Below are 57,671 nucleotides of genomic sequence, written 5' to 3' on the forward strand. Positions count from 1 at the left end.
AATGTTTGATTCAGCAGGTATGAAAAAGCTTGCGAAAGACATTGCACCAATTAAAAAAATATAGAGTAAGAGGGATGTAGATGGAAAATCCAGTTGAAAATAGTATGGATAATAGAATCCAGGAAATGAAAGCTAAAATTGTGCTTTTGAATCAGGCGGCAAAGGCATATTATCAGGAGAGCCGTGAAATCATGCCAAACATAGAGTATGACCGACTGTATGACGAACTGGTGGCCTTGGAAAAAGAAACAGGGATAACTCTGGCAAACAGTCCCACCGTAAATGTGGGGTATGAAGTGCTGAGCGATTTGCCAAAAGAAGCCCATGCCTCAAGAATGCTGTCTCTCGACAAAACAAAAGATGTAGATACTTTAGCTGCCTTCTTAGGGAATAAAAAGGGCGTACTTTCCTGGAAGCTGGACGGTCTGACCATAGTTCTTACCTATGAAGGTGGAAAGATGGTAAAAGCGGTGACAAGAGGTAACGGCGAAATTGGTGAAGTAATCACAAATAACGCAAAAGTATTTGCCAATACGCCGGTAAGCATTCCATTTAAAGGGAGGCTGGTACTTAGAGGTGAGGCGGTAATTACCTATTCAGAGTTTGAAAAAATTAATAATCAGATTAGCGAGGCGGATGCCAAATATAAGAACCCAAGAAACCTGTGCAGCGGCAGTGTCAGGCAATTAAATAACCAGATTACCAAAGAAAGAAACGTACAATTCTTTGGGTTTTCATTGGTTCAGGCTGAAGAGCAGCAAGAAGCACAAGTGAAAAATCCTGCATTAGGTATCTCTACTACCAACTCCAGAAAAGACCAGCTTGACTGGCTTCAATCTCTGGGTTTTGATGTAGTGGAATATAGGATGACTTCTTCAGAAACAATCCATGAGGATGTTGAATGGTTTGCAGCGCAAATTGAACATAATGACTTCCCATCGGATGGGTTGGTATTGCTAATAGACGATATACAATATGGCGAAAGCCTTGGGAATACAGCAAAATTTCCTAGAAACGCCATAGCCTTTAAGTGGAGGGATGAACTAAAAGAAACTACGCTGCAGAGGATTGAATGGAGTGCTTCAAGGACTGGTCTGATTAATCCCGTAGCAATATTTGATCCGGTTGAGCTGGAAGGGACAACGGTAAGCCGTGCCAGTGTACACAATATCAGTATTATGCGCCAGCTGGAACTGGGCAGTGGAGATACCATAGAAGTTTATAAAGCCAACATGATTATTCCTCAGATTGCGGACAATTTAACACGAAGTGGAATTGATAATATACCGGACAAATGTCCTGTGTGCGGAGGTCATACTGCTATAAAGAATGATAATGGGGTAGAAGTACTTTGTTGTACAAATTCTGAATGTCTGGCAAAACAGATTAAATCATTTACGCATTTTGTCAGCCGCGACGCCATGAATATAGAGGGCTTGTCAGAGGCTACTATTGAGAAATTAATAGCCCGGGGACTGATAAAGGAACTGGCGGATTTATTCCATGTTGAAAGGTTTAAGGAAGAGATTATTGAGATGGAAGGGTTTGGTGAAAAATCCTTTAAGAATTTGACAGCTTCCGTTAAAAAAGCCAGTGTGACAACACCAGTAAGGCTTCTATATAGTCTGGGCATCCCGAACATAGGTGTAGCTAATGCAAAAATCATCTGTAAAAATTGCGGGTATGACTGGGGGAAGATTCAGCAGCTATCTGAAGAGGAATTGGTTGAGATTGATGGCATTGGCGTTATCATGGCCGAAGCTTATGTTAAATTTTTCAGGGATCCAAAGAAACAAAAAATTGTTCAGGACGTGCTGGCCGAAATTACCTTTGAGGAAGTTAGCTACAGTCAGCCAGCAGAACAGATTTTTGAGGGAATGGTTTTTGTAATCACAGGGACTTTAGATCACTTTGAGAACCGGGATGAATTAAAGAAACTGATTGAAAGCAAGGGTGGAAAGGTTACTGGGTCTGTTACTTCAAAAACAAATTATCTTATCAATAATGATGCTTTATCCAATTCATCAAAGAATAAAAAAGCAAAAGAGTTAGGAATTAAAATCATAACAGAAGAAGAATTTATAATTATGGGGCCGTTGCAATAATATGCGCGACCCCTTTTTCTCATAATAAAGTAAATTTTCAGTGTCAGTTTATTTGCCATTATTGTTCCATGTTATATTTTGTTATATAATGTAAATAATCATATAAAATTACGTTGTTTACCAAACAAAGGAATTAGGAGGAAATGAACTTGGAGAAAACAACACACAGATATTTAGTATTATTTGCAACTTCATTCTTTTTTATTTTTATAGGAGCTTTTTTTAATCCAGTTTTGGCTGAAACTCCAGCAGATCAGAATTTTGATAGCTTTGGTGAAACTGCAACAACTGGTTCACAAATTGTGGGAGACTTAATTTTTTCATGTAATGGTTCAGGTCTTATTACAATAACTAACGTTCAAAATTATCGTAATGTGTTATCATTTGGTGAAAAAAGTGTTCCAGGACTTAGTGGCTATATGATAGTTGATGATGCACTGGGATGGCCAGATACTTATACTACTGAATTTAAATTTAAAGCAGAAAGTGCCTTTAATCTCAATTCTCTTTATTTATGGACTATGGGACCAGATACAGGAGTTAGTATAATAGGATATAAAGAAGGCGTTGACGGAGAAACGAAAGCAGCATTTGTAGATATGAAAGAAGATTGTGATTGTGGTGGTCAGACTAAATATACCAATAATTTAAGCACTATTTATGATGATACTTTTCAGGAATATGGAGGGTTAATCTCATTTGGAAGTTCTTGGGATGATATAGACACAGTTGTTATTAAAAATTCTACTGGTTGTACGCTGGGGATCGATTCAATTGATTTCTCCAACGTAGTTGACATTTCTATCGGAGATCAAGTTGTCGATGAAGCTGCAAATAATGCTTCGTTTACAGTATCACTTTCTCATGCCTACAGTAGTGACATTACAGTTGATTATACTACGGCTGACAATACAGCAAAAACTGCTGATGGTGATTACGACAGCACCTCCGGTACGGTGACTATTCCTGCGGGGAGCACATCTGCTGCTATAACAGTACCAATAAAGGATGATTCAGCGTATGAAAATAATGAAAGCTTTTATGTAAAGCTTTCAAACCCAAGTATTGGAGGATTTACTAAGAATCAGGCAGAATGTACGATTAATGATAATGATAAACCTGTAATAAAAGTATCAGGAAACCATGCTCAAATATCAAATAACGACAGTATTCCTTCAAATGTAGATAATACGGATTTTGGAGTAGCTTTTGTAAGCTCTGGTGGGATAACACGAGAATTTACGGTAGCTAATACGGGACATCTTCCGTTGAGTTTGACTGATTCAATTAGCATAAAAACACCAACAAATGCAGTGTCTTCAGATTTTACAATACTAACACCTGCTGGGATAACAATAGCTCCAGAAGGGACAACAACTTTTTCTGTTAAATTTGATCCTGCCAGTACTGGCTCCAAAACAGGCATAGTTACTATACCCAATAACGATGAAAATAATAACCCTTTAGTTTCTACATAAAGGGTGAAGGTAAAGCTGCTAAGACAACAGGAAAAGGAGATTCCCCAGGGACAGGAGGTAGTGGAAGGGCAACTGCTTCTCTGCCAGCAAACACCTTAACTGCTGTTGTTCTGGATGATAAATCTGTGAAGGCTGCTACAGAAGAAGTTGAGCAAAAGGATGGAATAAAAACTACAAAAGTAACGCTGGACGAAGCAGCGATTAAAGAAAATGTTGATAAAATGAGTGCAACCAATCAAAATAAGATTATAATACCTGTTCTTAACAATTCTGATGCTGTTTCAGCGCTGCTAAACGGTCAAATGTTAAAGAACATGAAATCAAAGAACGTAATTATTGAAATTAAGACAGAGAAAGCAATTTATACCCTGCCTGCAGCCGATATAAAAATTGATGATATCGCAAATCAATTTGGAGACCATGTTCAGTCAGGGGAAATTACTATAAGTTTAAAAATTTCCAATCCATCAAAAGAAGTTGTGAACATGGTTAGCAAGACAGCAGATAGCAAGGGATATCAGCTTGTTGTAAAGCCGTTAGATTTTGAAGTAAACTGCAATTACGGCGAAAAAACAATCGGTGTATCCAAGTACCAGGGCTACGTTGAGAGAGCCATAGCACTACCTGCAGGGGTTGATCCTAAAAAGATAACTACAGGTGTTGTTGTGAACAGCGACGGAACCTTCTCTCATATTCCTACTAAAATTATTTTCATTGACGGAAAGCACTATGCAGAGTTGAACAGTCATACCAACAGCACTTATACGGTTATATGGAATCCTGTTACTTTTAAGGATGTTGAGAAACACTGGTCAAAGGAATATGTAAATGAAGTTGGTTCAAGACTAATTGATGACGGAACCGGAAATGGCAATTTCTCACCTGACAGGGCAATAACAAGAGCTGAATTTTCTACTATGATTGTAAAGGCTTTGGCATTAAAGACTTCTGGCAGCATTGGCCAATTCAGTGATGTACCTAATAACAGCCCTTATTACGATTACATTAATGCAGCATATGAGTATGGAATACTGACGGGCTATACCAACGGTAAGTTTGGGCCTCAAGACTTGATTACCAGAGAACAGGCTATGACAATGCTCTTAAAGGCGGCGAAGCTTGCTGGCTTAGACGGAACTGCTAAGGAAAAGGTTATCAACAATCAGCTTAAGGATTTTAAGGATTCAAGTACTATTTCCTCTTATGCTGTAGATGCAGCATCCAAATGTGTAAGCTATGGATTTTTTAAAGGAGAAAAAGGATATTTAAACCCTAAAAGAAATTTTACACGTGCAGAAAGTGCTGCTGTAATTATTAAACTTGTAAGAAAAGCGGAATTGATAAACTAGTAAATGTACTTCTTTTAAAATAGAGGATTTTTTATTTACAAGAAACTTTTAAATATTTTGGAAGAGGACAAGAATTCAGAATACCATGAATTATCTCATGGTATTTTGTGTTTTATACCACATGGGTCAAAATAGTACATTTAATAATCACGCTATATATGATAATATAGAAATGTAGTGGCTGAAGTATCATGTGATATATGGGGTCATTAAAAACAAAAAATTGTAATAACAGTGGAAAAGCTTTTATTTAATAAGAGGTGAAAGTCAATGCTTAAGTCTGGAAAATTGGACAGTGATTTATTAAAAAAAATAGTATTTGAAAAAATAACCTATAAAAGTCCGGATGTTTTAATTAGGCCGGGAATCGGAGAAGATTGTGCAACAGTAGATTTTGGACAATATGAATGTGTCATGTCTACAGATCCTATCACAGCAGCAGTAAATGAGATTGGAAGACTAGCCATACACATTACCTGTAATGATATAGCTTCAAATGGCATACAGCCTTTGGGAATCATGCTTGCAGTAATGTTGCCGGTAGGAACTACTGAAGAAGATATCAGTATGATGATGGAGCAGGCGGGGGAGACTGCAGCAGAACTTGGGGTAGAAATCATAGGTGGACATACAGAAATTACCTCAGCGGTCAATACACCGGTTATAGTATCAACGGCAATAGGTAAGGCTGGAAAAGGAACCTCTCAGCAGGCAAAGGCCATGCAGCCCGGTGATTTTATTATGATGACCAAGTGGGCTGGTATTGAAGGAACTGGGATCATTGCTTCTGATTTTGAAGAACGACTTAAAGAGTCCTGTACAAAGGAAGAAATAGAAGAAGCAAAGCAGCTTCTTCTTCAGGTAAGTGTTGTTAAAGAAGGGGTAATTGCAGGTCAGATAGGAACTGCCGGTATGCACGATATAACAGAAGGCGGCATCCTTGGAGCAGTGTGGGAGATGTGCCAGATCTCTGGAAACGGATGTGAACTCTGGATAGACGAAATTCCGGTGAAGGAAATCACCAAAAAAATATCTGGTATTTTTAATATTAATTATCTTCGTTTAATTTCCAGTGGCTGTATGCTGATTATTGTGCATCCGGAACATAAAGAAGAAATTCAGGAAGCTATGAAAAGGGAAGGCATAAAGATAAGCTGCATTGGTGTCATAAAAGAAAAGAACTATGGAATTATGTCACGTATATGCGAAAATGGTAAATTATGCGAAATTTTTCCACCAGAAAGTGATGAATTGTATAAAGTTATTGGACAATAGTGACGATATATAAAATAGATTTAATTCGTTGCAGAAATTAAAATATAGTGGGATCTAATTCAAGGGGGGAAAAACATGAGTTATACATCAGGAACCAGCTATCGGAATATTAAAAATTATTCAGGAGGACGGGGCGGAGTCAGCAGGCTTAGAAGCTCATTTGTATCTAAACACAGTAGAACTAATGCTGCAGCAAATTCATTAAAAAATGCAAACTCAACTTCAAGTTCAAATTCCAGTAATGCTGCGTTAACCGTTCAGCTGAAAACATATAGTAAAATTGCACAAAACAGTTCTCAGGACATTCAGGAAGTTGGTAAAAGACTTACTGCAACAACAGATAATTCCGTATTTGACAAAGCACAAAAGTCTAACAGCACAAAAAACGTTGTAAGTGAAGCAACTGATTTTGTGAATGATTACAATAACATGATTTCCAGTTTAACAAAGCTTGGGGGCACAGAGAATAAAAAATTTATTGCCCAGCTTGCGGAATATGCAGAAGACAATAAAGATATTCTTAAAAATGCAGGTATAACGGTACTGAAAGATGGAAGTCTCACCATGAATAAAAAGGAAATGAGCGGAGCTTCACTGGAAAATCTTAAGAAGGCCTTTAATGGAAAAGATTCTTTTGCAGGTAAGGTTACAGCGGCAAGTTCTGACATAGAGGCAAATGTGAAAAAGAAATTAAAAGAGAATTTACTTATATTAGGGGAGGAACTTCCTCTACTTCATCAAGAGGTTCATCTGGAAGCTATTTTAACTATTTCGCATAGTTTAATACTAAAAAATATCTAAAGCCAAGAGCAGCATACTCTTGGCTTGTAAATTGTAGTTGACTTTATAAAATGAAACTTGTATACTATACAAGTATGAATTGCCTTTTAAAAGCTCCGTCTGATTAGGTTAGGGTCCTGCGCAATAAGACTCTGCGAATCTTGTCAGGTCCGGAAGGAAGCAGCAATAAGTGGAAGCTCTTATGTGCCGCAGACAAGCCTTCTCCAAAGTCGGCGGAGCTTTTAAAGGGCAGTTTTTATTTTATCTGAAATAAGAATCGGATGCCTGATTGGCTGATGGTCAACCATGAACGGAAGAGGGGAAGTGTAAGTATGTATACAGCATTATATAGAGCGTATCGCCCTGAAACCTTTGACACAGTCTTAGGACAAGAACATATTGTAAAAATTTTAAAAAACCAGATTGCAGGGGATGCTACAGGACATGCATATTTGTTCTGCGGGACCAGAGGTACAGGAAAAACTACTACTGCAAGACTTTTAGCCAAAGGAGTCAACTGTACTTCTGAAAATATCAGACCCTGCGGAGTTTGTGATAATTGCAAGGCCATAAAAGAAGGTACTTTTATGGACGTGATAGAAATCGATGCAGCATCAAACAATGGTGTAGATAATATCCGTGAACTGAAAGAAAGTGTAAAATATCCTCCTGTTGTAGGGCGGAAGAAAGTTTATATTATCGATGAAGTACATATGCTTTCATCGGGGGCTTTTAACGCTCTTTTAAAAACCTTAGAAGAGCCACCGGAGAATGTAATGTTTATACTGGCAACTACAGAACCTCAGAAGCTACCGGCAACTATTCTTTCCAGATGCCTGCGCTTAGACTTCAGGCGGGTTCCTGAGGCGGTGTTAAAATCAGGTATGAAGAGTATTTGCCAGACCATGGATATAAAGATAGATGACAGGGCACTTGCCCTGGTGGCAGCCAATGCTGATGGCTCCGTCAGAGATGGGCTGAGCATACTGGATCAGTGTTTGTCAGCAGGCTCCAAAGACATTTCCAGGGAGGATGTTCTGGATATATTGGGAACTGCAGGAGAAGAGACATTTCTGGAAATCACGGATGCAGTAACCAGGCATAATGTTGCAGAAGCCCTGTTGCTTTTAGACAGAGTACTGGCAGATGGAAAAGACGTCAGACAATTTATGAAAGACTGGGTGACTCATTATAGAAATCTGTTGATAACGAAATTTGTAAATAACGCAGAAGACATGCTGAACATGTCCTGTGAAAACATAGAAAGAATCTGTGGGCAGAGCCAGAGACTGGATGTTATGGAAATTAATAATGGTATTATTGAGCTTTCTAAAACTATGGCAGATGCAAAATGGTCTACTCAGCCCAGAGTACTGTTGGAGTTGTGTATGGTTAAAATGGCCACGGGGATGCTGCAGAAAACCACCTATGCGCAGCAGCCACAACAGCAGACGGGGTTCCAGCCTTTAAGCGATAAAACAACGGGGACAAGGGAAGACTCAATGAGGAGGCAGATGCCTACATCGGCTGCTGTCAATACTCAGGAGCCTGAAAGTGGAAGAATTATATCAGCTTCTGCTGATGTGGATAAAGATGCCTTATGGCATTCTATTTTTGAAGAGGGCGAGGCTTCCAGTGCAAGTTTTAATCTCATAAGGACGGGAACTGACCTTGTAGAGATAAATGATAAACATTTTGTGGTTATGGCATCCAGTTCTGCTATTGAAAATTACGTGGAGAAGAAAAAGAAAGTTCTGGAAGACATTATGGCTGAGCACACAGGAATTCGCAGAGAACTCCTATGCAGAGTAAAGGGAGAAAAAAGTGGAAACTCCAATGGTGTTGATATAGCAAGTATAAAGAAGAATGCAGAAAATGCATTGGGAATTAATATTGAATTAATATAGATATAGGAGGAAATTAGAATGGGAAAAGGTATGAGAGCAGGAAAAAAGCCTAGCATGGGCGGCGGCATGGGTGGCAATATGCAAAAACAGCTTCAGCAGGTGCAGGCTATGCAGAAAAGAATGGAAGAAACTCAGGCAGAAATAGAAAAAATGGAAGCTACTGCTACGGCAGGGGGCGGAGCTGTAACTGTGACAGTAAATGGTGCAAAGCAGGTTACCAATATAGCGCTTAAACCAGAAGTTGTTGATCCGGATGATGTTGAAATGCTTCAGGATTTAATTCTGGTGGCAGTAAATGAAGCTTTAAGGCAGATGGAAGAAATCTCCCAAAATGAAATGGGCAAAATCACTGGAGGATTAAATATTCCTGGATTGATGTAATAAAGATTGGATGCAGAATAAATGAAATATTATGCGAAACCATTAAATAAACTGATTAATGAACTTTCCAAACTTCAGGGAATTGGCAATAAGACAGCCCAGCGACTTGCCTTTAATATTCTTGCAATGGAAGACAAAGAAGCTCTTGCTATTGCACAGGCTATTATTGATGCAAAGACCAACATGAAATACTGTTCCGTCTGCGGAAACCTGACTGATACAGATCCATGTACAATCTGTTCTGATCCGGACCGGGATCAGAGTGTTATCTGCGTTGTAGAAAGCCCTAAAGAGGTAGCAGCCATGGAGAGAATCCGAGAATTCAAAGGACTTTATCACGTGCTGCATGGAGCTATTTCCCCCTTAGAAGGAATTGGACCAGAAGATATCAACCTGAAATCGCTTATTACGCGGCTTCAGGAAAATGATGTCAATGAAATTATTCTGGCAACAAATCCAAATATTGAGGGTGAAGCTACTGCAATGTATATTGCCAGATTAATCAAGCCATCAGGTATAACCGTGTCAAGAATCGCACATGGTATACCTGTTGGCGGAGATTTGGAATATACAGACGAAGTAACCCTGTCCAAAGCTATGGAAGGTCGTAGAAACTTGTGATTAAAAATGCAAGTTTCTTTTTTTTGCCTGCTTTATCAAATAGGTATATCTTGCCTTTTCAGCAAGAATGTCGTAAGTTGCATAGTCTATTAAATCACTGTCCGTAAGCTCATTGAATATTGATTCAGAACGGGCAATTTTATTGTGTACCTCTTTTAAATTTGAAATAATCATCTGATTTTCGTCTGGAGGAACAGGCGCCCCCGTAATTTTTTTATAAATTTTTTCGGCATTATCAGCCAGTCCGCTGAATTGAATCATATGTAATTTCCTTTCTCTAATTACTAATTAATTCTATTTTGTTCCTGTCCGACATATTCTATACAAAACATTACAAAGGATGTGAGAAAAATATGGACACAGGAATGGAAGTGATTATATTTCTAGCTTATGCAGCTGGCTTGCTGATTATATTTCTTTTAGCAAAGTTTTTTGCTTTCTCTGGCAAGTTTATTTTTAAAATAATTATCAACAGTATATGCGGGGGGATAATATTAATTTTTATTAATGTAATCGGAGCGGGCTTTGGGGTGCATTTACCGGTAAATGTCATCACGGGCTTTGGGATTGGCACCCTTGGAATCCCGGGCATTGTTCTTCTGTATCTGATAAGCGCATAATACTATTTAGGTTAGCAGGTCGGCCATAGCATAAAAAAACCAAAGAATAACCATAGAAAAAAACTATGGTATGATTAGTTTGCTATATCCCATTCAAAAAAATTTTTCGAATGGGATATTTTTTATATATTTTTTATAAAAATATTAGAATAAATATTCATACAAAACCTTGGGTATTTGTGACAATTCACTATATCAAATAGTGAATTTGTTGATTCAAACAAATAAATATGCATTGACAAAAAAATGTCATGAATAATAAAAAGGTAGAATGCTTAAAATCAAGGGATTTATAAATGTCTCTTGTATATTGTATTTTTTTATGTACATGTTGACATTGATGCAAATATAGTATAAAGTGAATACATTAGCGAAAAATATATGTTTAAAAATTAATACAAAAATAGTAACTATTTTGCTGATACAATTAAATTGAGTTATGAGTTATTTATTATGTAAAGCTTAATGAGTCTGATTTAAGACTTAACTATAGGGAGGAAAAGATGACACAGAGTAGAATGAGAACTATGGATGGTAACACAGCAGCAGCACATGTATCATACGCATTTACTGATGTTGCAGCAATTTATCCTATAACGCCCTCATCAACTATGGGTGAAATTGTTGATGAATGGTCTGCTTATGGCAGAAAAAATATTTTTGGCCAGACTGTAAAGGTTGCAGAGATGCAGTCAGAGGCCGGTGCAGCAGGAACTGTTCATGGTTCTCTTGCAGCAGGTGCACTGACTACTACATATACAGCATCCCAGGGATTGCTGTTGATGATTCCTAATATGTATAAGATTGCAGGAGAACTGTTACCTGGAGTATTTCATGTGGCAGCAAGAACAGTAGCTACTCATGCACTATGTATCTTTGGAGATCATTCGGATGTTATGGCTACAAGACAGACTGGTTTCGCAATGCTTGCATCAGGGTCTGTACAGGAGGTTATGGATATAGGCGGTATCGCTCATCTTGCATCAATAAAATCAAGAGTGCCTTTCCTTCACTTTTTTGACGGTTTCAGAACTTCACATGAAATCCAGAAAATAGAGGTAATCGGTTATGAAGACTTTAAGAAGCTGGTAGACTGGAATGCAGTGCAGGAATTCAGAGATCGTGCATTAAATCCTGAGCATCCTGTAATCAGAGGAACTGCACAGAATCCGGATATCTTTTTCCAGGCCAGAGAAGCTTCAAATAAATATTATGAAGATGTTCCAGAAACTGTTGTGGAATATATGAATGAAATAAGCAAATTAACAGGAAGAAGTTATAAGCCTTTCGACTATGTAGGTGCACCTGATGCAGAGAACGTAATTGTGGCTATGGGTTCTGTCTGCGAAACTATTGAAGAAACTATGAATAAGCTTATTCTTGAAGGTCACAGAGTTGGACTGATCAAGGTAAGACTATACAGACCATTTGTTAAGAAATACTTTATGGATGTGCTCCCTAAGACGGTTGAAAGAATTGCAGTACTGGACAGAACCAAGGAACCTGGAGCACTGGGAGAACCATTATACCAGGATGTAAGAACCATGCTTTATGGAGAAAGAAATGCTCCTGAAGTTTATGGAGGAAGATATGGACTGGGTTCAAAAGATACAACTCCAGGTATGATTCATGCCATATATGATAATTTATATCATAAGAAGCCAAAAAATCATTTTACAATCGGTATTGAAGATGATGTAACAGGAGCTTCACTGCCATATACAGAAGGAATCGCAAGAGAACCAGAAGGAACTATAAAGTGTAAATTCTGGGGTCTGGGATCAGATGGTACAGTTGGTGCAAACAAAACTGCCATTAAGATTATCGGAGATAAGACCAATTTATACGCCCAGGGTTATTTCGCATATGACTCTAAAAAATCCGGAGGGGTAACCATTTCTCATTTAAGATTTGGTGAACATCCTATTCAATCCACTTATCTGATTAACCAGGCAGACTTTGTGGCATGTCATAATCAGGCTTATTTAAGACAGTACGATATGCTGAAAGATTTGAAGAAGGGCGGAATTTTCTTATTAAACTGTCTGTGGGAAAATGGCAAAGAAGTAGGAGAACATCTTCCTGCAAAAGTTAAGAGAGAACTGGCAAAAAAGAATATTAATTTTTATATTATAGATGCCTGGAAATACGCCGAAGAAATCGGACTTGGCAGCAGAATCAACATGATTATGCAGGCAGCGTTCTTTAAACTGACCAATGTAATGCCTATGGATAAAGCGGTAGAATATCTGAAAGAAGGTATAGAAAAGACTTATAAGAAAAAGGGCCAGAATGTTGTAGAAATGAACTGGAAGGCTGTTGATGCCGGAATTAATGGTATCAAAAAGATTGAAGTCCCTGCAGAATGGGTAAATGCTGAAAATCCTAAAGGCAAAGCGGAAGTGTTACCTGAGTTTATTGAAGAAGTTTTAATTCCGATGAATAAGCAGGAAGGGGAAGACCTGCCTGTAAGTACCTTTAAGGACAGAGCAGACGGAACATTCCCTTCAGGAACCAGTGCTTATGAAAAACGTGGAGTAGCAATACACCTTCCTGAATGGAATAAAGAAGCCTGTATTCAGTGTAATCAATGTTCCTTTGTTTGTCCTCACGCAGCTATCAGGCCGGTTCTTCTTTCAGAGGAGGAAAAAGAAAAAGCTCCTTTCGCTTTTGAAACTGTTCCAGCAACAGGAAAGGGTCTTGAAGGATATCATTATAGAATGCAGCTTTCTGCATTAGACTGTTTAGGATGCGGTAACTGTGCAGACATCTGTCCTGCTAAAGGCAAAGCCCTGAATATGAAAGCTTATGCAGAAGTAGTAAAAGAAGCAGACAATTGGACTTACAGCACAACAATTCCGGTAAAGAACAATTTACTGGATAAAGAAACTGTAAAGGGAAGCCAGTTTGCTAAACCATATATTGAGTTCTCAGGGGCTTGTGCAGGATGTGGTGAAACACCATACATAAAGTTGGTAACTCAGCTGTTTGGTGACAGAATGCTTATCGCAAATGCTACGGGATGTTCTTCTATATGGGGAGCTTCAGCGCCATCTATGCCTTATTGCAAAGATGAAAATGGCAGAGGTCCGGCTTGGGCAAATTCCTTATTTGAAGATAACGCAGAATATGGTTATGGTATGTTGCTTGCTTCGAAGCAGATGCGGGAGAGAATTGAGCATACTATGAAGGCCTTAATGGAACTTGACATTCCAGAAGACTTAAAAGAAGCTATTGAAGAATGGCTGGAATATAAAGAGGATGGACAAGAATCCAGAGTAAAGAGCGATAAAGTAATGCACTGCATAGATAATCTTAAAACATCAGATGGAGTAATCCAGATGCTATGTAAGAGAATTGCAGACAATAAGGATTTTCTGGTTAAGAAGTCAGTCTGGGCGCTTGGCGGTGACGGATGGGCTTATGATATCGGTTATGGTGGACTGGACCATGTGCTTGCCTCCGGTGAAAACATAAATATACTTGTATTCGATACAGAAGTTTACTCCAATACAGGTGGACAGGCATCCAAGGCCACTCCAGCAGCAGCAGTAGCTAAGTTTGCGGCTTCTGGAAAGAAAATAAAGAAGAAAGATTTGGGCATGATGGCTATGTCTTATGGCTATGTGTATGTTGCACAGGTTGGTATGGGTGCAGATAAGGCACAATTGCTTAAGGCAATAGCGGAAGCAGAAGCTTATGACGGACCATCACTGATTATTGCATACTCACCTTGTATCAATCATGGGCTGAAGAAAGGTATGGGTAAATCTCAGGAGAACATTAAGGATGCAGTAGAAGCTGGTTACTGGCACTTATACAGATTTAACCCTGAACTGAAGAAAAAGGGTAAAAATCCGTTTATTCTTGATTCAAAAGCTCCGACTGCAAGCTTTAAGGATTTCATTATGGGTCAGATGAGATATTCTTCACTGGCAAGAGAATTCCCGGATATTGCAGATAAATTATTTGATATGACAGAAGAATATGCTAAGGAACGATATGAAGGCTATAAAAAGCTGGCTGAAAGCAAATAATTCTTAAAAATATTAAAAACCAACAAAAACAGGTAAATTGTTTATTTTAATTTACCTGTTTTTTTTATATTATAAAAACATAACAACACGTTGTTGGTTTTAATGGAAGCTTAGAGGCGGTGTAATAAATGGAAAAAGAAAACTGCATTATACTTAAACATATAAATAAGAGTTTTGGAAAACATCAGGTTTTAACGGACGTAAGCATTGAGGTGCCCTATGGAAATATTTATGGTATGCTGGGACCTTCAGGGTGTGGAAAATCAACTACAGTAAAAATAATTGCGGGAATATCAGAAGCTACTTCTGGAGAAGTCTTTGTATTAAATAGAAAAATGCCTGATTTGGATCTGATGAGAAATGTTGGCTATATGGCACAGTCAGATGCTCTTTACGGAGATCTGTCTGCCAGAGAAAATCTGGAGTTTTTCGGGCAGTTGTATGGATTGGAGGGAGCAAGACTCAATGAAAGGATTGAAGAGGTTATAGAGGTGGTTAATCTTTCTGCCAGCATAGACCGGTCTGTTTCGAATTTCTCTGGAGGAATGAAGCGTAGATTATCTTTAGCTATGACCATACTGCACGAACCAAAAGTCCTTATACTTGATGAACCTACTGTGGGAATAGATCCTTTGCTTAGACAAAATATATGGAATGAACTATATCAGATGACCGAAAAAGGTGTAACTATCTTAATTACAACTCATGTAATGGATGAGGCAGAAAAATGTACTCATTTATCTATGATGCGAGAAGGAAAGCTACTTGCAACAGGAACGCCTGACGAAATACAGAAAAGAGCCGGGGCAGAAAAACTTGAAGATGCATTTTTATACTTCAGCAGTAACGGTGATTTTGGAGAGGAGGCAGAAAAATGAGGGTGAGAGCTCTTGCAAAGAGAATTCTGATGCAGCTAAGGAATGATAAGCGTACACTAGCATTAATGCTTATGGCTCCTCTATTAATTCTTACTTTATTGTATTTTGTGTTTGAAACGGCAGAAGATACAGTTAATATTGGAATAATAAATGTACCGCAAAAGTTTACCGAAGAGTTATGCCAGAATAATGCGGTGCCTGTTCGGTGCCAAAGCCCGGAAGCCATTAAAGATGGAAAGGTTACTGCAGTGGTAACCCTCAAGAGCGGAAAGGTTTATGTGTGGATAGATGGAAGCGATTCAACAAGATCAGGGAATGCCATAAGAGCCATAGAAGCAGCCAGTAGAGGTGTTGTCCAGAGAAGGCCGGATATGGTCACAGACATTACTTATGTGTACGGTGCAGAAGACCTGTCTTTGTTTGATAACTTTGCAGCTATACTTATGGGATTTTTAGTATTTTTTTTCGTATTCCTTATTTCAGGAATATCCTTTCTAAAAGAAAGGACCACAGGAACACTGGAAAAAGTATTATCTACACCAGTTAAAAGGTGGGAGGTAGTTGCTGGATATGTTCTGGGATTTGGAATCATTAATTTAGTCCAGTCTGCAGCAATTACTTTTTATCTGGTTTATGTTCTGAGGGTAATGATGGTTGGTTCCATCTGGCTTGTATTACTTACCACATTGGTAACAGCCATTTCTGCACTGACTTTAGGAATACTGGTGTCTACAGCGGCAAACTCCGAGTTCCAGATGATACAGTTTATCCCTATCATCATTGTTCCTCAGGCATTTTTTACAGGACTGTTTACACTCCCTCCGGCACTTGAGGTGGTTGGGCGGTTTATGCCCCTTTATTATACAGCAGAAGCTTTAAAAGATGTTATGCTTAAAAATGCAGGCTTTATGGATATACTTCCTGATCTAAGTATTCTGACTGCCTTATCCGTTATTTTTATGATTATCAATACAAAACTGTTAAAGCGATACAGGAATATATAAAGGAGGAAAATGCATCATGAAAGCCAAAAGGAAAATCATATTTATCATCGTAATATTAATTGCTGTAATTGCCATATTTTATATTCATTTAAAAGACAGTCATGGTTATACAGGAGAAGTTGAAGGAATCATGGAGCCCCACTGCGCAGAGGTATCAGGGAAAATAGTAAAATGCCCTATTGAACTGGGGAGCCAGATTAAAAAAGGTGATGTAATCGCAGTAATTGACAATACCAATCAGAAATATGCAGTAGAGCAATTGTCTCTGAACTTACAGAAGGCTAAATTGGCAGTGAATAACAGCAAAGTAGGAAGGGGCGGAGTTGCAGATAACAATTATAATGCGGCTAAAGCCAGCTATGATAGTGCTGTAATACTAAAAGAAAAAGCCACTGAAGATTATAGTAAAGCTAAGACATTATATGAAGAAAATGCCATTTCTGAGGATGCTTTGAACAGTGCAAAAGTGGCATATGAAACTGCGGTAAGCAAAGTAGCGGATACAGGTGCTCAGATTAAAAATATATCAGATAAAACAGCCGGCAATGCGGCTGAAATAGATGTGGCACTTTTGGAAAGCCAGTTAAACCAGCAAAATGAAAATTTACAAAAGTATACCATAGTAGCCGGATGTGACGGGATTGTAATGAGCAAAAACTATAAAGAAGGGGATGTAGTGTCAGCTGGATATAATATAGCAGATATTTCTTCCCAAAAAGAACGGTATGCAGTGATTTATTTCCCAGAGGATAAACTGGATTGTATTAAATATAATCAGAAGGCTGTGGTGGATTTGGGGGATACTTCTGTAGAAGGACAGATAAAATATATAGACGTAAAAGCTCAATATACCCCTAAAGAAATGCAAAGCGCAGCTAATAGGAATCAGGAAAGTGTAAGAGTTAAAGTCTTACTGCCTGAGAAGTGTAATGTTAATGTTGGACAGAAGGTCAAAGTTCAATTATAGGGAGGTAACATGGAGTCAAGTCGCGTACGGGAAACAAAACAGAAGATTAAAGAGGCTTTTTTAGATTTATATAAACAGAAACGAATTGAAAAAATCAGCATAAAAGAAATCACAGACAGAGCACAAATTAACAGGGGAACATTTTATGTATATTACGTAGATATTTACGATTTAAAGGAGAAAGTGGAAGAAGAAGCTATTGAAGAAATCAAAGAACACGCTCTTCCAGTAATTAAAGCACTGATAATGAGGCAGAAAATAGACTCAGAGGTGCTGCCAAAAGAATTTTTTTATAAGGAACAGGCTATACTGGAGTTGTTTTTTGGTGAAAGTGCAGAAATAAGTGCCATAAAAAAACTTAAGAAGATTATGCAGGAAACGGTTGTAGAAATGTTTGAATTGCAAAAAGGTATTGATGATTCAGGCAAAATTAAATTGAAATATGCGTTAGAATATGTGGCTTCGGCTCAATTAGGAATAATGGCACACTGGTTTCAGAATAATAAGGAGCTGCCCATAGAGGAACTGGGAGAAATTATTGAAAAAATTAATCTCACTGGGGTCATAACTTACATTACAAATGAATTAAAAGAACAAGGGCAGGTAGTGCCTATAATGACTGGGTGCAAGCAGTGAATGCAAGGCTGATAAAAGGAGCCAGAGGCATAAAGGCAGGTGTGGTGCGGATTTTTCTTATGACAGTCAGAAAAGCTAAAATAAGAAAAAATATACCACTTAGAAAACTGCTTATTATATATACATTTAAAATACTTGCGCTTCCTGTAAGGAAACCCAAAGCACCCATTAGTTTTATATCACCAAATCCGATATACTCCCGGTCTTTCAATAAGAGGCCAAGAGCAAGCAATAAAAGTAATGGCAGGGCTCCGGCAAAGATGCCAGTGAGCTTGTAACCGGCATTTTCAGGATTCACATTTAAGAATCCCAGAATAAAGATTAACAGGATATGCTGATCGGGAATAATCAGGTAAAGGATGTCGGACAGACATATGTGGCCAAGAATACCTGTCATCATAACACTGGTGAATATATCAAATATTGAATGAGGCTGGCTGAAAATCAGCAGCAGATTAATTAAGGCAAATAAAAAAATCAGGAAAAAGTGCAGGGGAAATGACAGCAGTTTTTGTGCGGGGCAGTTAGAAATATCGGCATCATAATCACATAGCCATTTATAGGGTATCAGATTAAAGCTGTAGATGATAATAGCTGAATAAGCTACTGAGCTGACAAATATCAAAATAAACATAAAAACCTCCTTCCAATATATGTAAATTATAAATAGTTTTCCATATATTGTCAATGAGGTTTATTATTTCTGGAATATCTTATCGTTTTTGAATGGGAATGTATTCTAGATAAGGCTGGACTCCATTGTAGGCCGGTCTCATCAGACGTCTGCCTGTGATGATTTCTTCCAGTCTGTGAGAACACCATCCGGAAAGCCTTGCAGTAGCAAATAAAGGCGTGGCAATGTCTACAGGAATATTCAGAGCTCTATAAACAAATCCGGAATATAAATCTACATTGGCAGGCATTGGCTTATCAATACCCTTTACCTCTTTATATAGAGAAGTACCACGTTTTTCAATAAATTCATACAAGTGGAATGCATCTTCCAAACCTTTGCTTTCAGCAAGCTTTTTCGCCATACTCTTTAATAATACAGCCCTTGGGTCTGAGATGGTATAGATAGCATGCCCAAGTCCGTAAATTAAGCCACTGCCATCATTTGCTTCGCCTTTTAATACTTTTACCAGATAATCTTCCACCTGGGCTTCATTTGTAATGTCCTTCACATGATTATTTAAATCATGAATCATATTGATTACTGCGATATTGGCTCCACCATGCCTTGGACCTTTGAGAGAACCTACAGCTGCAGAAATGGCGGAATAAGTATCGGTACCGGAAGAAGAAACAAGATGAGTTGTAAAAGTAGAATTATTACCTCCACCGTGCTCTGCGTGTAATATTAAAGATAAATCCAGAAGTTTCGCCTCTATATCTGTGTATTCTCCTGTAGGCCTGATCATTCTTAATATGTTCTCTGCGGTACTTAATTCTGGAATTGGATTGTGCAGATGCAGACTTTCATTGTCAAAGGAAGAACGTTTTGCCTGAAAACCATAAGCGATTAGGGCAGGAAAATGTCCAATAAGTGTTATGGACTGACGTAAAACGTTTTCTATGGATGTATCTTCCGGATTGTCATCATAGGAATACATAGCCAAAACACTTCTGGCCAGTTTATTCATGATGCTTTTAGAAGGGGCAGTCAAAATCATATCTCTGGCAAAGCCCTTTGGCAGCTCACGTTTTGCACCAAGCATTTTTTTAAATTCCGTCAGCTCATCTTTGCTGGGAAGTTCACCAAACAAGAGCAGATAAGTTACTTCTTCAAATCCAAAACGGTTTTCTTTTACACAATTGTTGAAGATATCTTCAACATCATATCCTCTGTAATATAATTTTCCATCAATTGGAACTTTATTTCCCTGTTCATCAAAATCATATCCGATAACTTCACCGACTTTAGTAAGGCCTACGATGACTCCTGTTCCATTAGCATTTCGAAGTCCTCTTTTTACATCTTTTTCAATGTACAAAGAATCGGGTATGATGTCTGTTTTACTTACAATTTTTGCTTTACTCATATAAAAGGCTTTTTCTTCTGACAATCTGTCGATTAGTCTATCTTTCTCAGCCGTAAAAGCTTCATAGTTGTCACTCATAATCATCACCTCAATATATTATAATATTATATATTTTGGATGACACTCCAAAATGTATAAATGTATACAATTATAATTTTAATAAAATCGATATCAAAAAATACCGATTTAACTTACCAAAATAAAAAATTTATACTTTGACATTATATCATGATAAAAGTATAACAACAAGGGTATAAATAAAAAATAATCATAACTGGACAATAAAAGTGGTGTATGTTATGATAAAAATAAACAAATGTTCTTTATACGAAAGAGGAAATCTAATGGGTGAATTTAAAGTAGTTTCAGATTTTAAACTGATGGGTGATCAGCCTCAGGCGGTTGAGCAGCTGGCAGAGGGGGTTTTAAAGGGTAAAAAACACCAGACCCTTTTGGGAGTTACAGGCTCTGGAAAAACTTTTACGATTGCCAATCTTATTGAAAAAGTACAGAAACCAACCTTAGTGATATCACATAACAAGACTCTTGCAGCACAGCTTTGTGGAGAATTTAAAGAGTTTTTTCCAAACAATGCGGTGGAGTATTTCGTCAGCTATTATGATTACTATCAACCGGAAGCCTATGTACCTTCTACGGACACATATATTGAAAAGGATTCTGATATAAATGAAGAAATAGAAAAGCTCAGGCATTCTGCCACAGCAGCGCTGGCGGAACGGCGTGACGTTATTATAGTTGCCAGTGTTTCCTGTATATACGGTTTGGGAAGCCCCTTTGATTATGAGAATCAGATGTTGTCCTTAAGGCCGGGAATGGAGAAAAACAGACAGGATATATTAAGGAAGCTGGTGGATATTCAGTATACTAGAAATGATATGGCTTTTACAAGAGGCACGTTTCGGGCAAGGGGAGATGTGATTGATATCTATCCTGCAGGGGCAGAAAGTGCTATCAGGGTAGAACTTTTTGGTGATGAAATAGAAACCATAAAAGAAATGAATCCTGTGACCGGAGAAATCTTAGGATTAAGAAACCATGTTGCCATATTTCCAGCTTCTCATTATGTTACATCAAAAGAAAATATGGAGAGAGCTATTGTAACCATAGAACAGGAACTGACAGAAAGAGTGACCTGGCTGAAAGACAGGGGGAAGCTACTGGAAGCCCAGCGGATAGAACAAAGGACCCATTACGATCTGGAAATGCTCAGAGAGGTTGGCAGCTGTAAGGGAATAGAAAACTATTCACGTCATATTAATGGATTGTCTCCGGGAAATCGTCCCTATACTTTAATTGACTATTTCCCTGATGATTTTCTTATTGTTATAGATGAGTCCCATGTCATGCTGCCACAGCTTCATGCTATGTATGCGGGAGACAGATCAAGAAAATCTTCTTTAGTGGATTACGGGTTCAGATTGCCTTCCGCTCTAGATAACCGGCCCCTTAAATTTGAGGAATTTGAAAATATAGTCCGTCAGGTTGTATATGTAAGTGCAACTCCGGCAAAATATGAATTAGAGGCTAGCGGAGGTATTTCTGCAGAGCAGGTTATAAGACCTACAGGATTGCTAGATCCTGAGATTGAGATTAGAAAGACCGAAGGTCAGATTGACGATTTGATAGGAGAAATAAATAAAGTAACCGAGCAGGGTGAACGGGTATTTATTACAACTTTAACTAAAAAAATGTCCGAAAGTCTGACCGATTATCTAAAAAATGTAGGTATCAGAGTAAAATACCTGCATTCAGAAATTGATACCCTGGAAAGAATGGAAATCATACGGGATTTAAGGCTTGGGGCTTTTGATGTTCTCGTGGGCATTAACCTGTTAAGAGAGGGGCTGGATATTCCAGAGGTATCACTGGTGGCTATTTTAGATGCAGATAAGCAGGGATTCTTAAGGACAGAGACTTCACTGATTCAGACCATAGGACGTGCAGCGAGAAATGCTAAAGGCAGGGTTATTATGTATGCAGACGGTATCAGTGATGCTATGAAAAGGGCTATTGATGAAACAGACAGGAGAAGAGGAATCCAGCAGGCATATAATGAAAAGAACGGCATTACACCAACCACAGTGAAAAAGGCAGTCAGAGCAATTATTGAAGCAACCAAAGCAGCAGAGGAAGAAATGGAATACTATGCTGGTAAGAGCCCACTGGAATTAACCAAGAAAGAACTGACTGAATACATTCACAAGCTGGAAAAGGAGATGAAGCAGGCTGCTTCTGATTTACAGTTTGAAAGGGCTGCCCAGTTAAGAGATCAGATATTTGAATATAAATTAAAGCTCTGATTCATGAAATATAAACAACATCGTTAAATTACGATACACATACTATATAATATACAATGGAGAGAAAATGGCAAACGAAATCATTATAAAAGGTGCCAATGAGCACAATTTGAAAAACATAGATATTACAATACCAAGAGATAAAATGGTGGTTATTACAGGTCTTTCTGGGTCAGGAAAATCTTCATTGGCTTTTGATACCATCTATGCAGAAGGACAAAGGAGATATGTGGAAAGTTTGTCCGCTTATGCCCGTCAGTTCCTGGGGCAGATGGAAAAACCGGATGTGGAGTATATAGAAGGATTGTCCCCTGCAATTTCTATTGACCAGAAAACAACCAGTAAAAATCCACGGTCTACAGTAGGAACCGTGACAGAAATTCACGATTATCTTCGTTTGATGTATGCAAGAATAGGCATACCTCATTGCCCGGTATGTGGCATAGAAATCAAAAGCCAGTCCGTAGATCAGATTGTAGACAGTTTAATGCAGTTAGACGATGGGACAAGAATTACAATGCTTGCGCCCGTAATCAGGGAGCGTAAGGGTGAGCATGAAAAAATCATAGAGAGAATCAGAAAAGAAGGGTTCACCCGTGCAAGAATTGATGGGGAACTTGTAAACATTACTGAAGAAGAAGTGAAACTGGAAAAGACGTTTAAGCATACCATAGAAATTGTTGTAGACAGAATTGTTATAAAAGAAGGGTCCCAAAGCAGGCTGGCTGAAGCTGTGGAGCTTTCTATTTCTCATGGGAATGGTTTAGTTGTGACACAGATTCAAAATAAAGATACCGGGGAGGTACACGACAAGACTTTTTCCACTAAGTTAGCTTGTCCGGAACATGGTGTAAGTATAGAAGAATTAGAACCCAGGATGTTTTCTTTTAACAGTCCTTTTGGTGCATGCCCTGAATGCAATGGATTAGGATTTAATCAGAAAATTGATCCGGATTTGATTATTGAAAACCAGGAGCTAAGTATTTCAGGAGGATGCCTGGGGAATATTTTTGCCTCCATGGAAATAACAGGGTTTTACAGACAGATGATTGAGGCCTTAGCAAATGAACACGGAGTTGATTTGGATACCCCTTACAATAAGCTACCGGCAAAATTTAAAAAGGAGCTTCTGTACGGTACGGGAAACAGGCATTTAAAGTATTACTATAAGAGTAGAAATAATAATTCCGAATCATACAGGGACCATCCTTTTGAAGGGTTATAAACAATCTTGAACGTAGATATAAAGAAACAAATTCCGATTTTATAAAGGATAAGATGCAACAGTTTATGCGCATCACACCATGCGAAATATGCAGTGGAAAAAGATTAAAACCCGAAGTACTGGCCGTTACTGTAGGTGATAAAAATATAGCAGAAATATCTGATATGCCTATCAGGGAAGCTGTAACATTTATGGAGAATCTGGAACTGAACAGTAAAGATCAGATTATTGCTCATCAGATTCTGAAGGAAATAAGGTCAAGACTGGGTTTCCTAATTGATGTGGGACTGGATTATCTAACCTTATCAAGATCTTCGGGCACTTTGTCCGGAGGGGAATCACAGCGAATCAGACTGGCTACCCAGATAGGTTCCAGTCTTGTAGGAGTACTCTACATTTTAGATGAACCCAGCATAGGTTTACATCAGAAGGACAATGAAAAGCTCCTAAAAACATTAAGGCATTTAACAGATATAGGTAACACCCTTCTTGTGGTAGAGCATGACGAAGATACCATGTATGCTGCGGATCATATAATTGACATTGGTCCTGGTGCAGGAATACACGGAGGAGAGGTGATTGCACAGGGCGATGTGGAAACCATAAAGAAGTGTAAGGAATCTCTCACTGGGCAGTATTTGTCTGGAACAAAAATAATAAAAGTCCCGGCTGAAAGAAGAACAGGCAATGGTCTTTTTATCACAATAAACGGGGCTAGAGAAAATAACTTGAAAAATGTCAATGTGGACATTCCTCTGGGTAAGCTGGTATGTGTTACCGGAGTATCCGGATCTGGGAAGAGCAGTCTTATCAATGAAATTTTATATAAAGGACTGGCACAGAAAATAAACAGATCAAAAGAAAAGCCAGGAGAACATGATGAGATTATTGGTATAGAAAATATTGATAAAATTATAGATATAAATCAGTCGCCTATAGGAAGGACACCAAGGTCAAATCCGGCCACGTATACCGGGGTCTTTACCCAGATACGGGATTTGTTCGCCCAGTTACCGGAATCCAAAATCAGGGGTTACGAAAAAGGAAGATTCAGTTTTAATGTAAAAGGCGGCAGGTGTGAGGCTTGCAGCGGCGATGGTATCATAAAGATTGAGATGCACTTTCTACCAGATGTTTATGTACCCTGTGAAGTATGTAAAGGCAAGCGTTATAACCGGGAAACACTGGAAGTTAAATACAAAGGCAAAAGTATTTATGATGTTCTGGATATGAATGTATCAGAAGCAGCAGAATTCTTTAAAAATATACCTTCCATTGCAAGGCAGATGGAAACCCTTGTGGAGGTAGGCCTTGGTTATATTAAACTTGGACAGCCTTCTACCCAGCTTTCAGGTGGAGAAGCCCAGAGAATAAAGCTGGCATCAGAACTTTCCAAAAGAAGCACAGGAAAAACCATGTATATACTTGATGAACCTACCACAGGACTGCACTTTGCAGATGTGGACAAGTTAATTCAGGTATTGGAAAGGTTAGTGGAAGCAGGAAATACAGTAGTTGTTATTGAGCATAATCTTGAAGTAATAAAGATGGCAGACTATCTTATAGATTTGGGACCGGACGGCGGCAACAGGGGTGGTACTATTGTAGGCACCGGGACTCCGGAACAAATTGCAGCCAATAAGAATTCTTATACTGGAGAGTTTCTGAAGAAGCTTTTATAGGACTATTTATTACAAATTGAGTCTTTACACCTGACGTGATAGGTGGCATAATGTAAAAGAACGGTTAATTTAGCAAAATATATTTATAATAATAGATAGAAATATAAAACGAAAAAACGGAGGAAGAATCCAATGGCTAAGGGTCTTAATCTGACCATGTTGACTGATTTTTATGAACTCACCATGGCAAATGGCTATTTTGAAACGGATATGGCAAATGATATAGCATACTTTGACATGTTTTTCAGAAAAATTCCGGATGGTGGAGGCTTCGCAATTATGGCGGGGTTAGAACAGGTGATTGAATATCTCAACAATTTATCTTTTTCTGATAAGGATATAGAGTATTTGAGAGGAAAAGGAATTTTCAGTGAAAAATTCTTAGAATACTTAAAAGGTTTCAAATTTACCTGTGACGTCTGGGCTGTACCAGAGGGAACTCCAATTTTTCCAGGGGAACCATTAGTAACGGTCAGAGGGCCGCTTATGCAGGCGCAGTTTGTAGAAACAATGATTTTGCTTTTAGTCAATCATCAGAGTTTAATTGCTACTAAGGCAAACAGAATAGTAAGAGCTGCAAAGGGCCGGGGAGTTATGGAGTTTGGAACCAGAAGAGCACATGGGGCTTCGGCAGCAGTTCTAGGATCAAGAGCTGCTTATATTGGCGGATGCATAGGAACAGCCTGTGCTATTTCTGAAAGAGACTATGGGATAATGGCTCTTGGAACTATGGCTCATAGTTGGGTTCAAATGTTTGACGACGAGTATCAGGCATTTAAAAAATATGCAGAAATTTATCCCAATAATTGTGTACTCTTAGTTGACACTTACAATGTACTTAAATCTGGAGTACCAAATGCAATCCGGATATTTAAAGAAATGAAACCCGAAAAAATGGGCATAAGAATAGACAGCGGTGATGTAACGTATCTGACCAAAAGGGCAAGAGCCATGCTGGATGAGGCAGGTCTGCAGGACTGCAGTATAGTGGTATCAAATTCTTTAGACGAGTTTATCATAAGAGATGTGATTCTGGAAGGGGCATGTATTGACTCTTTCGGAGTAGGAGAAAGACTGATAACCTCTAAGTCTGAACCAGTATTTGGGGGAGTATATAAGCTTTCTGCGCTGGAGAAAGATGGGGAAATGATTCCCAAAATTAAGATTAGTGAAAATGTAGAAAAAATTACTAATCCAGGATTTAAAGCAGTATACAGACTGTTTGATAAAGATACAAATAAAGTAATTGCAGATGTTATTACATTGGATGGTGAAGAGATTGTGGAAGGAAAGCCATATGAGATCTTTGATCCCCAGGCTGTATGGAAGCGAAAAACCATTCATAATTTCTACGCAAAGAATCTGAGAGTGCCTATTTTTAAAGATGGAAAGTGTATTTATAAGAGTCCCAATATTGATGAAATCAGGACATATTGCAAAGAACAGATTGAAACTTTATGGGATGAACTGCTCCGGTTTGAAAACCCACAGATTTATTATGTAGATTTATCCCAGAAATTATGGGAAACAAAACACAAACTGATTGAAGAACATCAGAATTTTTAAAAATTAATTAAAAGTAGGAAAAGACCAAGTGTTGTATTACATTTGGTCTTTTTTGTTTACAAATTCTTCACATTGCCTTTTCATTCCTTTCACAAAGCAATTGTATGCACTACACATTGATAATCCATAATAAGACCATAAGCTATTGGAAAATGTTGCTGAAAAGTAACAGTTGGAAAGGAGCAGAATATGGCGATAGAAGTTTTTAATAGATTTGAAAAAAAATATTTCGTCAAAGAGGAACAAATGACCAGGGTATTAAGTGAAATTGAAAAGCATATGACACCTGATAAAAATAATTTAAACCGAGAAACCTATTCGATTTGCAATATTTACTTTGATACAGAAAACGATGACTTGATAAGATCTTCTCTGTCAAAACCTGTATATAAAGAAAAAGTAAGGCTCAGAACCTATGGCATTCCTAAAAAAGATGATATCGCTTTTCTGGAGATTAAAAAAAAGGTTCAGGGACTGGTAAATAAGAGGAGAACAAAAATAAAGATCCAGGATGCATATCGCTTTATAGAAAATGGGGGCAAGATTGGTGTGGAACAGTATATGAATGTGCAAGTATTAAGAGAACTATCCTTCATGACACAGAAGTATAAGCTCTACCCGAAAGTTATGATAGCTTATGATCGTATGGCGTACTTTGAAAAACAAAATCCTGACTTAAGAGTCTCTTTTGATATCAATATACGAGCCAGAAGAAATCATTTAAAGCTGGAAGAGGGAACTCAGGGAGAAGCACTACTAGAGGCGGGGATGTGGCTGATGGAAATAAAGACTTCCAAGGCTATGCCCCTTTGGCTGACAGGGCTGTTGTCAAGAGAACAAATAAGACCGGTAAGCTTTTCTAAGTATGGTACAGAGTTTAAAAATTATTTATCCAGTAAAAAAGATAAGGAGGTTATATATGCTTAATTCAATTACAGAAAACCTCACTACCATAGCTTCTGGCGCAGAAGTTTCCAATGTAGAGGTAACCATGGCAATGATAGTTGCTTTGGGACTAGGTATAATCATTGCGGTTACATATTTAATATCAAATAAATATGTGTTGAACAGAAAGGGCTTTTCACTTACTTTAATTATGCTTCCTATTATTCTTGCTGTAATTATATTGTTTGTGGGAAGTAATGTTGCAAGAGCGTTTTCACTGGCCGGAGTGCTTTCTATCATTCGTTTCAGAAGTGCACCCGGAGAGTCAAAGGACATTGGGTACATTTTCTTTGCTACAGCTGCAGGAGTGGGATGTGGTGTAGGAATGTATCTGGGAAGCACTATCTTTGTAGTATTTATGTCTATTGTAATGCTTATATTAGAGAAATTAACTTTTGGGGGAAATAACAGGGCTAAGAAATTAAAAATAGTAATACCTGAAGATTTAAACTATGAAAATGTATTTGATGAAGTATTCAATAAATATACCAGCAGATACGCCTTACAAAAGATAAAGACTACAGACTTAGGGTCTTTATATGAGGCTAATTATGAAGTTACCTTGAAACAGGGGATACAGGATAAAGAATTTATAGATGAACTCAGAGCACGAAACGGAAATCTGAATATTACTTTGACTATGTACGGTGAATAAGAAAGGAGGATTTAATATGAAAAGAGAAATTATTAAAGAAAGTAAAAAAAGAGTAATAATTGGCGCACTTGCTGGAGCAATGGTGTTTTCCAGTTTTGGCATATCTGCACTTACGGCAGACGCAGCAGACCTGACGGATACAAATAAAAAGGTAGTTCTTTATGATAAAGATACACAGTTAGCTGCTATAGCAAGTAAAGCAACCAGTACAAAAACTTATGCAGATTATAAAACAGGGACTTACCAGCAAGTTACTTTAAAGGGTGACAGTATTTCCTTTGATGGTGAGGGAGCTACGGTCAAAGGCAGCGACCTGCTTATTCACAGCGCTGGAACCTATGTTTTAAGTGGAACCCTAAATGATGGTGCTGTAATAATTGATAGTACCGATACTGAAAATATAACAATCGTTTTAAATAACGCAAATATAACATGTAAGGACGGAGCTCCTGTTTATGTTAAAAACTCCGGGAAAAATGTTATCATATCAGTCCCGAAAGGAACTGCAAATACCATTACTGATGGTTCTAATTACACTTATGAATACAAGGAACAAACCACAGATGAAGAAAAGGCCGGAGTTTCTTCAGAGCCAAGCGCAGCAATATTTTCAAAAGATGATTTGAAAATAAACGGCAGTGGTAAACTGACGGTTAATGGAAATTATAAAGATGGCATTGCAAGTAAAGATGAGCTGGAAATAACAGAGACTACTTTAGTCATTAATGCGGCAGATGATGGAATAGTAGGAAAAGACAGTGTAGTCATCGGAAGTGGTGACATTACTATTAAGGCTGGAGGAGACGGTATAAAGTCTACCAATTCAGAAGATACAACAAAAGGGTATGTTACCATTGGAGATGGCACCTTTAGCATTGTGAGCGGAAAAGATGGAATTCAGGCAGAATCCACTCTGCTGACACTGGGCGGCGATTATACGATTAAAACTGGTGAGGGAGCAGCTGCAGCTAAAACTAAAACCGTACAGAGTAATATGCAGATACCCCAGCATGGAGAAGGCCAACAGGTACAGAAAACGCTGGCATCAACAGAATCTGCCGTAATTGATACTACAAGTGCAAAGGCCTTGAAAGCAGGAACAAAAGTAGTTATTCAGGATGGAAACTTCCAGATTAACAGTGAGGATGATGCAGTACACTCCGATGATTCTGTGGCTGTTGCTTCGGGAACATTTAAAATTTCTACTGGGGATGATGGTATTCATGCAGACAACAAATTAGATATTTATGGTGGAGATATTGATATTGAGAAGAGCTATGAAGGAATTGAAAGTTCAGAGATGAATATAGAAGGAGGACATATCAATATACTGTCAAGCGATGACGGCATAAATGTGGCAGGGCAGAATAACAGCACAGAGCCTGTGGGTTTTGCCGCCGATAAAACTTCTACCACAGAGTCTGAAGCCGCATCAACACAGAAATTAACCATAAGTGGGGGCAAGATAAATGTAAATGCTAGTGGAGATGGTATAGATGTAAACGGTTCGGGATATATGACAGGGGGCACAGTAGCAGTAAGTGGACCTACTAATGATGGAAACGCTGGACTTGATTACGACGGAGTTTTTCAGGTTACAGGCGGAACTCTTATAGTTGCAGGATCTTCAGGAATGGCACAGGCTCCTGGCTCAGGAACTACTGTAAATACTATTGCTACAGCCGTAACAACCCAGAAAGCTGGAACTGAAGTGAAGCTTGTAAACAGTTCAGGTGATACAGTTTTATCTTTTAAGCCGGAAAAGGAATTTTCACATATTGTAATAAGCTGTGGGGTAATTGAAAAGGGAGAATCTTATAAAATTATGGCGGGAAGTACTGAGCTCGCGAATTTCACTGCAGATTCAATTATAACGAATCTGTCACAAAATAGCGGGAATGGAGGAATGACACCACCGGAGGGTGTAGTGAATATACCAAAGGGATTAATGGCACCACCAAATAAGGAGATCGAACTGAAAAAAGCCAGCAATTAAATGGTTTACAGACAATATAAAATAAAAAATGTTAAAGGAGAGTTATGTAAAAGGGGAATTTTCCAAAACTCTCCTTATTTTGTATGGATAAGAAAATAATTAATAGTGTAATTATTGGACAAGATGGTATATAATGTTACTATATTATGAGATTAAAATATGGAGGTAATGAGATGGCTTTAATCACTTCAAAAGAGATATTTGCAAAAGCTTTGACTAGAGACTATGCAGTTGGGGCATTTAATGTTAATAATATGGAAATTATACAGGGAATTGTAGATGCAGCGAAAGAGGAAAATGCACCACTTATTTTACAGGTTTCAGCTGGAGCAAGGAAATATGCAAGACCTGCATACCTTTTAAAACTTGTAGAAGCAGCTATTGAGGATTCTGGTTTAGATATTGTTTTACATCTTGACCATGGTGAAGATTTTGACATTTGTAAAAAATGTGTAGATGATGGATTTACTTCAGTTATGATTGATGGATCCAAGCATCCATTTGAAGAAAATATCGCTCTTACAAAACAGGTTGTTGAGTATGCACATAGCAAGGGTGCAGTGGTAGAAGCAGAACTTGGAAAACTGGCAGGTGTGGAAGACAATATTAAGGTAGACGCCCGTTCTGCAACATTTACTGATCCGGATGAAGCTGCGGAGTTTGTTAAAAGAACAGGGGTAGATTCTCTGGCTATTGCTATTGGTACCAGCCATGGAGCCTATAAGTTCAAAGGAGAGCCTTATCTTGACTTTGAAAGACTTAAGAAAATTCACGAGCTGATTCCTGATACACCTCTTGTCCTTCACGGAGCATCAACCGTGTTGCCTGAGTTCGTAGCCCGATGCAATGAATATGGCGGTAATATTCCGGGAGCTCAGGGTGTGCCTGAAGATATGATTACAACAGCTACAAAATATGGTATTTGTAAAGTAAACATCGATACGGATTTAAGACTGGCAATGACTGCGGAAGTAAGGAAGTTTTTAATCGAAAAGCCAGAAGAATTTGATCCAAGAAAGTATCTTTCACCGGCAAGAGATGCCATTCAGAGAATGGTACAGCACAAAATAAAGAATGTGCTGAATGCTTCAAATCAGCGATAAAATGAATTAAAAGAGGATTCTTATAAGTAAGGATCCTCTTTTTCTTGCAGCTCTTCAAAATTGTAGGCATTGGTATCATTTGTATCCGGCAGGGAAGCAGTAGAAAGGTTATTCAATATGCTTAACATTGGCCCAAGATTCTGAGCCATTTTTTGAAGCCCCCTATTTTTTTGAAACTGTCAATAACAGATTCTATGGTATCCAGCTGCTTTTGGGGTTTTCCGTCAGGAAATAAAGGTTTTACAGTATGTATGGAATCTTCTATGGTATGGGCTATGTTGCCCTTGACCAGTGGCTCGTGGGCAAGTTCATTCAGGTGGTTTATCCGGTCCAGTGAAGAAACGGCAGTATTTAAGTTGTCTAGCAGCCGTTCCAGTCTGAAGGTGTCAAAATGATTGGGAAAGTGATTGTCTTCTTGGTATAGAAGCATAAAAAGAACAAAAGTAACAATTGGGTTCATAATATACCTCCAATATGAGCAAGTCTTAGTTGTGAATAAAATCTTATGTATCATAGTATGAAATAATACCGCCTGTTGTGCATATAGTATAAAGAAAACCTTAGTGATGGAGGGTATAGTATGAGTATAGATGATAAAATGTTAATGGATTTAGCAGGTCAGGTAGGACTTGGGGGAAAAAATTCAAAAAAGACTTCAGATATTATTTCGGAAGCAACAGAAAATTTCTCAGGGAAAAGTGATGATCAGCTTTTGCAGGAAATACTTAAATTAAAACAGGTTTTGAAAAAAGACAGAAAAGCTTTTGATAAACAGATGGATATGATTAAATCTCTCAGACCGATGATGACACCAGAGCAGCGGAAGAAGCTGGATGGTTTACTTAAAATGCTGGATGAATAGTAAAATGTAAAAAAACAACCGAAGCAGAATGCTTCGGTTGTTTTGTTTTTTCCTAATAAACCTATGCACTTGGTGAAGTAGTAATTTTGTTAATTACTTCATCTGGTGTTGCATTGGCGGGTATAATAAAATTACCTGATTTAAGTTTTGAAGCAGCATTTTTTTGATTAACTAAAGTTTTAAATTCATCTACGGATTTAAATAATCCTACATCAACAAATTTTTGAGCAATTGCACTGACAGATTCTCCATAGTTAATATAGATAGAAAATAACTCAGGATTAGAACCTTTAGCTGGCTTGCCGCCTACGGCGCTACCCGTTACAGCGCTGCCGCTGGTTGTACCATCACCTACTGGAACGGCTAAACCAAAATTAGTGTTTTTTTCACTCTGTTTTTCTTCTGCTGCTACAAAGGATGGATATTGCATAATGTTTCCAATGCTCACCCAGATTACTATACCTGCAATCATGACGATACAAAATGCTGTTAATATATCACTAATATCATATAATATATCTTTAACCTTTCCCATAGATTAATCCCCCTAAAATTCAAGTTTAATTAAAACAGTATATAAATAATTTATCATATTTTGACGAATATTAATATAACCTTTTTATTAAATTTTTGTTACGTTGTATATTTAAGATATAATATGTTATAATGATTTCATGATTAAATTGGTAATAACAGATAATGAAGATAAGCAGAGACTGGACAGGTTTCTGAAAAAGTATTTAAAAAACGCTTCACTGAGCTATATTTATAAACTGATTCGAAAGGATATAAAAATTAATGGCAAGCGTGGCAGCGTGGAGACTATACTGAATCAGGGAGATGAACTTACCCTGTATATCAGTGAAGAAGATTTCAATTCTCTTATGGCAGTGAAGAAAACACAAAAATCAAAGAAACAGTTCAACATTGCCTATGAGGATGAAAATATTATTATAGTAGAGAAGCCTTTTGGTTTACTTACTCATGGGGACTCTCATGAGAAAAAAAATCATCTGGCTAATCAGGTGATTTCTTATCTTATTGAAAAGGGCGATTACAGGCCTGACAGGGAAAGAACTTTTGCACCTTCACCAGTAAACAGGCTGGATAGAAATACTACAGGACTTGTGATGTTTGGAAAAAATAGTAAATCCCTGCAGACTCTCAATTTGATGATCAGAGAGAAGGGCTATGTAAGCAAATATTACCTTACAGTAGTATATGGAGAATTACAAAAGGAATTAATCTTAAAGGATAAGATGGAAAAAGACAACAATAAAAATATGATTAAAGTAATGCCCCTGGAGGAAGAGGGAGGCAAAGTAATGGAGACCATTGCCCGGCCCCTTATTTCTAAGAATGGGTTTACTTTAGTTGAAGTAGAACTTGTAACGGGAAGGACCCATCAGATCAGAGCCCATTTAGGGGGGCAGGATACCCGGTTATAGGAGATACAAAGTACGGAGATTCGTCTGCAAACAGACGAATTGAGAAAAGGTTTGGATTGACAACGCAGTTCCTACATGCATATAAATTATCCTTTCATGAGGCAGAAGAGCCGCTCAAATATATGATAGGAAGAGAAATAGAGGGCCGACTGCCGCAGAATCTGGAAGACATAAGACATGAATTGTTTGATTAGGGGGGATTAGAAATGAAAGGATTAATTAAAGAAGTACTAATAGCAGTAATAATTGCATTTATCATTATGCAGTTTATAAAACCGACCATTGTAAAGGAATCATCCATGCAGCCTACATTGTATGAAAATAATTATATATTATTAAATAAGCAGGCTTATAACTTTGGACAGCCTAAGAGAGGGGACATCATTGTGTTCCACACTGGCTTAAAACTTGAAAACGGCAAAGAAAAAATGCTGATTAAGAGAGTTATCGGATTGCCGGGAGAAACAATTACTATAAAAGAAGGTAATGTTTATATCAATGATAAAATGCTTACAGAGAAGTATACAAAAGATGGATATACCGATGGGGATATTGAAAATCTAAAGATTCCAAAAGGCGAGATGTTTGTAATGGGGGACAACAGACTTGTCAGCATTGACAGCAGGTTGGACGAAGTAGGATGTGTCAAAATTGATGATGTCCTGGGGAAAGCTTTTGTAAGGCTGTATCCATTCAATGAGATAAGAACGTTTAAGTAATACAGGGACGTTTAACCAAAGGGAAATAGTAAAGCAAAAAACGCCCTTCGAAAGGAGAGCAAAAATTATGAAAGAAAAAAAATAATTGCTAATAATAAAAAAGCAAGGCATGATTATTTCATAGAGGAAGTTTATGAGGCTGGAATGGTACTTACGGGAACAGAGATAAAATCCATCCGTAAGGGAAAGATAAACATTAAAGAGAGCTATGCCAAAATAGAAAACGGTGAACTTATTATTTATGGGATGAATATAAGTCCATATGAGCAGGGAAACCGTTTCAATGTAGATCCAATCAGGCCGAGAAAGCTTTTGCTGCACAAGCAGGAAATCCGAAAATTAATCGGATTAATTACATTAAAAGGCCTGACTCTGGTCCCTCTGAATGTTTATATAAATCAGCAGGGAAAAGCTAAGATGGAACTTGCCGTAGCCAGAGGAAAGAAAAACTACGATAAGCGTGAAGATATTGCCCGTAAGGATGCCGACAGAAGGATGCAGCAGGCAGTCAGAAGAGAAGCAAAAAATTATTAGACTTGAAAGGCACTTTAAATAAAGGTGCCTTTTTATATCATTTTACCAAAGGAGAAACAGCAATGAGAAAAATAAAAATTATACCAGATTCTCCCTTTTATACTAATTGTGACATTTCAGTTTATGATGTAACAGATGGAAATGAAAAGAAAAGATGTAAGATTAAAGTAGAATATGCAGAATATGATGTGAATCAGATGAAGAAAAAGGGCGCCTCCAAAGAGGAAGTATTACAAAATTATAAAAACATGATTTATGATGTTGTAAAGTACTATATAGCAGATGACTGGGAATGTATAAATGGTTATGAGGAAATTCTTAAAGTTATTGATGACAAAATAAGCCATTATTTTTAGATAAATATTAACGCTTAAAATAATAGAGATTTATATTGCTTTTGTACAGTTATTGTGTATAATTTTATTAAGAACAATAAATAAAAAAACAGATCTTTGCACAGAATAATCGGTAGAAGTTATATTTTCATACAGTAAGAAAAGAGGTTAATTATGAAAGATTTACTTAGCTATGCTGACCGATATATTAAAAGGGCAAACTGGAAAGATATGGCACTTATGAAAGTGTGCTTATGTTCAATGGGAGTAGTAATTGGTGCTTCTCTTTCTGATAAAGCAAAAAAGCCAGTGAAATGTGGTGCAAAGTTTTTATTCGTTGTGACTTATGTCCCACTGATGATTAAAGCTACTTCTATATTTCTGGAAGAAAAGCCGGAGGTGAAGAAGATTTATTAGGTTATGGGGATGTAAAGGTTTCGACGGGGGTGTAGAAGCCTGATAAGCGAGCCGCAGTTTGCCAAGTCTGCGTTAAAAATGGCACGTTAAATATAAACGCTAAAAATAATAACAATTACGCATTAGCTGCATAGTTCAGCGCCGCGCACAGCGGTAGCGTCGTCGGCCTGCATTCACCCGTAGGTGCATGGATCCGGCGTCGACATACGGGAAAACTCTGTGTGAGCTCCTAGTAGCACAGGGGACTAATAGGATAGCGGACCTGATAGCCTGCCAACGGGCGATCGGAGAAGCGAAACAATAAAACATTGGCTGCGCTCGGAGAAATTCATGTGGAAATGCTTTCGGACAGGAGTTCGACTCTCCTCATCTCCACCACAAAACCGTTGAAATTTCAACGGTTATTTTTTTAATATTGTTGTTTGTCGTAAAATTGTCGTAAAAGTTATTTTTGACTGATGAGTTTTGAGAAATAATCATCCATCTTTTGAGCTGCTTCCTGATCAGAATTATTGAAGATATGAGTATAGGTATTTCTGGTTGTAGACAGCTGACTGTGTCCCAACCTTTTACTTATTTGTACCTCACTTACTCCAAGATAATCCAGGATAGAAGTATGAGTATGCCTTAATTGGTGGAAGGTGATTTTTCTAAGACCTTCTCTTTTTATGAAATTGGGGAACCATCTGTTTATATTTCTTGGAAAAATTGGTTCTCCAAATTCATTAACAAAAATATAGCTTGAATCGTTCCATTTTGAACCAAGCCTGATTTTTTCTTTCTTCTGGTACAATTGATACTCTTTCAGTAGCTTCGTGCACAGCTCGGGAATTGAAATTGTTCGTTGACTCTTTTTAGTCTTAGGTGAATCTTCAACAATGCCAAAACCATGCACATAGGATCTGTTCCTTTCAACAGTCAGGCTTTTCTCACTCCAGTTAATGTCTTCCCATTTTAATCCACATATTTCACTAGCTCTTAATCCAGTAAATAAGTCTAGCATAATAGCCACTTTGTAAGTTAGCTCGTCAGTATCAAGAGCCATGATTTTATCAATTAAAATTAATACTTCAGTACGATTATAAAAGTCGGCCTCTGCTGCTCTTAGCGGCTTTAATGTTACATCCTCACAGGGATTTACAGATATAAGCTGCCATTTCTTTGCCGTAGTAAATATGGTACGTAAAAGTGAAAACGCACAATGAACGCTTTTATTAGAAAGACCACTTTCATATAAATTATTAACCCATTGCTGCAATTGCAATACAGTAGCCTTGTTTGCTTTCCTTTTCTCAATGTATGGCTTAATCTGGTTCCTGATTAATACTTCATATTTGCTATAGGTGGATGCTTTTACGCTGTGCTTAGCATGTTCTTTCATGTAAAGGTCGCAAAGTTGCCCTATAGTAAAATTGCTTTCCTTAGCATAGTTGCCTGCTTCGCATTCAGCATAAAATTTGGCAAGTGCTTTATCGGCCTCCTTAGGTGACTTGCAGTGCACAGTTGTGTTGTATCTGTTGGGCTTGCCAGTATAGTCGGTGCCGATGCACACTTCTAAAAGATATGAATCTTTCCCTCTCTTTCTATAAGTTCCAGGCATGTCATTACCTCCTTGGTATTTGATTTAGGGTATAAAAATACCCTTAAATAGTTGTATTTTAAGGGTGGTAATGATACAATATGATTGCGAGTCATAGGTTTGTATCATTACAACCTATATGCATTAGCTCCCAGTGATGGGAGCTTTTGTTTTGTTATTTTAATTAGAATTCAATACTAATCCAGTGTTTGAATCTACCCATCCTCCTGTTAAGCCTAATGCTTTTATAACTTCAGATGAAAGGGGAACATAAGTTACATCGTTAATAACTACTGGCCCGTAATTTGAAGTTGTATTATTTAAATTAGTTCCATTAACTACAACGGGAAAAGAAGGTTTATTATAATTTGTTGTAGTTACAGATTTAGTAGTTGATTTTGCCACAGAACTAGAACTATAAGGGCAAACTCCATTTTTGTGCAAATGTGCTGGGTGACCACCACAATGATAATGATAGCTTCCTAAACCGCTAACATTTTTATAATCATGATGCCCTCCTGCTGAATCTGTACGGCCTGAATGCGCAAGAACAACAACTGGCATACAAATACATAACGCAATAATAACGATAACGTGTAATAATTTTTTCTTTTTCATAATTTTCTCCTTAATTTATTAAAATACATATTTATACTACACTTTTTAATAAATTAATGCTGTCGTATTTTGACGAATTAAAAAAATTATCCTACATGCCTAAGTGATTCTAAAATATCAACGCTGTACATTTGATTATAATCTCTATTGTTGATATGCTCCATCTCATGGTCGTATGCTTTTATCTGAGTTTCTGAGTTTAGCCTGGCATTAATAAAAATTGTAAAGCTATCGTCACTATTATATATTGTTAGGCCTCTTATTGTGGTAGGCATGTCGATAAGATGCACCTGTATATATTCCAATTATTCATCACCCTTTAATCTTTTTACCATATCAATCACTAACTGTATATCACTTTTGCTTACCTTACGAGAGGCATCAAAAAGCATTCGTAAATCTTTGTCCTCATATATCTCTTGAGCAATTTCTGCAGCTTCAGGATCTAAATAATAGTTGCTTGCATTATCTTGATTATTACTTTCAAAATTGTCCAATTCAGAAAGACTAATTCCTAAAGCACTACATAGTGCTTTCACCGTTTCGAATTTTGGGTCGGTAGTTTGCCCAGCAAATATTTTGTTTAATGTTCCGAGTGGCACACCAGATAACCTAGACAGCTCTTCATTTGTCATGCCTAATTCTTTTTTTTAATTCTTAAATATTCCACTCCCATTTTTTATTTCCTTTCCTTTATACGATGATAATATATTACCACTAACGGAAATATAACGCAATATAAAATTACCGAAAAAGATAAAATACTTTCTTAATTATGATTGACTGTTACCGAAAATGGTAATATAATGAATTTGTAATTACCGTTAATGGTAAAGAAAGGAGAGGTAATATGCGAGCTTATTTAGAGTACGTAATGCAGACTAAAAATGTAACAAGAGCAGATTTATTAGAACTATTGAATGTATCAGAAAAAACACTGAGAAATAAAATTTCTGGTACAACTGATTTCACTTGGTCTGAAGCAAAAAAAATTAGAAACACGTTTTTCCCGGATCAAGATTATGACAAGTTATTTGAGCAACTACCAAAACAATAAGGGGGATCATATGGAAAACAAAATATTTGACAGTCGTGAAGCAGCAGCTTACTTACATATTTGCTATGACACGTTGGTAAGAAGTGTACGAAAAAATGAGATTCCTCATTTTAAGGTCGGGCGAAAGCTGTTATTCAGAAAAGACAGCTTAGATGAGTTTATCAGGAAACAGGAGGATGGTGCTAACGATGACCTACATACAGCAGCGCAAAATTGAGCGGTGCGATTCTCTGACAAGCACCAGAATTTATAAAGCTCTAACAGGGCAGCATAAGCCCTCTGATATAGAGATAATTGAAAGTTTAAAGAAAGAAGGTAAGAAGTATGTCAATTAAGTCTGAAATTTTAAAAGTATCTTCAGAGTCAAATCCTAATTCCTTAGCAGGAGCAATCGCAGCGGTGGTTAAGGAAGGGCGAGAAGCAGAGGTACAAGCTATTGGAGCAGGAGCCGTTAACCAGGCAGTAAAAGCGGTGGCCATAGCAAGAGGGTATGTTGCCCCTTATGGCATGGACCTAGTATGTGTGCCAGGTTTCAAGAAACTAGAGCTTGATGATGGAATACGCACTGCAATGGTTTTAATTGTAGGGAGGAGGTAAGGCAAATGAATGTAAACACTGGAGAATTATTTAGAATGAGTCCAGAAATGGAAAAAGAACTTGCAAGACGTTTCTCTGAAAGGGATGAGAGGTTCAAAGAAATGTTTAAACCCGTTCCCGTTGAATTTAGTGAAGAAGTTGAACAGGAACTAAATGGACAGGATAGAGGGTTGGTAGATATGACTAAAGGAACTCCTCTTGTAAAATGGGCCAAATCACAACAGTCCCATAAAGGTCCAAACAGGAAGCAGCGTAGGCAAATGGCTAAAGAGAGCCGCAGAAAAAATAGAGGTTAGGGAGGAGATAATGGATAAATATTTTGAGATTGAAAAAGGCAGCCCAATCTACAATGACTATTTTAGGTATTTAGAGGAAGCAAAGAAGATGACCAGTATATTCAATGCATTTGCAGAAAAGCATGGGATTGAAGCATCTGAATTTATTCCTAGAAAGAAAAAGCTATACATACTGCCAACTGAAAAAGATAAAGACGTTTTTGGAAGGAAATTCACACAGGGCTATGGAGAATACGGAGAAAAACAGTTCAAATGTAATTCTGACATAGGCAAAGATTGGGTTTATACAGTACAGGACATGCCGATTCCGCATAAACCAATGTATTTTACTTATGGCCTACATGTTTTGGGTAGATTTTCTTCAAGATTATTTAACATAGGTGAAAATTTATATGGCTCGTTGTCAGCTCATGAATGCAGTTTTGAATTGCTAGAATGCAGGAAGGAAATGAAAGCAAGTGAGTTTTACAAGATTTTAGAATCAGAAAAGGAGAAGAAAAATCATGAGAAATAAAGAAGAAATCTGTGAGGAAATGAAGAAGGTTAAGACAGCGCGAAAGGCAGCTGTAAAAAAGTTAGACCGCTGCAATGAGAGGTTAGAAGAATTGTATATCGAAATGGAGGAAGTGGTATGTCAGACAGAATTGAACGGTACCGCCGTAGATGGGTTAGAACAGCAGTAAAGCGGTGCACAGCTATGGTTGTCGGAACCCTGGTGATTTGTACAAGCATTAATGTATATGCTGACTACAGTCTGCAGCAGGACCTGGACACAGTGAAGATGCAGCAAACCGACACACTAAACACACTTATGTACCACAGGATGTATACGGAGCCAGAGCTGACGGAAGTAAATCCCGTAACAAAACTGGAGAAGCCGGCACTGGTCAGTTTAGGAAAGTTCAAGATAACTCATTACTGCAGCTGCGTAAAATGTTGCGGCAAAGCAGATGGTATTACTAAGACTGGGACAAAAGCAACTGCAGGGAGGACCATCGGTGTGGACCCGGATATAATTCCGCTGGGAAGTACAGTGTACATAGATGGACAAGCATTTGTGGCAGAGGATACTGGTGGAGGCATTAAAGGTAACCGGATTGATATGTTTGTTCAAAGTCACCAGGAAGCCAAGGAAAAGGATGTGTATGAGACGGAGGTGTTTATAGAAATGTGAATAAGTTGGATGGAACACGGAACAGGACTGAGTGCCAGATTGAAGTTATAAAAGAAAAAGCACCTACAGAGGCGGCAACCTCAGACGTAAGTGCACATTCAAATAATCAAGTTAAGAATACATCAGACAGTAAAAACTGTCAAGATGCATTAAATAATATTTAAAGGAGATTAGATATATGAAAACAATTTTTGAATTAAACATTCATGAGTTATCACAGACCCTCGCAGACGGCAGTCTGGCAAAATTAGCTGACTCAATCAAGAACCTTGAAAAGACAAGTGCATTAGATTGCAGTAAGCCAGAGCAACAAACAAAGGCAGTTCCTGTCGTAACTGAAGCACCAGTAATGACCATTCCTGTAACAGCTCAGCAAAATACTGCTATTTCACAGGGACAACAGGCTCCATTCGTTCAGCAGCCGATTTCAACAATGCCTGTATCAACACCTGTACCAACTCAGCAGCCTCAGATGCAGACGCAACCACAGGTTATGCAGCAAAATGTATTACCTGTAACAGAAACCGTTTATACAATGGAGCAGCTTGCTCTGGCGGGTATGCAGGTATGTGATGCTGGAAAGAGAAATGAAGTTGTTGCTCTGCTCACCTCGTTTGGTGTATCAGCGCTTACTGAATTAGCAAAGGAACAATACGGGGCTTATGCAACAAAACTCAGGGAAATGGGGGCTAAACTTTAATGGCAAAAGAAAATATGGAGAGAGCTCATGCCCTGCTGTCCGCATCTGCAGCAGCCAGATGGCTGACCTGTACACCTTCAGCAAGGCTTGAAGAAACTCTGCCGGAACAGACCTCAGAATATGCGGATGAAGGCTCCCTTGCTCATGAAATTGGGGAGCTCAAAGTTAAAAAGACGTTTATAGAGCCGATGACTCCTACAAAGTTTAAAAACGCGCTTAAGAAGCTTCAGCAGAAGCCTTTGTACCAAAATGAAATGATGGGCTTTACAGATGAATACCTGGACTACATAGAGAAAACAGTACATGGATTTACATCACCACCTTACATTGCGGTAGAGAAGAAAATTAATTTTTCTGCTTTCGTTCCAGAGGGATTTGGAACCGTTGACTGCATTATAATCGGCGGGGGAAAGATGCATATAATTGATTTTAAATATGGAAAAGGTGTTCCGGTTTCTGCAGAGGACAACCCGCAGATGAAGCTGTATGCACTTGGTGCATACATGGAATATTCATTTCTTTATCCTGTCGAAACAATACGCATGACAATAGTTCAGCCAAGATTGGATAGCATATCAGAATATGAAATTTCAAAGTCAGAATTACTTATGTGGGGTGAGCTGATTAAACCTGTTGCCTTAAGAGCCTTTAATGGGGAAGGAGAATTTACGCCTTCTGAATATGCCTGCAAGTTTTGCAGAGCTAAATCACTCTGCAGGGCAAGAATGGATTTTAATATGGAGCTGGAACCTGAAAAGGGAAAGTTGCCACCTCTCATATCAAATGAAGAAGTAGGGGCAATCCTGCAAAGAGCCAGAGATATTGCTAAATGGGTAAAGAATCTTGAAGAATATGCGCTAAACACCTGCCTTTCTGGTGGGTTGATACCAGGATGGAAAGCAGTAGAGGGACGCAGCAACCGAGAATTTATTGACCAAGATGCGGCGTTTAAAAAACTAATTGACGGAGCAATCGTAGAGGAAACCATGCTATATAAGAGGGAACCGATAACTTTAACTAAGGTTGAGGATCTTCTTGGCAAAAAGCAATTTAAGGAGATCCTAGAGGAATACGTTACTAAAAAGGAAGGTAAGCCAGCGCTTGCCGTAGAATCAGATAAAAGAGAAGCTATACAAAACAAAATAACGCCGGAAGAGGCATTCAAGAATACGGAGGATAAATAATTATGGCAAATTTAACACAAGTAACAACAGGAACAGTTCGTCTGAGCTATGCTCACCTATTTCAGGCTTATGCACATCAGCCAGGGCAGGAGCCAAAATACAGCACTACTATTTTAGTACCAAAATCAGATATTGCTACAAAACAGAGAATTGATGAAGCAATCAATGCAGCTATTCAGTCAGGTATTTCTGAAAAGTGGGGCGGACAGAGACCTCCTATTTTAGCAATACCAGTATACGACGGGGACGGTGTCAGACCGAGTGATGGCATGCCTTTTGGGGCAGAATGCAAGGGGCACTGGGTATTTACGGCTTCAAGTAAGCAGCCGATTTCAGTAGTGGATATGAATATTCAGCCTATCCTAAACCAAAGTGAGGTATACAGCGGCATGTTTGCCAGAGTATCTGTACAGTTCTTCCCATATAACAGCAATGGAAAGAAGGGGATAGGTTGTGGACTTGGACCAGTACAGAAGGTTTCGGATGGAGAGCCTTTAGGAGGTGGTATCTCTGCGGAGGCCGCTTTTGGCGGTGCTAATGTTGCGCAGCCAGTTCAAAGTTATGGACAACCCGCGCAGACTTACAGCCACCCAGTTCAACCAATGCAGCCTACATATCAGCAGCCAGTAACACCGATTCAACAGCCGGCAATGCAGATTGATCCAGTAACCGGATTGCCAATTGCTCCAGGAGGAGTTATGGGAATATGAGGCACATGTCAGTTGATATAGAAACTTTCAGCAGTGTAGATATAACAAAAGCGGGATTGTACAAGTATGTACAGTCCCCTGATTTTATGATACTGCTATTTGCCTATAGTTTTGACGGTGAGCCGGTAAAGATTATCGATCTTGCTTGCGGAGAAACATTTCCGCCGAAAGTACTCTTTGCACTTGCGGATCCAAATGTAATTAAGCATGCATACAATGCAGCGTTTGAGTGGTACTGCCTAAATAAGTATGGAAATTCACCGCTTGAACAATGGAAATGCACTATGCTGCACGGCCTTTATTGCGGATATACAGCAGGACTGGCAGCCACAGGTGAAGCACTAGGACTACCAAAGGACAAGAGAAAGCTTACAACAGGAAAAGCCCTGATAAAATTATTCTGTACTCCCTGTAAACCGACAAAGTCAAACGGTGGAAGAAAAAGAAACTGGCCAGCACATGAGCCTGAAAAGTGGAACCTTTTTAAAGAGTACTGCATTCAGGACGTAGTGACAGAAATGGAAATTGAGAAACGCCTTTCAGCTTTCCCTGTGCCAGAAGAAGTGCAAAGTGAATGGGTGCTTGATCAGATTATTAATGCTAGGGGCGTGGCCCTTGATAAAGAATTAATTGACGGGGCCTTAAGGTGCAGCGAAATGATTACGCAGGAGCTAATGGCCGAGGCTGTAGAAATATCTGGCCTGGATAATCCTAAAAGTGTACAACAACTGACTAAATGGCTTGAAGTTGAAACTGGGGAAGAAGTAGACAATCTGAGAAAGGAAACCGTAAAAGATTTAATAAAGGATACAGAAAGCGATTCAGCAAGACGCATGCTTGAAATAAGACAGGAACTTTCTAAGACTTCGGTAAAAAAATATACTGCCATGGATACGGCCATGTGTGCCGATGAAAGGGCAAGAGGGTTGTTACAGTTTTACGGAGCGAACAGGACCGGAAGATGGGCCGGCAGATTGGTGCAGGTGCAGAATCTACCCCGAAATTCCATGGATGATAATATGCTGGGTCTGGCCAGGGAGCTTGTAAGAAAAAAACGGCTAGAAGATTTAAAAATTATCTTTGGGAATATCCCTGATACGCTTTCACAGCTGATAAGAACAGCCTTTATACCTGCAGAGGGCAAAACATTTTATGTAGCAGACTTCTCAGCTATCGAAGCCAGGGTTATTGCCTGGTTAGCAGGTGAGCAATGGAGACTGGATGTATTCGCTACCCATGGAAAAATATACGAGGCTTCCGCATCTGCAATGTTTGGTATACCTATCGAGAAGATAAAAAAGGGCAATCCGGAATACGCCCTAAGGCAGAAAGGAAAGATTGCGGAGCTTGCTCTTGGTTACCAGGGTGCTTCCGGAGCATTAATTACTATGGGGGCTCTGAAGATGGGACTGGGAGAAGAAGAATTACCGGACATTGTCAGAAGGTGGAGAAGTTCCAATAAACGGATTGTTGACCTTTGGTATGCAGTTGAGAATGCGGCTATTTCAGTAATGAAAAGCGGGCAGCCTGCGGGAGTTAAAAATTTGATTTTCGCAAGAGAAGCGGACTACAGGACAGGTCAGGACTTTTTAACAGTAATGCTGCCATCAGGAAGAAAGCTGTTCTATGTAAAACCTTTCTTATCTCCTAACCAATGGGGGAATGATAGTATCCATTATTATGGCATGGATCAGCAGACAAAAAAATGGACGGTGGTGGATACTTACGGAGGAAAGCTTGTTGAAAATATTGTACAGGCGATTGCAAGGGACTGCCTCATGGTAAGTATCGCCAGACTTTCTCAGGCGGGATACCATCCGGTTTTTCACATTCACGATGAAGTGATATGCGATGACTTAGACGCTGACATAGATAACATGTGTCAAGTCATGGGAGAACCTATTCCATGGGCGCCGGGATTGATTTTAAAAGCAGAGGGATTTACCACAAACTACTATAAGAAGGAGTAATCGGCTATGAATTATGACCGTCAAATTAAAATAAGCTCAGCAGGGAACAGAAAATCAGTTTCATGGCCACAGCAGACTCTGTGGTGGAGCGAATTTGTAGACAAACTAAAAATACCTGTAAGAGGAACAGAAAAACTGGAAGCCTATCTTGCTCTGCCCAAATCAAAGCAGGATGAATTAAAAGATGTTGGCGGATTTGTAGGAGGTCAGGTACAGGGTCAGAGAAAAGCAGCTAATATAACAGGGAGAGATTTAATTACCCTTGACCTTGATAACATTCCTTCTGAGGCAACTAATGATGTTATATGCAGAATAGAATCGCTGGGGTGCGGATATGCAATCTATAGTACTAGAAAACATGAACCAGTTAGGCCAAGACTTCGAATACTACTACCAATTGACAGGACGGTCACAGTTGATGAATATGAACCAATAGCAAGAAAAATAGCAGGGATTATAGGCATAGAACTATGCGACCCTTCCACATTCCAAGCATCACGTTTAATGTATTGGCCAAGCTGCTGTGCTGACAGCAAATACCTTTTCACCTGCAGTGATAAACCCATGCTGTCAGCTGATGGAGTGCTCTCAATGTATGGAGACTGGCATAATATGTCCGAGTGGCCGCAGGTACCAGGTACACTGCAAAGCACCCAAAGGCTCCTACAAAAACAGGGAGATCCAACAGAAAAGAACGGTGTAGTAGGGGCATTCTGTAAGATATACGATGTATACAAAGTAATTGATGAACTCATTCCAGGGACCTATGAACCCTGCGATATTGGGGAACGATTTACATTTACCGGAGGATCTACCACGGGAGGAGCGGTTATATATGAAAACGGTAAATTCATTTACTCACATCATGCTACGGACCCAGCAGGAGGAAGGTTATGCAATGCTTTTGATTTGGTAAGGCTTCATAAATTCGGTGAACTTGACGAGGAAGCTAAACCAGATACTCCTACAAACAAACTGCCTTCTTACACAGCTATGTGTCAATTTGCAGTTTCTGATATAAATGTAACAGCGCTGCTTAATGCTGAAAGATATGATAACGCTGTAGAAAGTTTCGGCCAGATTCCAAAAGAGACGGAGAATTGGATTAAGCTTCTATCAGTAGCACCCCAGTCAGGAAATCCGGATAAAACAATCGATAATATCATTATCATACTGGAGAATGACCCTCTGCTTAAAGAAAAGCTTGCTTTTGATGAGTTTGCAAACAGGGGGCTGGTATTAGGAAACTTACCCTGGGACAAGAGAGAGGAAAGACGGCAATGGACGGATGTAGATGATGCTGGTCTCAGACATTACATAGAAAAAGTATACCGGATAACGGGTAAGGAGAAGCTGCTTGATGCGACTGCACTGGTAGCACACAAGAATACCATTAATGACGTAAAGGACTATTTAAACAAACTTGAGTGGGATGGAGTTAAGCGCCTAGACACTTTGCTTTCAGACTACTTAGGGGCGGAAGATAATAAATATACCAGAGCAGTAATAAGAAAAAGTTTAGCTGCAGCTGTGGCCAGGGTAATTGTGCCCGGAATCAAATATGACTATATGCCTATTTTTTCCGGACCCCAGGGACTTGGCAAAAGCACATTCTTACGACTTTTAGGGAAACGCTGGTATTCTGACAGTTTGCAGACTTTTGAAGGTAAAGAAGCCTCAGAAATGGTGCAGGGAACCTGGATCAATGAAATAGGTGAACTGAATGGACTTACTAAATCAGAGACCAATTCGGTAAAGCAGTTTCTATCTAAGACAGTGGATATATACAGAGAAGCATATGGCCGCAGGACTTCCAGTTTTCCACGTAGATGCGTTTTCTTCGGAACTACAAATGACAGTGAGTTCTTAAGGGATAAAACGGGAAACAGAAGATTCTGGCCAGTGGATGTAGGAATTAACGAGCCGACCAAAAGTGTGTTTAGCCAGCTTGAAGATGAAGTAGAACAGATATGGGCTGAAGCTTTTACCGTATGGAGACTTGGAGAACCCTTATACATGTCCGGAGAAGTAGAACAGGAAGCTATGAAGCAACAGGAAGAACACAGAGAGTGCAACAGTAAGGAAGGCCTTATAATTGAGTTCCTAGAAAGACAGATTCCTCCTGATTGGGATAGAAGAAATATCAGCGAACGACGACTTTATTGGAGTGGCGAATTTAATCGGACCGGAGGCGAGACGATGCCAAGAGATAAAATATGCGCAGTAGAGATATGGTGCGAATGTTTTAACGGGGAGGCTAAATTCATGAAGAAATCTGATACCAGAGAAATCAATGAAATATTATCAACTATACCCGGCTGGAGCAAGCAAAAAACAAATGGGAGGTTTGGGCCTTACGGATTCCAAAGAGGATACATTAAACTGTCAACATTCTAATGTCAACATTCTAAAAAAGTACTTATTTTGTCAACATTCTCTTGTCAACGTTGTCAACATTAAAAATTAGATTGTTGACAAGAATGTCTACAGTTAAAAGATTGAAAAACAAACACTTATTTATATATGTCAACATTGTCAACATTATATATCTATATAAATAATAAATAGGTAAATAGGCATATATACGCGCGCCTGACGTGCCTACACGCGTAAAAAGATACGCACGTGTACGCGTATGCGCGTAGCAATAACTGTGCCAAAGGAGAAATAGTATGAAAGAAAAAGTAATAGAGGAATATTTGAGACAAAGAGTGAAGAACTTGGGGGCAAGGCGTACAAATTTGAATCACCGGGCAATGCAGGCGTACCAGATAGGCTTGTGGTGCTACCGGAAGGGAAGATTTGTTTTGTAGAGCTGAAAAATGAGACAGGCAGATTATCCAGCCTACAGAAGAACAAGATTAGGGAGCTTAAAAAGCTAGGCTGCGATGTGATTGTGGCATACAGTAAGGACGATGTAGACCGGTTTATTTCCTGTTGCCAAGAGGTGATGGCGGAATGAAGTTTATACCGCATGAGTATCAAAGGTATTGCATAAACAGAATGCTTTCGGATAAAGCTTTAGGGTTGTTCCTTGATATGGGACTTGGCAAAACAGTGATTACTCTTACTGCGATTAATGACCTTAAGTATAACCGATTCGAAGTTAGTAAAATACTTGTAGTAGCCCCGAAGAAGGTAGCTGAAGCCACATGGGGGAAAGAAGCTTCTAAATGGGACCATTTACAGTTACTAAGAGTCATTACGGTACTGGGAAGCCAAAGTAAAAGAATCAGAGCATTAAATACACCTGCTGATATATACGTTATAAATCGGGAAAACGTACCGTGGTTAGTCGAATATTACCGGAATGCGTGGCCGTTTGATATGGTTATTGTAGATGAGTTTTCCAGCTTTAAAAGCCACCAGGCGAAAAGATTTAAGAGCCTTACCTGGGTAAGAGATAAGATATACAGATTTGTAGGTCTTACTGGTACACCAGCACCAAACGGACTCCTGGATCTATGGTCCCAGGTGTATCTTCTTGATAAAGGAGAGCGCCTTGGGAAAAAGATAACCCATTATCGTGAAAGGTATTTTGAGCCTGATCAGAGAGACAGGGAGCATGTTTTCAGTTACGCACCAAAACCGGGAGCAGAGGAAGCAATAAAGGCAGCTATTTCAGACATATGCGTTTCCATGAAAGCGGAAGATTATTTACAGCTGCCTGACTGTTTATCAGTAACTGTTCCAGTAGTTCTTAATGATAAAGCCATAAAGGCTTACGAGAAACTGGAAAGAGAAATGCTGCTTACTGTCGATGAGAATACCATTGATGCGGGTTCAGCAGCAGTGCTTACAAATAAGCTTTTACAGCTATGTAACGGGGCAGTATATGACGAAAATAGGGAAGTAGTAGAAATCCATAACTGCAAGCTTGAAGCATTTACAGAACTGGTGGAAGCTTTAAATGGCCAGCCGGCGCTTGTGTTTTATAACTTTCAACACGATAAACAGAGAATCCTGAAAGCTACAGCCAAAATGGGTCTTGAAGTTAGGGAACTAAAAACTCCACAAGATGCAGACGATTGGAATAGCAGGCAGATTGATATTCTTCTTGCGCATCCAGCAAGCGCAGCTTATGGACTTAATCTTCAGGAAGGTGGAAATCACGTAATATGGTTCGGCCTTAATTGGTCATTAGAACTTTATCAGCAGGCCAACGCAAGACTACATCGTCAGGGGCAGAAAGAGAAAGTTATTATACACCATCTTGTTGTTGAAGGTGGCAGAGATGAGGATGTTATAACGGCACTTGAAGATAAGAGTGCAACTCAGGAATCGTTAATGCAGAGTTTAAAAGCAAGAATAGATAAATATAAAAGCGAGGTGGACAACCATAATCGGTTGCATTCTTAAAAGCAACTGAAAAAGGTTGCAGAAGTAGAGTTTTACGGAGGTAATAACATGAAAAATCTTAGAGAACGATCTGAACTAAGGGGAAAGTCACTTGATGATGATTGCAAAATAGCAAAAATTTCAACACATGAGTACGGTATGGAAGATAACAGGAAATTCTGTTACGGACTTATGGAAATGTCAACAGAAGAGTTGATAGATAAATGTATAACGTGTAAGGCGTATGTAGATAACGCAGAACCGCCAACACAGACAAACTAGGACATTCAGAGGTAAAACTATGGGAAAAGGAATCAAGGCGGGAAAAGCTAAAGGGATTAAACCTGGTAGGAGCTTCATGCTGATGGAAGAATCCTATCGGGAAGGATACAGCAAAGGTATAGAAAAAGGATACTGCCAGGGAAAGGATGATTACCTGGGGTTATCTGATTTATTGTTTCAGACGGCAACAGCCAAAGCGTTCGGATGGGGCCTGACGGAGTTTGAAAAATTAAAAAAGATCATAGATGAAATTACATTTGATGCAAGCGCAAGAGGTATTGATGTGGTTGCACTTACTGAAGAACTGAAAAGTTCAATTGAGAATGAGGAGGATGAAATCATGGCAAAGAAAAAGTATACGGATGAGACTTATATTGATTTAATTGAAAAGGGACTGAACAATAAAGAAATCTTTGAGAAACTGAACGTCCCAACTGGAAGCCAGACAAGGGTTGGAAAACACATAGATAAGCTTAGACAGAACTACGGAGCATTAGAAATTGTTACGAAAAAGGCTACAGAGTTTGATTTAAAACTGTATGACACAGTAACCAGGAATGGCAGCTGGTACAGAGTAACAGATATTGGGGTAACCTGCTTTACGGTGACCAATACAGGAGGCAAGAGAAATTCCGAGATAATTACCAAAGAAGATTACATGTCTGGTAAATCAGGATTAATGAAAAGAGATCTTCCGGAAGTTAAGATCTACATAGATGAGTCACTGAAGAAAAAGCCAGCAACTATTAATCCTAAATTTGAAGCTGCAGTACAGGATATGGTAGCAGGTAAAATGACCAAAGATAAAGTTGTCAGCCAACTGGAAAACCTTAAAGAAAATAGTGAGGATTTTGCAAAGGCAGAGGAAGCACCTGACAGTATTTGGCATGATGATATAAAGGCACTGGATATAGCTATAGATACAGTTAAGGCACACGATGATATAGATCCGGCATACAAGTTTGATGGTACAGTAAATGCTTCCTGTGAAGCCTTTACAGCATTTCAGAGACACGCAGAATTAAGTTTTAAGGCGGACATGAATGCGTATTCAAACAAAGTATCCAAACTAAAAGATAGGATGGAGCACGGAGAGATTATTGACCTCACAGATGTGACTGAGTATAACAGGATAGCTGATAAATACAGAGGAGTGTATGCCGATGAAGCAGCCATTGCCACCATGTAATGGGTGCAGTACCCGGGAGCCGGCATGCCAGGATAAATGTGAGAACTATCAGGAATACCGGAAGCGGTACGCCAAGTACCAGGCAATGGTCCAAGCCGAGAAAAATAAGCAACGGGATATTGATGATTTTAAATATCAACAGGTTACATACTGTAAGGGATTAGCTGGGAGGTGATTGACATAGCAAATATAAGACCGATAAATAAAAGCAAATACAACATAAGCAAGCATCGGTTCCTAGAATTATATCATTTCTGCATGCAGTACAGTGATTGGCAGGAAGAGCTTAAGTATAACACAGATACAGTGGGGCCATTATAACAGATGGCCTCCCACACGGCAGCAACACTTCCGACAGTACCGCTTTCCTGGCATCCAGACGGGCAGATTTGCGAACAAAATGTGAGATTATAGAGCAGACAGCAATTGAAGCAGATCCGGAGCTGTATAGCTGGATTTTAAAGGCGGTGACTACGGAGAGAGTAACATATAATTATCTGAAAATGAATTTGAATATGCCTTGCGGAAGAAAGATGTACTATGATCGGCGCAGATTTTTTTACTGGCTATTATCTCACAAAATTTAAAAAAAGAGCCCACAGGATACAAATTTTAATCTATAATAATATTATAGATAATTTTAAAAAAAGGAGATCTATAACCCCATGTGCAAGACACTAAAAAGGAGAAACAAGTATGAAATGCTGGAATTGCGGAAAAGAAACGGATGATAAATGGCTATACAAAAGGAGTTATTGTGAAGAATGTGCAGCTGTATTAGCAAAACAGGTCAGCATCGATCAAGTTGAATATTGGCGATTGAAAAATAAAATGATGATTGAGAGGGCTGTTAAACGCATTGAAGATTCCACTGACAATATACATCCCATTGAATTTTATAAACCCGCGATTAAGGTAGTAAGCAATTACACCGATGCCCATCCAACAGCCTTTGCAAGTACTGAGGAAGCATTGACAGCAATAATTCTGGTTGCAAACAAAATTCGTGCAAAAGTTCAGTACAGAATATTGAATTTTAGAGTTGACTTCCTTCTCCCAGACTTACATACTGTGTTAGAAATTGACGGGAAGCAGCACAATAAATATAAAGATTCCAAGCGGGATTTGCAGATTTTATATAAGTTGGGCAAAGGTTGGGAAATTGTTAGGATAGAAACATGGGAAGTCAATCTAAGCCCCGAAGAATTGCCGCATACCATTTTAGAGGAACGACTGAAGAAAGAAGAGTACCGTCAAAAGCATGGAGATACGCTAGCCGTTGAAATTGCAGAAGTAATGGAACAAAAGCAACTTGAAAGAGATAATCAGAAGAAAGTCAAAGAGATTGATGAAAAATTCGGCAAAGATCCATATGGATTTGGTTTTTAAAGTTTTAAAAAAAATTAAGAGGGGTACTCAGAGGACAACTTTTTATGTTTTAATGATATTGGTGAAAGATGCAAAGAGTCCCCCTTTTTTGTAACCACACAACCTTTTATACCTGCTGGGGTATCTGGCAGGTATTTCTTTTGTCGTATTATGTCGAGTATACAGTGTTGAAACATGTTGCATATTGGGATAATATGGAAAAGAAAGGATGTGATATAATTGGCTACTCGAAAAGTATATTTTTTTGAAGTTAAATTATTTGAAAGCAAAAACGAAGTAGATTATAGAAATCTCAGAAATTTATTTGAGCAAATTATCCATGAAAATGCTGTGGATCATAGCAATTATAAGACTTTAGATTTAACCCCTGATAGTACTACTATGCATTCTATTATGGATATATTTGAATATAATACAATGAAGATGTTTGTACGTCTAAGTAAGCAAAGACCAAGCAACACTTTAATAAAAAGAGAATATGATACTTATGAGCAGGGAGATGTCTTACCAGGAAAAAGCGAAGATGAAAATGGAATTGAACAATATACTTATGGAAGCCTAGATTTTGCAACTGGCATATTTTCTTTTGTATCCGCACGAGGCGCACTTACAGAAAAGGCTTTATCACAAGCTGTCGATAAATTCGCAGGAAAGTTTGAAATACAATTAACAGCAATTCCCAATGCAGAGGCTATCAATAGTATATATAACGGAGAAAAATCAGAAATTACAAGTGTTGAAATAGAAGTACCGCTTCCAGATACAGGTGTATTAAAAAATATTCTTGGGTGGGATGACGATGAAGTTATAGGTACTTTAAATGAAAGAAATTTAAGGACTTCTATAACAATAAAGCCTCCAGCAAGAGAAAGTATAACCAACAACACGAAAGAATCACAATCATTATTAGATCTGCTAAAGTCTTGCGCTGGAGTATATAAGAAATCTAAAATAAAAGCCAAAAGCAATAAAGTAAAATTAAGAGAATTTGATTTGTTTGACGAAAATTTTGGTTATCCTATAGAAATAAAGACCCACTATAGAGAAGAAGGAGAAAATGTGCCGTTTAGTATTGAAGAAATGACTGAACAACATAAGAAAGCTTTAATTACAGTATTCAGAGAAAATAAAGATTTAATCACAACAATTACGGGAAGATTTCAAAGGGAGTGATATGATTGAAAAATCGCTTTGTATTAAAAAATATTATACTGCTAGCTATATTTTTTATAGTTGAAGCGATTAATATTCAATTTAATTTTATAAAAAAATATGATATAACAAATATCTATGATTACAAATTTAATTTATTCACAATAAGTTCTGTTTTTGCGGGCTTTTCATTTACAGTATTAGGAATATTATTAAGCATATCTTCTGAAGAGATGATAGGAAGACTAAAAAATACAGGAATTATAAGCAATAAAGCTAAAAAAATAATGAATAGTGCGATATTATTTTGCATGTCTAGCATTTTTTCATTGTCATTCATTATTGGGTTAGATTGTATATTTATTAATTTATTAGGCCATGAAAAGTTTATCCATGGATTTATGAGTATAAGCGAGTTAGGGTATTTATTAGTCGGAATTGTGTGTTTTATTTATGCAGTAAAAGAAATTTATTCTTTAATTGTAAAAGCGTATGATTATGATATTAAGAAGTATGATGAACAAAAAGAAAAGTTTAAATCTGCACTAGATAAACCAAAAGAGAATCCTAAAAATGAATGAAATATTTATAAGAGTTTAAGGGACCTTCTAACGAGGGTTCTTTTTTTATGATTTAAGGAGAACTGGTTTTAGACAGGGGTTAATAAGTAAAAGAACTGGCATTGAACCAGGTTGGATCATGATATTTTATGTAAATATTTTTTATTTATTTTACTTGTGTAACCAACTAACGCAATTTGTCCGTCAATTGGTTCTCCTCCTTTCTTTCCTTTATAGAGAGTTAGTGCTTATATTATTATCTAAAAAGGCTTGTAAGGATAATAATAACGATTAGTATATGGACGGTTATGTCCATATCAAAAGTAATCTTCATACGTGACACCTCCTTCCCGAAGTTTAATACTTAGTATGGATAAGAGGTGCAGAAATATACGCAAGATTTTTAATACGCCAAAACAACACAACTAAGCGAGGTGAGGTGATGCCGAAAGCAAGAAGTCCTGACAGAGATAAAGCTTTTGAGATATACAAAGAACATGACGGAAATATTGATTTAGTTTACATTGCCGAAATTCTTAATCTATCAGCTGGTACTATTAGGGGTTGGAAGAATAAAGATAAATGGGAACAGCAATTGAATGGAACGCTCCAAATAGAAAATACGGAACGTTCCAAACGTAGCGGTGCACCAAAGGGCAATAAAAATGCAATTGGAAATAATGGTGGGGCTCCCCCTGAAAACAAAAATTCGGAGAAGCATGGCTTCTTTTCTAAGTGGCTTCCGGCTGAGACAGCTGAGATCATGAAGTCCATAGAAAAGATGGACCCGCTTGATATTCTCTGGGACAATATTCAACTGCAGTACACAGCTATTATCAGAGCACAGAAGCTTATGTATGTGAAGGACCAGGATGATATAACAACAACTAAAATTGGTGAAGGATACAGCGATACAGGAAGTAGTGAAAAATGGGAAGTACAGCAGGCCTGGGATAAACATGCAACTTTCCTAAATGCACAGTCAAGAGCCATGAAAACTCTTGAAGGCATGATGAAGCAATATGATGAACTGCTGCACAAGAACTGGGAGCTGGCCACAGAGGAACAGAAGCAGCGTATTGAGAATCTGAAAGCTAATACTGCTAAGATTAAAGGTGATGATCCGGACAATAACAGTAGTGAAGATGATGGCTTTATGGAAGCACTTACAGGAAAGGTTGATGATGTATGGCAAGAGTAAAGAAAGCTATATTTAAGTTCAAACCTTTTTCAAACAAGCAGCTTAAGATACTCACCTGGTGGCTTCCTAATTCTCCCGTACATGATAAAGATGGAATAATAGCAGACGGAGCAATTCGTTCAGGAAAGACGGTGTCAATGGCACTGTCTTTTATTATGTGGGCCATGTTCACTTTTTCTGATCAGAACTTTGCCATGTGCGGTAAGACCATAGGTTCATTCCGAAGAAATGTGCTTACGGTACTTAAGCTAATGCTCTGGTCCAGAGGGTACAAATGGAAAGAACATCGGGCGGATAATCTTCTTGAAGTTACTCGAAAGGGAGTAACAAATTACTTTTATATCTTTGGTGGTAAGGATGAACGTTCTCAGGACCTCATCCAGGGTATTACTCTGGCCGGGGTCTTTTTTGATGAAGTTGCACTGATGCCGGAATCTTTTGTTAACCAGGCAACAGGGCGTTGCTCTGTGGAAGGTTCAAAGTTCTGGTTTAACTGCAATCCGGATGGGCCATATCACTGGTTCAAATTAAACTGGATTGATAAAATTGACGAAAAGAATATTATTTATCTGCATTTCACCATGGACGACAATCTGTCCTTATCTGAGAAGATTAAAGCCCGTTACAGGGCAATGTATTCGGGTGTATTCTTCCAAAGATACATATTAGGTTTATGGGTAGTTGCTGAAGGTGTTATCTATGATATGTTTGATAAAGCAAAGCATGTGCTTGATACAGTTACAGGGCTGCTTAAAGACATTTACTATGTCAGCATTGACTATGGTATCCAAAACGCTACGGTTTTCTTACTGTGGTGTAAAAATAATAAGGGCAGTGGGTATGTACCAAAGAGTACTATTATTCCGGAAGGGATGAGGCAGAGCAAAAGACTGATTCAGAGTATGCTGATGATCTAAAAGCTTTCCTGGGAGATATTAAGCCAGCAAAAATAATCATTGACCCTAGTGCAGCGTCCTTCATAACAGAACTTCGCAGACGAGGATACAGCATCAAGAAAGCACGTAATGATGTGTTAGATGGAATCCGGTTTGTAGCTTCTATGTTAAATCAAGAAAAAATATGTTTTTCTGCGGAATGCGTCAATACAATCCTGGAGTTTAGTTCTTATATCTGGGACATAAAAGCTTGCGAACGTGGCGAAGATAAGCCGATTAAACAGCATGACCATGCTATGGATGCAGTTAGGTATTTTTGCTATACCATTCTGTATAAAGGCAATGGTATTTCAATATTTAAGTAGAAAGGTAGGTGAGAAAAAGCATGGATTTGGATGTAATGAAAAAGACGATTAAAAAATATGCAACACATCACTCTGATATGATTATAAAATCATTAGTTGCAGAGCGGTATTACAAAAATAAGAATGATATTTTATTTCCTGATAAGAGCAAAGAAGAAGATAAAGAGGAAAATCCGCTGCGAAATGCAGATAATCGAATACCCTCTAACTTTCACAGCCTTCTAGTCAATCAGAAGGCAGCTTACATGTTTACAGCACCACCGCTATTTGATGTTGGCAATAATACAGCCAATAAGCAGATAGTTGATGAGTTAGGGGATAGATATGCTAAAACATGTAAAGATCTTTGTATAAATGCTTCCAACAGTACAGTATCTTGGTTACATTACTGGATAAATAGTGACAAAAAGTTTGAGTATGGCGTGATTGACTCAAAACAAATTATACCGATATGGTCAACAGATTTAAATAAAAAACTAATTGGACTGCTTAGGATACATGATGAAGTTGATGAATTAACTGGAGA

61 protein-coding genes, 2 other RNA genes and 2 pseudogenes (2 of these 65 only partly in view) are annotated in these 57,671 nt (G+C 38.3%); 56 read left to right on the forward strand and 9 right to left on the reverse strand.

The annotated features are described in order from the left end of the window. The 10 genes from Ami3637_RS10895 to recR all read left to right on the forward strand — a co-directional run. On the forward strand, positions 1 to 64 hold the end of the coding sequence (locus Ami3637_RS10895; RefSeq protein ID WP_162362606.1) for an ATP-dependent helicase. Its footprint begins 2,279 nt before the window's first position; the window shows 64 of its 2,343 coding nt (coding positions 2,280-2,343); the start codon falls outside the window, past its left edge; its stop codon occupies positions 62 to 64. A gap of 16 nt (positions 65 to 80) precedes the next feature. Then, positions 81 to 2,105 (forward strand): NAD-dependent DNA ligase LigA, encoded by a 2,025-nt coding sequence (gene ligA, locus Ami3637_RS10900; protein WP_330586613.1) that lies wholly within the window; start codon positions 81 to 83, stop codon positions 2,103 to 2,105. Positions 2,106 to 2,254: 149 nt separating this feature from the next. Further along, positions 2,255 to 3,583, forward strand: a complete 1,329-nt coding sequence (locus tag Ami3637_RS10905; protein ID WP_162362607.1) for a choice-of-anchor D domain-containing protein — start codon at positions 2,255 to 2,257, stop codon at positions 3,581 to 3,583. A 125-nt stretch (positions 3,584 to 3,708) separates the two neighbouring features. After that, positions 3,709 to 4,932 carry an S-layer homology domain-containing protein gene (locus Ami3637_RS10910; RefSeq protein WP_162362608.1) on the forward strand — a complete coding sequence of 408 codons (1,224 nt, stop codon included), beginning with the start codon at positions 3,709 to 3,711 and terminating at the stop codon, positions 4,930 to 4,932. Between the two features lie 270 nt (positions 4,933 to 5,202). Then, positions 5,203 to 6,207, forward strand: a complete 1,005-nt coding sequence (locus tag Ami3637_RS10915; RefSeq protein ID WP_162362609.1) for an AIR synthase family protein — start codon at positions 5,203 to 5,205, stop codon at positions 6,205 to 6,207. Between the two features lie 75 nt (positions 6,208 to 6,282). Next, a complete protein-coding gene (locus tag Ami3637_RS10920; protein WP_162362610.1) occupies positions 6,283 to 7,008 on the forward strand; it encodes a hypothetical protein in 726 nt (241 codons plus the stop codon). Positions 7,009 to 7,053: 45 nt separating this feature from the next. Then, positions 7,054 to 7,252, forward strand: an RNA gene (ffs, locus tag Ami3637_RS10925) — signal recognition particle sRNA large type. Positions 7,253 to 7,268: 16 nt separating this feature from the next. Further along, the gene (dnaX, locus tag Ami3637_RS10930; RefSeq protein ID WP_162362611.1) at positions 7,269 to 8,894 is read left to right on the forward strand and encodes a DNA polymerase III subunit gamma/tau; all 1,626 of its coding nucleotides are present in this window, start codon (positions 7,269 to 7,271) and stop codon (positions 8,892 to 8,894) included. Positions 8,895 to 8,912: 18 nt separating this feature from the next. After that, positions 8,913 to 9,275: a YbaB/EbfC family nucleoid-associated protein gene (locus Ami3637_RS10935; RefSeq protein WP_162362612.1), complete on the forward strand. Its 363-nt coding sequence runs from the start codon at positions 8,913 to 8,915 to the stop codon at positions 9,273 to 9,275. Between the two features lie 21 nt (positions 9,276 to 9,296). Further along, a complete protein-coding gene (gene recR / locus Ami3637_RS10940; protein WP_162362613.1) occupies positions 9,297 to 9,896 on the forward strand; it encodes a recombination mediator RecR in 600 nt (199 codons plus the stop codon). On the opposite strand, the gene Ami3637_RS10945 is transcribed toward recR, so the two are convergent. Next, complete coding sequence (locus Ami3637_RS10945) at positions 9,897 to 10,157, reverse strand: DUF2508 family protein (RefSeq protein WP_162362614.1); 261 nt, start codon at positions 10,155 to 10,157, stop codon at positions 9,897 to 9,899. Between the two features lie 92 nt (positions 10,158 to 10,249). Here Ami3637_RS10945 and Ami3637_RS10950 point away from each other — a divergent pair, with 92 nt between their 5' ends. The 6 genes from Ami3637_RS10950 (at position 10,250) to Ami3637_RS10975 (ending at position 18,038) form a co-directional block, all read left to right on the forward strand. Beyond that, a complete protein-coding gene (locus Ami3637_RS10950; protein WP_162362615.1) occupies positions 10,250 to 10,516 on the forward strand; it encodes a pro-sigmaK processing inhibitor BofA family protein in 267 nt (88 codons plus the stop codon). A 503-nt stretch (positions 10,517 to 11,019) separates the two neighbouring features. Beyond that, a complete protein-coding gene (gene nifJ / locus Ami3637_RS10955; protein WP_162362616.1) occupies positions 11,020 to 14,553 on the forward strand; it encodes a pyruvate:ferredoxin (flavodoxin) oxidoreductase in 3,534 nt (1,177 codons plus the stop codon). Between the two features lie 128 nt (positions 14,554 to 14,681). Then, positions 14,682 to 15,431 (forward strand): ABC transporter ATP-binding protein, encoded by a 750-nt coding sequence (locus tag Ami3637_RS10960; RefSeq protein ID WP_162362617.1) that lies wholly within the window; start codon positions 14,682 to 14,684, stop codon positions 15,429 to 15,431. After that, complete coding sequence (locus tag Ami3637_RS10965) at positions 15,428 to 16,435, forward strand: ABC transporter permease (RefSeq protein WP_162362618.1); 1,008 nt, start codon at positions 15,428 to 15,430, stop codon at positions 16,433 to 16,435. The genes Ami3637_RS10960 and Ami3637_RS10965 overlap by 4 nt, the downstream gene beginning before the upstream one ends. A gap of 16 nt (positions 16,436 to 16,451) precedes the next feature. After that, on the forward strand, positions 16,452 to 17,402 hold the full coding sequence (locus Ami3637_RS10970; RefSeq protein WP_162362619.1) for an HlyD family secretion protein: 951 nt from the start codon (positions 16,452 to 16,454) through the stop codon (positions 17,400 to 17,402). 9 nt (positions 17,403 to 17,411) lie between these two features. Then, a complete protein-coding gene (locus tag Ami3637_RS10975) occupies positions 17,412 to 18,038 on the forward strand; it encodes a TetR-like C-terminal domain-containing protein (RefSeq protein ID WP_162362620.1) in 627 nt (208 codons plus the stop codon). Here the strand turns inward: Ami3637_RS10975 and Ami3637_RS10980 are convergent. Both Ami3637_RS10980 and Ami3637_RS10985 read right to left on the reverse strand, forming a co-directional pair. Further along, entirely contained in the window at positions 18,013 to 18,672 is a 660-nt protein-coding gene (locus Ami3637_RS10980) for a prepilin peptidase (RefSeq protein WP_162362621.1), read from the reverse strand. The genes Ami3637_RS10975 and Ami3637_RS10980 overlap by 26 nt on opposite strands. A gap of 79 nt (positions 18,673 to 18,751) precedes the next feature. Then, a complete protein-coding gene (locus Ami3637_RS10985) occupies positions 18,752 to 20,158 on the reverse strand; it encodes a citrate/2-methylcitrate synthase (RefSeq protein WP_330586614.1) in 1,407 nt (468 codons plus the stop codon). Positions 20,159 to 20,424: 266 nt separating this feature from the next. Here Ami3637_RS10985 and uvrB point away from each other — a divergent pair, with 266 nt between their 5' ends. From uvrB to fba, 7 genes and pseudogenes are all read left to right on the forward strand, one after another. Continuing rightward, positions 20,425 to 22,401 (forward strand): excinuclease ABC subunit UvrB, encoded by a 1,977-nt coding sequence (gene uvrB, locus Ami3637_RS10990; RefSeq protein WP_162362622.1) that lies wholly within the window; start codon positions 20,425 to 20,427, stop codon positions 22,399 to 22,401. A gap of 67 nt (positions 22,402 to 22,468) precedes the next feature. Beyond that, positions 22,469 to 25,308: pseudogene (gene uvrA / locus Ami3637_RS18975) on the forward strand (excinuclease ABC subunit UvrA). Positions 25,309 to 25,440: 132 nt separating this feature from the next. Further along, entirely contained in the window at positions 25,441 to 26,874 is a 1,434-nt protein-coding gene (locus tag Ami3637_RS11000) for a nicotinate phosphoribosyltransferase (protein WP_162362623.1), read from the forward strand. Positions 26,875 to 27,063: 189 nt separating this feature from the next. Next, a complete protein-coding gene (locus Ami3637_RS11005; protein WP_162362624.1) occupies positions 27,064 to 27,801 on the forward strand; it encodes a polyphosphate polymerase domain-containing protein in 738 nt (245 codons plus the stop codon). After that, positions 27,794 to 28,474, forward strand: coding sequence for a DUF4956 domain-containing protein (locus Ami3637_RS11010; protein ID WP_202931045.1), 681 nt, complete (start codon positions 27,794 to 27,796; stop codon positions 28,472 to 28,474). The genes Ami3637_RS11005 and Ami3637_RS11010 overlap by 8 nt, the downstream gene beginning before the upstream one ends. Before the next feature lie 16 nt (positions 28,475 to 28,490). After that, positions 28,491 to 30,470: a carbohydrate-binding domain-containing protein gene (locus Ami3637_RS11015; protein ID WP_162362625.1), complete on the forward strand. Its 1,980-nt coding sequence runs from the start codon at positions 28,491 to 28,493 to the stop codon at positions 30,468 to 30,470. A 173-nt stretch (positions 30,471 to 30,643) separates the two neighbouring features. Then, entirely contained in the window at positions 30,644 to 31,573 is a 930-nt protein-coding gene (gene fba, locus Ami3637_RS11020; RefSeq protein WP_162362626.1) for a class II fructose-1,6-bisphosphate aldolase, read from the forward strand. 20 nt (positions 31,574 to 31,593) lie between these two features. On the opposite strand, the gene Ami3637_RS17940 is transcribed toward fba, so the two are convergent. Together Ami3637_RS17940 and Ami3637_RS11025 are read right to left on the reverse strand one after the other, a co-directional pair. Continuing rightward, positions 31,594 to 31,722 (reverse strand): hypothetical protein, encoded by a 129-nt coding sequence (locus tag Ami3637_RS17940; protein WP_279286666.1) that lies wholly within the window; start codon positions 31,720 to 31,722, stop codon positions 31,594 to 31,596. Next, positions 31,695 to 32,033, reverse strand: coding sequence for a hypothetical protein (locus tag Ami3637_RS11025; protein ID WP_162362627.1), 339 nt, complete (start codon positions 32,031 to 32,033; stop codon positions 31,695 to 31,697). The genes Ami3637_RS17940 and Ami3637_RS11025 overlap by 28 nt, the downstream gene beginning before the upstream one ends. A gap of 120 nt (positions 32,034 to 32,153) precedes the next feature. Here Ami3637_RS11025 and Ami3637_RS11030 point away from each other — a divergent pair, with 120 nt between their 5' ends. After that, positions 32,154 to 32,435 (forward strand): hypothetical protein, encoded by a 282-nt coding sequence (locus Ami3637_RS11030; protein WP_162362628.1) that lies wholly within the window; start codon positions 32,154 to 32,156, stop codon positions 32,433 to 32,435. 61 nt (positions 32,436 to 32,496) lie between these two features. Here Ami3637_RS11030 and Ami3637_RS11035 read toward each other — a convergent pair whose 3' ends face one another. Next, positions 32,497 to 32,970 (reverse strand): MltG/YceG/YrrL family protein, encoded by a 474-nt coding sequence (locus Ami3637_RS11035; protein ID WP_162362629.1) that lies wholly within the window; start codon positions 32,968 to 32,970, stop codon positions 32,497 to 32,499. Between the two features lie 139 nt (positions 32,971 to 33,109). On the opposite strand from Ami3637_RS11035, the gene Ami3637_RS11040 reads away from it, so the two are divergent. From Ami3637_RS11040 to ssrA, 6 genes and pseudogenes are all read left to right on the forward strand, one after another. Beyond that, positions 33,110 to 33,883, forward strand: coding sequence for an RluA family pseudouridine synthase (locus Ami3637_RS11040; protein ID WP_162362630.1), 774 nt, complete (start codon positions 33,110 to 33,112; stop codon positions 33,881 to 33,883). Positions 33,884 to 34,089: 206 nt separating this feature from the next. Beyond that, entirely contained in the window at positions 34,090 to 34,602 is a 513-nt protein-coding gene (gene lepB, locus Ami3637_RS11045; protein ID WP_162362631.1) for a signal peptidase I, read from the forward strand. A 66-nt stretch (positions 34,603 to 34,668) separates the two neighbouring features. Then, a pseudogene (smpB, locus tag Ami3637_RS11050) lies at positions 34,669 to 35,136 on the forward strand (SsrA-binding protein SmpB); the annotation flags it as partial. A gap of 62 nt (positions 35,137 to 35,198) precedes the next feature. After that, entirely contained in the window at positions 35,199 to 35,492 is a 294-nt protein-coding gene (locus Ami3637_RS11055; protein WP_162362632.1) for a hypothetical protein, read from the forward strand. Positions 35,493 to 35,645: 153 nt separating this feature from the next. Then, the gene (locus Ami3637_RS11060; RefSeq protein ID WP_162362633.1) at positions 35,646 to 35,888 is read left to right on the forward strand and encodes a permease of phosphate ABC transporter; all 243 of its coding nucleotides are present in this window, start codon (positions 35,646 to 35,648) and stop codon (positions 35,886 to 35,888) included. Positions 35,889 to 35,893: 5 nt separating this feature from the next. After that, positions 35,894 to 36,266: a transfer-messenger RNA gene (ssrA, locus tag Ami3637_RS11065) on the forward strand. Positions 36,267 to 36,333: 67 nt separating this feature from the next. Here ssrA and Ami3637_RS11070 read toward each other — a convergent pair. The 3 genes from Ami3637_RS11070 to Ami3637_RS11080 form a co-directional block, all read right to left on the reverse strand. Next, a complete protein-coding gene (locus tag Ami3637_RS11070) occupies positions 36,334 to 37,488 on the reverse strand; it encodes a tyrosine-type recombinase/integrase (protein ID WP_162362634.1) in 1,155 nt (384 codons plus the stop codon). Between the two features lie 159 nt (positions 37,489 to 37,647). After that, a complete protein-coding gene (locus Ami3637_RS11075) occupies positions 37,648 to 38,085 on the reverse strand; it encodes a YHYH domain-containing protein (RefSeq protein WP_162362635.1) in 438 nt (145 codons plus the stop codon). Between the two features lie 305 nt (positions 38,086 to 38,390). Continuing rightward, positions 38,391 to 38,720, reverse strand: a complete 330-nt coding sequence (locus tag Ami3637_RS11080; RefSeq protein WP_162362636.1) for a helix-turn-helix domain-containing protein — start codon at positions 38,718 to 38,720, stop codon at positions 38,391 to 38,393. A 239-nt stretch (positions 38,721 to 38,959) separates the two neighbouring features. Between Ami3637_RS11080 and Ami3637_RS11085 the strand changes: the two genes are divergently transcribed. From Ami3637_RS11085 to Ami3637_RS11205, 26 genes are all read left to right on the forward strand, one after another. Next, positions 38,960 to 39,142: an XRE family transcriptional regulator gene (locus Ami3637_RS11085; protein ID WP_162362637.1), complete on the forward strand. Its 183-nt coding sequence runs from the start codon at positions 38,960 to 38,962 to the stop codon at positions 39,140 to 39,142. Positions 39,143 to 39,152: 10 nt separating this feature from the next. Next, complete coding sequence (locus Ami3637_RS11090; protein ID WP_162362638.1) at positions 39,153 to 39,359, forward strand: helix-turn-helix domain-containing protein; 207 nt, start codon at positions 39,153 to 39,155, stop codon at positions 39,357 to 39,359. A 107-nt stretch (positions 39,360 to 39,466) separates the two neighbouring features. Further along, on the forward strand, positions 39,467 to 39,739 hold the full coding sequence (locus tag Ami3637_RS11095) for a stage V sporulation protein S (RefSeq protein WP_162362639.1): 273 nt from the start codon (positions 39,467 to 39,469) through the stop codon (positions 39,737 to 39,739). A gap of 5 nt (positions 39,740 to 39,744) precedes the next feature. Beyond that, the gene (locus Ami3637_RS11100) at positions 39,745 to 40,035 is read left to right on the forward strand and encodes a hypothetical protein (protein ID WP_162362640.1); all 291 of its coding nucleotides are present in this window, start codon (positions 39,745 to 39,747) and stop codon (positions 40,033 to 40,035) included. A 10-nt stretch (positions 40,036 to 40,045) separates the two neighbouring features. Beyond that, positions 40,046 to 40,549 (forward strand): hypothetical protein, encoded by a 504-nt coding sequence (locus Ami3637_RS11105; RefSeq protein ID WP_162362641.1) that lies wholly within the window; start codon positions 40,046 to 40,048, stop codon positions 40,547 to 40,549. Continuing rightward, positions 40,539 to 40,718, forward strand: coding sequence for a hypothetical protein (locus tag Ami3637_RS11110; RefSeq protein WP_162362642.1), 180 nt, complete (start codon positions 40,539 to 40,541; stop codon positions 40,716 to 40,718). The genes Ami3637_RS11105 and Ami3637_RS11110 overlap by 11 nt, the downstream gene beginning before the upstream one ends. Next, positions 40,667 to 41,209 (forward strand): 3D domain-containing protein, encoded by a 543-nt coding sequence (locus tag Ami3637_RS11115; RefSeq protein ID WP_162362643.1) that lies wholly within the window; start codon positions 40,667 to 40,669, stop codon positions 41,207 to 41,209. The genes Ami3637_RS11110 and Ami3637_RS11115 overlap by 52 nt, the downstream gene beginning before the upstream one ends. Continuing rightward, positions 41,206 to 41,373, forward strand: coding sequence for a hypothetical protein (locus Ami3637_RS11120; protein ID WP_162362644.1), 168 nt, complete (start codon positions 41,206 to 41,208; stop codon positions 41,371 to 41,373). Before Ami3637_RS11115 ends, Ami3637_RS11120 begins: the two co-directional genes overlap by 4 nt. A gap of 14 nt (positions 41,374 to 41,387) precedes the next feature. Beyond that, the gene (locus Ami3637_RS11125) at positions 41,388 to 41,909 is read left to right on the forward strand and encodes a hypothetical protein (RefSeq protein WP_162362645.1); all 522 of its coding nucleotides are present in this window, start codon (positions 41,388 to 41,390) and stop codon (positions 41,907 to 41,909) included. Then, on the forward strand, positions 41,909 to 43,093 hold the full coding sequence (locus Ami3637_RS11130; protein ID WP_162362646.1) for a DUF2800 domain-containing protein: 1,185 nt from the start codon (positions 41,909 to 41,911) through the stop codon (positions 43,091 to 43,093). Before Ami3637_RS11125 ends, Ami3637_RS11130 begins: the two co-directional genes overlap by 1 nt. Before the next feature lie 2 nt (positions 43,094 to 43,095). Next, positions 43,096 to 43,803 carry a DUF2815 family protein gene (locus Ami3637_RS11135; RefSeq protein WP_162362647.1) on the forward strand — a complete coding sequence of 236 codons (708 nt, stop codon included), beginning with the start codon at positions 43,096 to 43,098 and terminating at the stop codon, positions 43,801 to 43,803. Further along, a complete protein-coding gene (locus Ami3637_RS11140; protein ID WP_162362648.1) occupies positions 43,800 to 45,773 on the forward strand; it encodes a DNA polymerase in 1,974 nt (657 codons plus the stop codon). The genes Ami3637_RS11135 and Ami3637_RS11140 overlap by 4 nt, the downstream gene beginning before the upstream one ends. A 6-nt stretch (positions 45,774 to 45,779) precedes the next feature. Next, positions 45,780 to 48,170: a virulence-associated E family protein gene (locus Ami3637_RS11145; protein ID WP_162362649.1), complete on the forward strand. Its 2,391-nt coding sequence runs from the start codon at positions 45,780 to 45,782 to the stop codon at positions 48,168 to 48,170. 385 nt (positions 48,171 to 48,555) lie between these two features. After that, the gene (locus Ami3637_RS11150; protein WP_243157990.1) at positions 48,556 to 48,735 is read left to right on the forward strand and encodes a VRR-NUC domain-containing protein; all 180 of its coding nucleotides are present in this window, start codon (positions 48,556 to 48,558) and stop codon (positions 48,733 to 48,735) included. Further along, positions 48,732 to 50,132: a DEAD/DEAH box helicase gene (locus tag Ami3637_RS11155; protein WP_162362650.1), complete on the forward strand. Its 1,401-nt coding sequence runs from the start codon at positions 48,732 to 48,734 to the stop codon at positions 50,130 to 50,132. Before Ami3637_RS11150 ends, Ami3637_RS11155 begins: the two co-directional genes overlap by 4 nt. 48 nt (positions 50,133 to 50,180) lie before the next feature. Continuing rightward, a complete protein-coding gene (locus tag Ami3637_RS11160; RefSeq protein WP_162362651.1) occupies positions 50,181 to 50,393 on the forward strand; it encodes a hypothetical protein in 213 nt (70 codons plus the stop codon). Positions 50,394 to 50,412: 19 nt separating this feature from the next. Next, on the forward strand, positions 50,413 to 51,582 hold the full coding sequence (locus tag Ami3637_RS11165) for a hypothetical protein (RefSeq protein WP_162362652.1): 1,170 nt from the start codon (positions 50,413 to 50,415) through the stop codon (positions 51,580 to 51,582). Next, positions 51,557 to 51,757 (forward strand): hypothetical protein, encoded by a 201-nt coding sequence (locus Ami3637_RS11170; RefSeq protein WP_162362653.1) that lies wholly within the window; start codon positions 51,557 to 51,559, stop codon positions 51,755 to 51,757. Before Ami3637_RS11165 ends, Ami3637_RS11170 begins: the two co-directional genes overlap by 26 nt. 214 nt (positions 51,758 to 51,971) lie before the next feature. After that, positions 51,972 to 52,169, forward strand: a complete 198-nt coding sequence (locus Ami3637_RS17520; protein WP_243157991.1) for a hypothetical protein — start codon at positions 51,972 to 51,974, stop codon at positions 52,167 to 52,169. A 109-nt stretch (positions 52,170 to 52,278) separates the two neighbouring features. Next, the gene (locus Ami3637_RS11180) at positions 52,279 to 52,971 is read left to right on the forward strand and encodes a DUF559 domain-containing protein (RefSeq protein ID WP_162362654.1); all 693 of its coding nucleotides are present in this window, start codon (positions 52,279 to 52,281) and stop codon (positions 52,969 to 52,971) included. A gap of 219 nt (positions 52,972 to 53,190) precedes the next feature. After that, positions 53,191 to 54,144: a hypothetical protein gene (locus Ami3637_RS11185; protein WP_162362655.1), complete on the forward strand. Its 954-nt coding sequence runs from the start codon at positions 53,191 to 53,193 to the stop codon at positions 54,142 to 54,144. 5 nt (positions 54,145 to 54,149) lie between these two features. After that, entirely contained in the window at positions 54,150 to 54,704 is a 555-nt protein-coding gene (locus tag Ami3637_RS11190) for a hypothetical protein (protein WP_162362656.1), read from the forward strand. Positions 54,705 to 55,125: 421 nt separating this feature from the next. Further along, positions 55,126 to 55,884 carry a phage terminase small subunit gene (terS, locus tag Ami3637_RS11195; RefSeq protein WP_162362657.1) on the forward strand — a complete coding sequence of 253 codons (759 nt, stop codon included), beginning with the start codon at positions 55,126 to 55,128 and terminating at the stop codon, positions 55,882 to 55,884. Further along, positions 55,872 to 56,801 (forward strand): PBSX family phage terminase large subunit, encoded by a 930-nt coding sequence (locus tag Ami3637_RS11200; RefSeq protein ID WP_330586617.1) that lies wholly within the window; start codon positions 55,872 to 55,874, stop codon positions 56,799 to 56,801. Before terS ends, Ami3637_RS11200 begins: the two co-directional genes overlap by 13 nt. Positions 56,802 to 56,818: 17 nt before the next feature. Then, the gene (locus tag Ami3637_RS18645; RefSeq protein WP_330586936.1) at positions 56,819 to 57,145 is read left to right on the forward strand and encodes a hypothetical protein; all 327 of its coding nucleotides are present in this window, start codon (positions 56,819 to 56,821) and stop codon (positions 57,143 to 57,145) included. 20 nt (positions 57,146 to 57,165) lie between these two features. Then, a protein-coding gene (locus tag Ami3637_RS11205; RefSeq protein WP_162362658.1) for a phage portal protein crosses the window boundary here: on the forward strand, positions 57,166 to 57,671 show its 5' end (the start). Its footprint extends 913 nt past the window's final position; 506 of the gene's 1,419 nt are visible here — the first part of the coding sequence; the start codon lies at positions 57,166 to 57,168; its stop codon lies off the right edge, out of view.

The organism is Aminipila terrae (assembly GCF_010120715.1).
Classification (GTDB): domain Bacteria; phylum Bacillota; class Clostridia; order Peptostreptococcales; family Anaerovoracaceae; genus Aminipila; species Aminipila terrae.

Excerpts from the sequence above, each read along its gene's own strand:
- Ami3637_RS11135 (WP_162362647.1), top strand. The coding sequence starts at position 43,096 with ATGGCAAATTTAACACAAGTAACAACAGGAACAGTTCGTCTGAGCTAT.
- Ami3637_RS11060 (WP_162362633.1), top strand. The coding sequence starts at position 35,646 with ATGAAAGATTTACTTAGCTATGCTGACCGATATATTAAAAGGGCAAAC.
- Ami3637_RS11145 (WP_162362649.1), top strand. The coding sequence starts at position 45,780 with ATGAATTATGACCGTCAAATTAAAATAAGCTCAGCAGGGAACAGAAAA.
- Ami3637_RS11095 (WP_162362639.1), top strand. The coding sequence starts at position 39,467 with ATGTCAATTAAGTCTGAAATTTTAAAAGTATCTTCAGAGTCAAATCCT.
- fba (WP_162362626.1), top strand. The coding sequence starts at position 30,644 with ATGGCTTTAATCACTTCAAAAGAGATATTTGCAAAAGCTTTGACTAGA.
- Ami3637_RS11030 (WP_162362628.1), top strand. The coding sequence starts at position 32,154 with ATGAGTATAGATGATAAAATGTTAATGGATTTAGCAGGTCAGGTAGGA.
- Ami3637_RS11090 (WP_162362638.1), top strand. The coding sequence starts at position 39,153 with ATGGAAAACAAAATATTTGACAGTCGTGAAGCAGCAGCTTACTTACAT.
- ligA (WP_330586613.1), top strand. The coding sequence starts at position 81 with ATGGAAAATCCAGTTGAAAATAGTATGGATAATAGAATCCAGGAAATG.
- Ami3637_RS11110 (WP_162362642.1), top strand. The coding sequence starts at position 40,539 with ATGAGAAATAAAGAAGAAATCTGTGAGGAAATGAAGAAGGTTAAGACA.
- Ami3637_RS11115 (WP_162362643.1), top strand. The coding sequence starts at position 40,667 with ATGTCAGACAGAATTGAACGGTACCGCCGTAGATGGGTTAGAACAGCA.
- Ami3637_RS11160 (WP_162362651.1), top strand. The coding sequence starts at position 50,181 with ATGAAAAATCTTAGAGAACGATCTGAACTAAGGGGAAAGTCACTTGAT.
- Ami3637_RS11010 (WP_202931045.1), top strand. The coding sequence starts at position 27,794 with ATGCTTAATTCAATTACAGAAAACCTCACTACCATAGCTTCTGGCGCA.
- terS (WP_162362657.1), top strand. The coding sequence starts at position 55,126 with ATGCCGAAAGCAAGAAGTCCTGACAGAGATAAAGCTTTTGAGATATAC.
- Ami3637_RS11165 (WP_162362652.1), top strand. The coding sequence starts at position 50,413 with ATGGGAAAAGGAATCAAGGCGGGAAAAGCTAAAGGGATTAAACCTGGT.
- dnaX (WP_162362611.1), top strand. The coding sequence starts at position 7,269 with ATGCCTGATTGGCTGATGGTCAACCATGAACGGAAGAGGGGAAGTGTA.
- Ami3637_RS11085 (WP_162362637.1), top strand. The coding sequence starts at position 38,960 with ATGCAGACTAAAAATGTAACAAGAGCAGATTTATTAGAACTATTGAAT.
- Ami3637_RS11100 (WP_162362640.1), top strand. The coding sequence starts at position 39,745 with ATGAATGTAAACACTGGAGAATTATTTAGAATGAGTCCAGAAATGGAA.
- Ami3637_RS11130 (WP_162362646.1), top strand. The coding sequence starts at position 41,909 with ATGGCAAAAGAAAATATGGAGAGAGCTCATGCCCTGCTGTCCGCATCT.
- Ami3637_RS10960 (WP_162362617.1), top strand. The coding sequence starts at position 14,682 with ATGGAAAAAGAAAACTGCATTATACTTAAACATATAAATAAGAGTTTT.
- Ami3637_RS11080 (WP_162362636.1), bottom strand. The coding sequence starts at position 38,720 with ATGACAAATGAAGAGCTGTCTAGGTTATCTGGTGTGCCACTCGGAACA.
- Ami3637_RS10945 (WP_162362614.1), bottom strand. The coding sequence starts at position 10,157 with ATGATTCAATTCAGCGGACTGGCTGATAATGCCGAAAAAATTTATAAA.
- uvrB (WP_162362622.1), top strand. The coding sequence starts at position 20,425 with ATGGGTGAATTTAAAGTAGTTTCAGATTTTAAACTGATGGGTGATCAG.
- recR (WP_162362613.1), top strand. The coding sequence starts at position 9,297 with ATGAAATATTATGCGAAACCATTAAATAAACTGATTAATGAACTTTCC.
- Ami3637_RS10950 (WP_162362615.1), top strand. The coding sequence starts at position 10,250 with ATGGACACAGGAATGGAAGTGATTATATTTCTAGCTTATGCAGCTGGC.
- Ami3637_RS11075 (WP_162362635.1), bottom strand. The coding sequence starts at position 38,085 with ATGAAAAAGAAAAAATTATTACACGTTATCGTTATTATTGCGTTATGT.
- Ami3637_RS11170 (WP_162362653.1), top strand. The coding sequence starts at position 51,557 with ATGAAGCAGCCATTGCCACCATGTAATGGGTGCAGTACCCGGGAGCCG.
- Ami3637_RS11180 (WP_162362654.1), top strand. The coding sequence starts at position 52,279 with ATGAAATGCTGGAATTGCGGAAAAGAAACGGATGATAAATGGCTATAC.
- Ami3637_RS11055 (WP_162362632.1), top strand. The coding sequence starts at position 35,199 with ATGAGAAAAATAAAAATTATACCAGATTCTCCCTTTTATACTAATTGT.
- nifJ (WP_162362616.1), top strand. The coding sequence starts at position 11,020 with ATGACACAGAGTAGAATGAGAACTATGGATGGTAACACAGCAGCAGCA.
- lepB (WP_162362631.1), top strand. The coding sequence starts at position 34,090 with ATGAAAGGATTAATTAAAGAAGTACTAATAGCAGTAATAATTGCATTT.
- Ami3637_RS17940 (WP_279286666.1), bottom strand. The coding sequence starts at position 31,722 with ATGGCTCAGAATCTTGGGCCAATGTTAAGCATATTGAATAACCTTTCT.
- Ami3637_RS11125 (WP_162362645.1), top strand. The coding sequence starts at position 41,388 with ATGAAAACAATTTTTGAATTAAACATTCATGAGTTATCACAGACCCTC.
- Ami3637_RS11025 (WP_162362627.1), bottom strand. The coding sequence starts at position 32,033 with ATGAACCCAATTGTTACTTTTGTTCTTTTTATGCTTCTATACCAAGAA.
- Ami3637_RS10920 (WP_162362610.1), top strand. The coding sequence starts at position 6,283 with ATGAGTTATACATCAGGAACCAGCTATCGGAATATTAAAAATTATTCA.
- Ami3637_RS10915 (WP_162362609.1), top strand. The coding sequence starts at position 5,203 with ATGCTTAAGTCTGGAAAATTGGACAGTGATTTATTAAAAAAAATAGTA.
- Ami3637_RS11040 (WP_162362630.1), top strand. The coding sequence starts at position 33,110 with ATGATTAAATTGGTAATAACAGATAATGAAGATAAGCAGAGACTGGAC.
- Ami3637_RS11105 (WP_162362641.1), top strand. The coding sequence starts at position 40,046 with ATGGATAAATATTTTGAGATTGAAAAAGGCAGCCCAATCTACAATGAC.
- Ami3637_RS10980 (WP_162362621.1), bottom strand. The coding sequence starts at position 18,672 with ATGTTTATTTTGATATTTGTCAGCTCAGTAGCTTATTCAGCTATTATC.
- Ami3637_RS11070 (WP_162362634.1), bottom strand. The coding sequence starts at position 37,488 with ATGCCTGGAACTTATAGAAAGAGAGGGAAAGATTCATATCTTTTAGAA.
- Ami3637_RS10935 (WP_162362612.1), top strand. The coding sequence starts at position 8,913 with ATGGGAAAAGGTATGAGAGCAGGAAAAAAGCCTAGCATGGGCGGCGGC.
- Ami3637_RS10965 (WP_162362618.1), top strand. The coding sequence starts at position 15,428 with ATGAGGGTGAGAGCTCTTGCAAAGAGAATTCTGATGCAGCTAAGGAAT.
- Ami3637_RS11005 (WP_162362624.1), top strand. The coding sequence starts at position 27,064 with ATGGCGATAGAAGTTTTTAATAGATTTGAAAAAAAATATTTCGTCAAA.
- Ami3637_RS10985 (WP_330586614.1), bottom strand. The coding sequence starts at position 20,158 with ATGAGTGACAACTATGAAGCTTTTACGGCTGAGAAAGATAGACTAATC.
- Ami3637_RS11200 (WP_330586617.1), top strand. The coding sequence starts at position 55,872 with ATGGCAAGAGTAAAGAAAGCTATATTTAAGTTCAAACCTTTTTCAAAC.
- Ami3637_RS11015 (WP_162362625.1), top strand. The coding sequence starts at position 28,491 with ATGAAAAGAGAAATTATTAAAGAAAGTAAAAAAAGAGTAATAATTGGC.
- Ami3637_RS11140 (WP_162362648.1), top strand. The coding sequence starts at position 43,800 with ATGAGGCACATGTCAGTTGATATAGAAACTTTCAGCAGTGTAGATATA.
- Ami3637_RS11155 (WP_162362650.1), top strand. The coding sequence starts at position 48,732 with ATGAAGTTTATACCGCATGAGTATCAAAGGTATTGCATAAACAGAATG.
- Ami3637_RS10975 (WP_162362620.1), top strand. The coding sequence starts at position 17,412 with ATGGAGTCAAGTCGCGTACGGGAAACAAAACAGAAGATTAAAGAGGCT.
- Ami3637_RS11035 (WP_162362629.1), bottom strand. The coding sequence starts at position 32,970 with ATGGGAAAGGTTAAAGATATATTATATGATATTAGTGATATATTAACA.
- Ami3637_RS11000 (WP_162362623.1), top strand. The coding sequence starts at position 25,441 with ATGGCTAAGGGTCTTAATCTGACCATGTTGACTGATTTTTATGAACTC.
- Ami3637_RS10970 (WP_162362619.1), top strand. The coding sequence starts at position 16,452 with ATGAAAGCCAAAAGGAAAATCATATTTATCATCGTAATATTAATTGCT.